Annotated in this window: 52 protein-coding genes (1 of these 52 only partly in view); 37 read left to right on the top strand and 15 right to left on the bottom strand. The window is 69.5% G+C overall.

The window, feature by feature from the left end; genetic code table 11:
- Window positions 1–146: 146 nt before the first annotated feature.
- Window positions 147–611 carry a DUF4190 domain-containing protein gene (locus tag ACFY5A_RS09740; RefSeq protein WP_387233533.1) on the bottom strand — a complete coding sequence of 155 codons (465 nt, stop codon included), beginning with the start codon at window positions 609–611 and terminating at the stop codon, window positions 147–149.
- A 227-nt stretch (window positions 612–838) separates the two neighbouring features.
- Here ACFY5A_RS09740 and ACFY5A_RS09745 point away from each other — a divergent pair, with 227 nt between their 5' ends.
- The 9 genes from ACFY5A_RS09745 to ACFY5A_RS09785 all read left to right on the top strand — a co-directional run bounded on the left by ACFY5A_RS09745 (window position 839) and on the right by ACFY5A_RS09785 (window position 9,796).
- Window positions 839–1,885, top strand: coding sequence for a response regulator (locus ACFY5A_RS09745; protein ID WP_387233536.1), 1,047 nt, complete (start codon window positions 839–841; stop codon window positions 1,883–1,885).
- 1 nt (window position 1,886) lies between these two features.
- Complete coding sequence (locus ACFY5A_RS09750; protein ID WP_341940020.1) at window positions 1,887–2,873, top strand: ATP-grasp domain-containing protein; 987 nt, start codon at window positions 1,887–1,889, stop codon at window positions 2,871–2,873.
- A complete protein-coding gene (locus ACFY5A_RS09755; protein ID WP_341940019.1) occupies window positions 2,870–3,583 on the top strand; it encodes a PHP domain-containing protein in 714 nt (237 codons plus the stop codon). The genes ACFY5A_RS09750 and ACFY5A_RS09755 overlap by 4 nt, the downstream gene beginning before the upstream one ends.
- Window positions 3,580–5,070, top strand: coding sequence for a glycosyltransferase (locus ACFY5A_RS09760; protein ID WP_341940018.1), 1,491 nt, complete (start codon window positions 3,580–3,582; stop codon window positions 5,068–5,070). The genes ACFY5A_RS09755 and ACFY5A_RS09760 overlap by 4 nt, the downstream gene beginning before the upstream one ends.
- Window positions 5,067–5,210 (top strand): hypothetical protein, encoded by a 144-nt coding sequence (locus tag ACFY5A_RS09765; protein ID WP_341940017.1) that lies wholly within the window; start codon window positions 5,067–5,069, stop codon window positions 5,208–5,210. Before ACFY5A_RS09760 ends, ACFY5A_RS09765 begins: the two co-directional genes overlap by 4 nt.
- Window positions 5,207–5,554: a response regulator gene (locus tag ACFY5A_RS09770; protein ID WP_341940016.1), complete on the top strand. Its 348-nt coding sequence runs from the start codon at window positions 5,207–5,209 to the stop codon at window positions 5,552–5,554. Before ACFY5A_RS09765 ends, ACFY5A_RS09770 begins: the two co-directional genes overlap by 4 nt.
- Window positions 5,551–7,320, top strand: a complete 1,770-nt coding sequence (locus ACFY5A_RS09775) for an ATP-binding protein (RefSeq protein WP_387233542.1) — start codon at window positions 5,551–5,553, stop codon at window positions 7,318–7,320. Before ACFY5A_RS09770 ends, ACFY5A_RS09775 begins: the two co-directional genes overlap by 4 nt.
- 98 nt (window positions 7,321–7,418) lie before the next feature.
- Complete coding sequence (locus ACFY5A_RS09780; RefSeq protein ID WP_105672786.1) at window positions 7,419–7,970, top strand: OsmC family protein; 552 nt, start codon at window positions 7,419–7,421, stop codon at window positions 7,968–7,970.
- Window positions 7,971–8,107: 137 nt separating this feature from the next.
- A complete protein-coding gene (locus ACFY5A_RS09785) occupies window positions 8,108–9,796 on the top strand; it encodes an ATP-binding cassette domain-containing protein (protein ID WP_341940014.1) in 1,689 nt (562 codons plus the stop codon).
- Between the two features lie 64 nt (window positions 9,797–9,860).
- On the opposite strand, the gene ACFY5A_RS09790 is transcribed toward ACFY5A_RS09785, so the two are convergent.
- Window positions 9,861–10,952 (bottom strand): FAD-dependent oxidoreductase, encoded by a 1,092-nt coding sequence (locus ACFY5A_RS09790; protein ID WP_387233546.1) that lies wholly within the window; start codon window positions 10,950–10,952, stop codon window positions 9,861–9,863.
- Window positions 10,953–11,022: 70 nt separating this feature from the next.
- Between ACFY5A_RS09790 and ACFY5A_RS09795 the strand changes: the two genes are divergently transcribed.
- The 3 genes from ACFY5A_RS09795 (at window position 11,023) to ACFY5A_RS09805 (ending at window position 17,825) form a co-directional block, all read left to right on the top strand.
- Window positions 11,023–12,144, top strand: a complete 1,122-nt coding sequence (locus tag ACFY5A_RS09795) for a GuaB3 family IMP dehydrogenase-related protein (RefSeq protein WP_105672720.1) — start codon at window positions 11,023–11,025, stop codon at window positions 12,142–12,144.
- A gap of 58 nt (window positions 12,145–12,202) precedes the next feature.
- Window positions 12,203–12,952 carry an SURF1 family protein gene (locus ACFY5A_RS09800; RefSeq protein ID WP_386954498.1) on the top strand — a complete coding sequence of 250 codons (750 nt, stop codon included), beginning with the start codon at window positions 12,203–12,205 and terminating at the stop codon, window positions 12,950–12,952.
- Window positions 12,953–13,190: 238 nt separating this feature from the next.
- Complete coding sequence (locus tag ACFY5A_RS09805) at window positions 13,191–17,825, top strand: ExeM/NucH family extracellular endonuclease (RefSeq protein ID WP_387233549.1); 4,635 nt, start codon at window positions 13,191–13,193, stop codon at window positions 17,823–17,825.
- A gap of 83 nt (window positions 17,826–17,908) precedes the next feature.
- On the opposite strand, the gene ACFY5A_RS09810 is transcribed toward ACFY5A_RS09805, so the two are convergent.
- The gene (locus ACFY5A_RS09810) at window positions 17,909–18,538 is read right to left on the bottom strand and encodes a glyoxalase (RefSeq protein WP_341940011.1); all 630 of its coding nucleotides are present in this window, start codon (window positions 18,536–18,538) and stop codon (window positions 17,909–17,911) included.
- 78 nt (window positions 18,539–18,616) lie between these two features.
- Complete coding sequence (locus ACFY5A_RS09815; RefSeq protein ID WP_341940010.1) at window positions 18,617–19,423, bottom strand: DeoR/GlpR family DNA-binding transcription regulator; 807 nt, start codon at window positions 19,421–19,423, stop codon at window positions 18,617–18,619.
- A 225-nt stretch (window positions 19,424–19,648) separates the two neighbouring features.
- Between ACFY5A_RS09815 and ACFY5A_RS09820 the strand changes: the two genes are divergently transcribed.
- The 12 genes from ACFY5A_RS09820 to guaA all read left to right on the top strand — a co-directional run bounded on the left by ACFY5A_RS09820 (window position 19,649) and on the right by guaA (window position 32,339).
- On the top strand, window positions 19,649–20,947 hold the full coding sequence (locus ACFY5A_RS09820; RefSeq protein ID WP_105672724.1) for a sugar ABC transporter substrate-binding protein: 1,299 nt from the start codon (window positions 19,649–19,651) through the stop codon (window positions 20,945–20,947).
- A gap of 83 nt (window positions 20,948–21,030) precedes the next feature.
- Window positions 21,031–21,954, top strand: a complete 924-nt coding sequence (locus ACFY5A_RS09825; protein WP_105672725.1) for a carbohydrate ABC transporter permease — start codon at window positions 21,031–21,033, stop codon at window positions 21,952–21,954.
- A gap of 2 nt (window positions 21,955–21,956) precedes the next feature.
- Window positions 21,957–22,802, top strand: coding sequence for a carbohydrate ABC transporter permease (locus tag ACFY5A_RS09830; RefSeq protein ID WP_105672726.1), 846 nt, complete (start codon window positions 21,957–21,959; stop codon window positions 22,800–22,802).
- Between the two features lie 44 nt (window positions 22,803–22,846).
- The gene (locus ACFY5A_RS09835) at window positions 22,847–23,710 is read left to right on the top strand and encodes a ketose-bisphosphate aldolase (protein WP_105672727.1); all 864 of its coding nucleotides are present in this window, start codon (window positions 22,847–22,849) and stop codon (window positions 23,708–23,710) included.
- A 37-nt stretch (window positions 23,711–23,747) separates the two neighbouring features.
- Window positions 23,748–24,959: an ADP-dependent glucokinase/phosphofructokinase gene (locus ACFY5A_RS09840; RefSeq protein WP_387233555.1), complete on the top strand. Its 1,212-nt coding sequence runs from the start codon at window positions 23,748–23,750 to the stop codon at window positions 24,957–24,959.
- On the top strand, window positions 24,959–25,933 hold the full coding sequence (locus tag ACFY5A_RS09845) for a carbohydrate kinase (protein WP_387233558.1): 975 nt from the start codon (window positions 24,959–24,961) through the stop codon (window positions 25,931–25,933). The genes ACFY5A_RS09840 and ACFY5A_RS09845 overlap by 1 nt, the downstream gene beginning before the upstream one ends.
- A gap of 120 nt (window positions 25,934–26,053) precedes the next feature.
- A complete protein-coding gene (locus tag ACFY5A_RS09850; RefSeq protein WP_387233561.1) occupies window positions 26,054–26,848 on the top strand; it encodes a DeoR/GlpR family DNA-binding transcription regulator in 795 nt (264 codons plus the stop codon).
- The gene (locus ACFY5A_RS09855) at window positions 26,845–27,786 is read left to right on the top strand and encodes a 1-phosphofructokinase (protein WP_341940005.1); all 942 of its coding nucleotides are present in this window, start codon (window positions 26,845–26,847) and stop codon (window positions 27,784–27,786) included. Before ACFY5A_RS09850 ends, ACFY5A_RS09855 begins: the two co-directional genes overlap by 4 nt.
- 24 nt (window positions 27,787–27,810) lie before the next feature.
- Window positions 27,811–29,829 (top strand): fructose-specific PTS transporter subunit EIIC, encoded by a 2,019-nt coding sequence (locus ACFY5A_RS09860; protein ID WP_387233564.1) that lies wholly within the window; start codon window positions 27,811–27,813, stop codon window positions 29,827–29,829.
- Window positions 29,830–29,864: 35 nt separating this feature from the next.
- A complete protein-coding gene (locus tag ACFY5A_RS09865) occupies window positions 29,865–30,134 on the top strand; it encodes an HPr family phosphocarrier protein (RefSeq protein WP_105672733.1) in 270 nt (89 codons plus the stop codon).
- Between the two features lie 115 nt (window positions 30,135–30,249).
- Entirely contained in the window at window positions 30,250–30,756 is a 507-nt protein-coding gene (locus tag ACFY5A_RS09870; RefSeq protein WP_223586938.1) for a DUF3817 domain-containing protein, read from the top strand.
- Complete coding sequence (gene guaA / locus ACFY5A_RS09875; RefSeq protein WP_105672735.1) at window positions 30,753–32,339, top strand: glutamine-hydrolyzing GMP synthase; 1,587 nt, start codon at window positions 30,753–30,755, stop codon at window positions 32,337–32,339. Before ACFY5A_RS09870 ends, guaA begins: the two co-directional genes overlap by 4 nt.
- Window positions 32,340–32,430: 91 nt before the next feature.
- Here guaA and ACFY5A_RS09880 read toward each other — a convergent pair whose 3' ends face one another.
- Window positions 32,431–33,105 (bottom strand): DNA alkylation repair protein, encoded by a 675-nt coding sequence (locus tag ACFY5A_RS09880; RefSeq protein ID WP_387233567.1) that lies wholly within the window; start codon window positions 33,103–33,105, stop codon window positions 32,431–32,433.
- A 129-nt stretch (window positions 33,106–33,234) separates the two neighbouring features.
- Between ACFY5A_RS09880 and ACFY5A_RS09885 the strand changes: the two genes are divergently transcribed.
- Both ACFY5A_RS09885 and ACFY5A_RS09890 read left to right on the top strand, forming a co-directional pair.
- A complete protein-coding gene (locus ACFY5A_RS09885) occupies window positions 33,235–33,663 on the top strand; it encodes a YciI family protein (RefSeq protein ID WP_105672789.1) in 429 nt (142 codons plus the stop codon).
- Window positions 33,664–33,682: 19 nt separating this feature from the next.
- Complete coding sequence (locus ACFY5A_RS09890; RefSeq protein WP_387235920.1) at window positions 33,683–34,966, top strand: RNA polymerase sigma factor; 1,284 nt, start codon at window positions 33,683–33,685, stop codon at window positions 34,964–34,966.
- A gap of 62 nt (window positions 34,967–35,028) precedes the next feature.
- Here the strand turns inward: ACFY5A_RS09890 and ACFY5A_RS09895 are convergent, their stop codons facing one another.
- Complete coding sequence (locus ACFY5A_RS09895) at window positions 35,029–35,301, bottom strand: GlsB/YeaQ/YmgE family stress response membrane protein (RefSeq protein WP_105672738.1); 273 nt, start codon at window positions 35,299–35,301, stop codon at window positions 35,029–35,031.
- A gap of 162 nt (window positions 35,302–35,463) precedes the next feature.
- A complete protein-coding gene (locus ACFY5A_RS09900; RefSeq protein ID WP_387233570.1) occupies window positions 35,464–36,390 on the bottom strand; it encodes a Bax inhibitor-1/YccA family protein in 927 nt (308 codons plus the stop codon).
- An 87-nt stretch (window positions 36,391–36,477) separates the two neighbouring features.
- On the opposite strand from ACFY5A_RS09900, the gene ACFY5A_RS09905 reads away from it, so the two are divergent.
- Window positions 36,478–37,464, top strand: coding sequence for a glycerophosphodiester phosphodiesterase family protein (locus ACFY5A_RS09905; RefSeq protein ID WP_387233573.1), 987 nt, complete (start codon window positions 36,478–36,480; stop codon window positions 37,462–37,464).
- Window positions 37,465–37,475: 11 nt separating this feature from the next.
- Here ACFY5A_RS09905 and ACFY5A_RS09910 read toward each other — a convergent pair whose 3' ends face one another.
- A complete protein-coding gene (locus ACFY5A_RS09910) occupies window positions 37,476–37,937 on the bottom strand; it encodes a hemerythrin domain-containing protein (RefSeq protein WP_341939999.1) in 462 nt (153 codons plus the stop codon).
- Between the two features lie 21 nt (window positions 37,938–37,958).
- Window positions 37,959–38,357 (bottom strand): YccF domain-containing protein, encoded by a 399-nt coding sequence (locus tag ACFY5A_RS09915; RefSeq protein WP_341939998.1) that lies wholly within the window; start codon window positions 38,355–38,357, stop codon window positions 37,959–37,961.
- A 90-nt stretch (window positions 38,358–38,447) separates the two neighbouring features.
- On the opposite strand from ACFY5A_RS09915, the gene ACFY5A_RS09920 reads away from it, so the two are divergent.
- From ACFY5A_RS09920 to ligD, 3 genes are all read left to right on the top strand, one after another.
- A complete protein-coding gene (locus tag ACFY5A_RS09920) occupies window positions 38,448–40,925 on the top strand; it encodes an ATP-dependent helicase (protein WP_387233576.1) in 2,478 nt (825 codons plus the stop codon).
- A gap of 144 nt (window positions 40,926–41,069) precedes the next feature.
- Window positions 41,070–42,197: an SseB family protein gene (locus tag ACFY5A_RS09925; protein ID WP_387233579.1), complete on the top strand. Its 1,128-nt coding sequence runs from the start codon at window positions 41,070–41,072 to the stop codon at window positions 42,195–42,197.
- A gap of 45 nt (window positions 42,198–42,242) precedes the next feature.
- Window positions 42,243–43,298, top strand: a complete 1,056-nt coding sequence (gene ligD / locus ACFY5A_RS09930; RefSeq protein WP_387233582.1) for a non-homologous end-joining DNA ligase — start codon at window positions 42,243–42,245, stop codon at window positions 43,296–43,298.
- Between the two features lie 22 nt (window positions 43,299–43,320).
- On the opposite strand, the gene ACFY5A_RS09935 is transcribed toward ligD, so the two are convergent.
- Window positions 43,321–44,364, bottom strand: a complete 1,044-nt coding sequence (locus ACFY5A_RS09935) for an ATP-dependent DNA ligase (RefSeq protein WP_341939994.1) — start codon at window positions 44,362–44,364, stop codon at window positions 43,321–43,323.
- 266 nt (window positions 44,365–44,630) lie between these two features.
- Entirely contained in the window at window positions 44,631–46,079 is a 1,449-nt protein-coding gene (locus ACFY5A_RS09940) for a phytoene desaturase family protein (protein ID WP_387233585.1), read from the bottom strand.
- 63 nt (window positions 46,080–46,142) lie between these two features.
- Here ACFY5A_RS09940 and ACFY5A_RS09945 point away from each other — a divergent pair, with 63 nt between their 5' ends.
- Window positions 46,143–46,646, top strand: a complete 504-nt coding sequence (locus ACFY5A_RS09945; protein WP_341939992.1) for a hypothetical protein — start codon at window positions 46,143–46,145, stop codon at window positions 46,644–46,646.
- Window positions 46,647–46,691: 45 nt separating this feature from the next.
- On the opposite strand, the gene ACFY5A_RS09950 is transcribed toward ACFY5A_RS09945, so the two are convergent.
- Window positions 46,692–47,636, bottom strand: coding sequence for an SDR family oxidoreductase (locus tag ACFY5A_RS09950; protein WP_387233588.1), 945 nt, complete (start codon window positions 47,634–47,636; stop codon window positions 46,692–46,694).
- 116 nt (window positions 47,637–47,752) lie between these two features.
- Here ACFY5A_RS09950 and ACFY5A_RS09955 point away from each other — a divergent pair, with 116 nt between their 5' ends.
- From ACFY5A_RS09955 to ACFY5A_RS09970, 4 genes are all read left to right on the top strand, one after another.
- The gene (locus ACFY5A_RS09955; RefSeq protein ID WP_387233591.1) at window positions 47,753–48,598 is read left to right on the top strand and encodes a helix-turn-helix transcriptional regulator; all 846 of its coding nucleotides are present in this window, start codon (window positions 47,753–47,755) and stop codon (window positions 48,596–48,598) included.
- A gap of 198 nt (window positions 48,599–48,796) precedes the next feature.
- On the top strand, window positions 48,797–49,093 hold the full coding sequence (locus ACFY5A_RS09960; RefSeq protein WP_341939989.1) for a hypothetical protein: 297 nt from the start codon (window positions 48,797–48,799) through the stop codon (window positions 49,091–49,093).
- Window positions 49,090–50,769, top strand: coding sequence for an alpha/beta hydrolase (locus ACFY5A_RS09965; RefSeq protein WP_387233595.1), 1,680 nt, complete (start codon window positions 49,090–49,092; stop codon window positions 50,767–50,769). The genes ACFY5A_RS09960 and ACFY5A_RS09965 overlap by 4 nt, the downstream gene beginning before the upstream one ends.
- A 7-nt stretch (window positions 50,770–50,776) precedes the next feature.
- Window positions 50,777–51,472: a hypothetical protein gene (locus tag ACFY5A_RS09970; RefSeq protein ID WP_341939987.1), complete on the top strand. Its 696-nt coding sequence runs from the start codon at window positions 50,777–50,779 to the stop codon at window positions 51,470–51,472.
- Between the two features lie 24 nt (window positions 51,473–51,496).
- Here ACFY5A_RS09970 and ACFY5A_RS09975 read toward each other — a convergent pair whose 3' ends face one another.
- Window positions 51,497–52,732, bottom strand: coding sequence for an acyl-CoA dehydrogenase family protein (locus ACFY5A_RS09975; protein WP_387233599.1), 1,236 nt, complete (start codon window positions 52,730–52,732; stop codon window positions 51,497–51,499).
- 185 nt (window positions 52,733–52,917) lie between these two features.
- Entirely contained in the window at window positions 52,918–53,580 is a 663-nt protein-coding gene (locus ACFY5A_RS09980; RefSeq protein WP_105672753.1) for a TetR/AcrR family transcriptional regulator, read from the bottom strand.
- A gap of 142 nt (window positions 53,581–53,722) precedes the next feature.
- Here ACFY5A_RS09980 and sucC point away from each other — a divergent pair, with 142 nt between their 5' ends.
- Together sucC and sucD are read left to right on the top strand one after the other, a co-directional pair.
- Entirely contained in the window at window positions 53,723–54,889 is a 1,167-nt protein-coding gene (gene sucC, locus ACFY5A_RS09985; protein ID WP_105672754.1) for an ADP-forming succinate--CoA ligase subunit beta, read from the top strand.
- 27 nt (window positions 54,890–54,916) lie between these two features.
- A complete protein-coding gene (gene sucD, locus ACFY5A_RS09990; RefSeq protein WP_223586923.1) occupies window positions 54,917–55,819 on the top strand; it encodes a succinate--CoA ligase subunit alpha in 903 nt (300 codons plus the stop codon).
- 510 nt (window positions 55,820–56,329) lie between these two features.
- On the opposite strand, the gene ACFY5A_RS09995 is transcribed toward sucD, so the two are convergent.
- A protein-coding gene (locus ACFY5A_RS09995; protein WP_341939985.1) for an NCS2 family permease crosses the window boundary here: on the bottom strand, window positions 56,330–56,753 show its end. 992 nt of this gene lie beyond the right edge of the window; 424 of the gene's 1,416 nt are visible here — the last part of the coding sequence; its start codon lies off the right edge, out of view — the gene reads right to left on this strand; its stop codon occupies window positions 56,330–56,332.

Below are 56,753 nucleotides of genomic sequence, written 5' to 3' on the forward strand. Positions count from 1 at the left end.
GTCCTGGCGCGGGGGCTGGGGGCGCGCCCACCGCGGCCCCGGGGGGGGCGACGCCACCGTCCCCCCCCCCCGGGGGGGCGGCCCCCCCCCGGGGGGGGGGGGGGCCCCCCCCGCGCCCCCCCCCCCCCGCTTCTCGTAGCGACGCGTCAGCCGCAGGTGTAGGTGACTCCGTTGACGTCCCACACTCCGGGGCCGAGGTCGGAGCACATCGAGAACAGGCTCGAGAACAGCATCACGATCACGATGAAGCCGATGATCTCGACGATGGTGAGGATGAGTCCGACCCAGAACCCCGCGGTCGCGAGACCCGTCGGCGCGCCGGCCTTCTTCAGCTTCGAGCGGGCCACGAGGCTCAGGATCATGCCGACGAGCGGCAGGATGAAGGCGAGGATGAGTCCGACGATCGACAGGGTGCGGCCGGGTACCGGCGCCGTGGCGGGGTAGCCCTGGGGTGCGGCGGGGTAGCCGGGGGTGGCGTACCCCGGTGCGGCCGGTGCGGCGGGGGCCGCGTACCCGGCCGGGCCGGGTGCGGGAGGCGCGGGGAATCCGCCCTCCTGAACGGGCGGCGGCGTGGAGGAGGGCGGCTGGTTCTGCGGGTCCGGGGTCGACATGGATCGCTCCTTGATCTGGGGTGGAAAATCCGTCAGCCCGAGCGTAGCGACTGCACGGAACGGACCACCACCGGTTCGTGCGCGCGGCTCGCGCGCCGAGCATCCCTCCCATATGCCTGTATGCCAGAATCGTCATACCCCGCTCGCCCTTTCCCGCGTCACGGTGATGAAGGCACCAGGATGCAGCGCCGTTCCCCACGGCAGGGAATCTCCCCAAGGAGAGCTGAATGACAACCGAGACCCCCACTCGCGTCCTCGTCGTCGATGACGACCCCGACGTCGCGCTGCTCGTCAAGACCGTGCTCGAACGACGAGCCGGCTGCATCGTCGACCTCGCCGCCGACGGTCGCGAGGCCGTCGAACGCATCGCGACGATACGCCCCGACGTGGTCGTGACCGACATCGAGATGCCCGGGCTCAACGGACTGGAGCTCCTCGCGGAACTGCGCCGCTCCGCTCCCGCGATCCCCGTGCTGGTGATGACCGCGCACGTGTCCGTCGAGTACGCGGTCTCGGCGCTCCGCGCGCAGGCCGACGAGTTCCTCACCAAGCCTCTCGACAACGTCCGCCTCGTCGAGTCGGTCCAGCGTCTGGCCGTCGAAGGCCGTCGTCGGCGTGAGGCCGAGCGGCGCAGGGAGGTCGTGCTCGCCGTCGGCGCGCACCCCGACGACGTCGAGATCGGCATCGGAGGACTCCTCGCCGCGCACGCCGCGGCCGGAGATGAGATCACGATCCTCACGCTCTCGCGCGGGGCACGGGGAGGGGATGCCGACAGCCGCCAGCGGGAGTCGCTGGCATCGGCGGACATCCTCGGCGCACGGCTCTTCCTGCACGACCTCGTCGACACCGAGATGCCGGGCGGAGGGTCGACGGTGCGCCTCATCGAAGAGGTGGTCCAGGAGATCCAGCCCACCATCGTGTACACCCACTCGCCGCACGACCGGCACCAGGACCACCGCGCGGTGAACGAGGCGACCGCCGTCGCGACCCGTGCCGTGGGGACCGTCGCCTGCTACCAGAGCCCCTCATCGACGATCGACTTCCGTCCGACGCGGTTCGTCCGCATCGACGGCTACGTGGAGCAGAAGCTGCGTCTGCTGGAGTGCTTCGACTCGCAGACGGCGAACCGCGACTACCTCGCACCGGACTTCGTCCGCGCGACGGCGCGGTACTGGTCGCGGTTCGGCGGCGGACTGGCGGTCGAGCCGCTGGAGATCGTCCGGGAGACGGCGGCCTTCGTGGGCGCCCACGAATTCGTGCGACAGGAAGGCTGACATGCCCCGTGTACTCGTGACGGGAGCCGGAGGGCCGGCGGGAGTGGTGGTGATCCGCTCGCTCCTGAAGCGCCCGGAGCTGACCGTCTTCGCGGCCGACATGGACGGGTGGGCCGCAGGGCTCTACCTCGTCCCCGCCGAGCAGCGGCGACTGGTGCCCCCCGGCAGGGCGGAGGAGTTCGTGCCCGCCCTCGCGCGACTGGTCGAGGACGACGCGATCGACGTGGTCGTGTCGACCGTGGACGTCGAGCTCATCGCCCTCTCCGAGCGCCGCGAGGAGCTGGCCCCCGCCGTCCTGGCGGCGCCGTCCACCGACACCCTCGAAGTCTCCCTCGACAAGCTGCTGCTCGCCGAGAGGTGCGCAGACACGGGGCGCGCTCCCCGGACCGTGCTCGCAGGCCCCGCGGCGCAGGCCCTGGACTGGGAGTTCCCCGTCTTCGCGAAGCCCCGCCAGGGTGCGGGCAGCCGTGGCATCCGGCTCGTCCCCGACCGGGCGGCGCTCGATGCGCTCCCCGTCGACGAGGGGCTCATCGTGCAGGACTTCCTCCCCGGGGAGGAGTACTCCGTCGACGTGATCGCGGATGCCGCGGGGCAGGTCGTGGCCGCGGTGCCGCGCACCAGGGCCCGCGTCGACTCCGGGGTCGCGATCGCCGGCCGCACGGTGCACGACCCGGAGCTGGAGGAGACCGCGTCGGCGATCGCGAAGGCGATCGGACTCGTCGGCGTCGCCAACGTGCAGCTGCGCCGAGGCCGCGACGGGCGCGCCATGCTGCTCGAGGTCAACCCGAGGTTCCCCGGAGCGCTGCCGCTGACGATCGCCGCGGGCGTCGACATCCCGTCGCTCGTCGTCGATCTGTTCCTCGGCCGCGAGCTGCCGGCGAGCGTGCCGTTCCGCGAGGTCGCGTTCGTGAGATTCCTCGAGGACGTCATCGTGGAGATCGACGAGGTGCTGGTCTCCGATCACGCGGGGCACCAGGAGGAGCTGTGAGCGACGCCCTGCTCCGGGGAGACCATCACGTCCATTCGACGTTCTCGGATGACGCGGTCTCCACTCCGGAGGAGAACGTCGCCGCGGCCGTGTCCGCGGGGCTCACGACCCTCCGCCTCGTCGACCACGTCCGCCGCGACACCACCTGGGTTCCCGAGTACCTCTCCGCGATCACGGCGCTCCGCGTGCCTGAGGGGCTCACCGTGCTCACCGGCGTGGAGGCGAAGGTGCTCGACGCGTCCGGGCGCCTCGACATCCCCGTTCTCCCGACCGGCGTCGACCGCATCCTCATCGCCGACCATCAGTACCCCGGCGCCGACGGGCCGCTGAGCCCGAGCGAGGTGCGCGAGCGGATCTCCGGCGGATGGGCGACCCGCGACGTGCTCGACCAGTTCACCTCGTCGTTCATCGCGGCAATGGAGCGGCACCCCGGCAACCAGCTCGCCCACTGCTTCTCCCTGCTGCCCAAGATCGGCCTCTCCGAGCAGGACCTCGACGAGGAGGCCCTCGCGGCATGGGCCGAGACCGCCGCGCGGACGGACACGCTCGTGGAGGTCAACGAGAAGTGGGGATGCCCCGAACCGCGGACCCTGCGTGCCCTCCGTGCGGCGGGGGCGAGGCTCGTGGCCTCCACCGACAGCCATGAGGCGGCGACCGTCGGGCGCTACGAGCGGGTGCGTCGTCTGCTGGAAGAGGAGGCGGGGGAGTGACCGCCGACCTGACCTGGCTGCAGACCGCCGTCGTGATCCTGCTCCTCCTCTGCGTCCTCGTCGGCACCCTGCCCGTCATCAACACCGGACTGCAGTTCCTCTCGCTGCCTCTGCACGCGTTCACGAACCACTACGGGAAGGCCGCGCCCTTCCACCCGAACGTGGCGGTCGTGATCCCCGCGTGGAACGAGGGCAGGGTCATCGGCCCCGCGATCGAGCGCCTGCTGCAGCTGGAGTACCCGGCCGAGCGCCTGCGGGTGTTCGTCGTCGACGACGCCTCCGACGACGACACCCCGGAGGTCGTGGCCGCCAAGGCCGCCGCTCACCCCGGACGCGTCGTCCATCTGCGCCGTCAGGTCGGGGGAGAGGGCAAGGCCCACACCCTGAACCACGGTCTCGACGTCGTGCTCGCCGACGAGTGGACCGAAGCGGTGCTCATCATGGACGCCGACGTGATCTTCGCGAGGGATTCGCTGCGCAAGCTCACCCGGCACCTCGCCGACGAGAAGGTCGGCGCGGTGACCGCCTACATCGCCGAGGGCAGCCGCGACCGCAACTACCTCACGCGGTTCATCGCGGTCGAGTACATCATCGGGCAGCTCTCCGCCCGGCGGACGCAGAACGTGCTGGGCGCGATGGCCTGCCTCGCGGGCGGCGCGCAGCTGCACTCCAGGGCCAACCTCGAGGCCATCGGCGGGCGGATCCCCGCTGGCACCCTCGCCGAGGACACCATGACCACCTTCGAGGGGCAGCTCAAGGGCCGTCGTGCGGTGTTCGAGCCGCATGCTCGGGTGCTCGCCGAGGAGCCGCGCTCTATCGACGCCCTCTGGAAGCAGCGCCTGCGCTGGGCCCGCGGCAACGTGCAGCTCACATCGATCTACCGCTCGCTGTGGTTCCGGCCGAGCAAGGAGCACGCGCTCGGCAGCTTCTCGTTCGGGCTGGCTTGGTTCACGATCCTGCTGCTCCCCGCGTTCATGCTCCTCGCGGCCGCGGCCCTCCTGGTGCTCCTGATCCTGCACAGCGACATCGCCGAGTTCGTGTTCCGCTTCATGTGGATCGCGGCGGCGTGCATCTACCTGTTCTCGATCCTCTTCTCGGTGCAGCTCGACCCGAAGACATCACGGCACGCCTGGCGGGAGGCGATCATGTTCCCGGGGCTCGGGGCGCTCCTGCTCATGCTGATCGCGCTGTTCCCCTGGGCGTTCGATGCGCTGGTCCGCGCGCTCGGCGGGTCGCTCACCGAGCAGACCCGCTTCGCCTGGGCGGTGGTCTTCTTCCTCTGGGGGCCGATCTCGATGCTCGGCATCTGGCTCGCCCGCGCGGTGGAGCCGCTGCCCGGCGGCCGGTTCCTCGCCGGGCTGCTCGTATATATCTGCGGGTATGGATCGCTTCTGTGCGCGGTCACCGTGGATTCCTATCTCAAGGAGTGGCGCCGGGCCGACGCCACCTGGATCAAGACCGAGAAGATCGGGCGGGTCGACTCATGACCGGGATGCCGAACGAGCGCGACGAGCGCGAGGAGATCGCGCGCGACGCGCAGAAGGAGCGGATGCTGGTGCCGCAGGCGCTGATCGCACTGGGCATCGTCGTCGTCATCGTGATCGTCAGAGAGCTGTTCCTCCGATGAGCACGCGACGTCTGGCGCTCGTCGTGGAGGACAGCGAGGATCAGGCGGCGCTGCTGCGCCGGCACCTGGAGCGCGAGGGGTTCGAGGTCTTCGTGGCCAAGGACGCCGAGACCGCCATCGCCGCGTTCGACGAGATCGAACCCGTCATCGCCGTCCTCGACCTGCTTCTCCCCGGCATCTCCGGTCAGGAGTGCGCGCGTCTCGTGCAGCGGCGCTTCCCCGAGTGCTTCCTCGTGATCAGCTCGGTCCTGGACGCGGCGGACTACCCGCCGGCGGATGCCGCGCTCCCGAAGCCGATCATCGGCGCTGATCTCCGCGAGCTCGTCGGAAGGATCGGACGGTGAGCGAGCTGACGACGACGGAGAAGGGGTGGCGCCGGTTCTTCGACGACCCCTCGCCGCTCGTCAAGCAGGCGCCGACGACGATCGCGGTCCTCGTTGCGGCCGTGCTCATGGTCACGATCCCGAGCTTCCCCATCACCAGCGCCGCCGCCGCAGTCGCGGGCGTCGCGGTCGTGATGGCAACGACCGCTCTCGCCGTCGTCCTCAGCATCCGGCATGTGCACGAGGGCTGGGTCGTGCTTCTCATCCCGATCGTCGACATCCTCGGGATCGGCCTGCTGAGAACGGGCACGGGCGGGTCGGGCTCCCTGTTCTCGTCGTTCGTGCTCCTCCCGGTCGTCTGGATCGCGGCGGCCCCCGGCATCCGTCACGTGTTCATCGTGGCGATCTTCACCTCGATCGCCCTGCTCATGCCGTACCTGACCTCGCCACCGCCCGACACGGTGTCGTGGCTGCGCGGCGTGATCGGGCCCCTCGTCTTCGCGGCCGTCGGCGCCCTCGTCAACGAGCTGTCGCGGCAGCAGCGGCTGCGCATCGCGCAGGCCGAGCGTCTGGTGGCCGAGCGCACCGAAGCCCTCGCCGAGAACCTCGCCATGGTCGAGCAGCTCCGTGCGAGCGAAGCCCAATACCGCACACTGCTCGACTCCTTTCAGAGCCTGTGGCAGTCGATCACCGCCCAGGCCGTCATCGCGACGGACCTCGACGGGAAGATCGTCGAGTGGAACCCGGGAGCCGTGCGCCTGCTCGGGCTGACACCCGCGGAGGCGCTGGCCGACGTCCGGGTCGACCACTTCTTCCCCGCCTCCGCGCTCTCGACGTTCGAGGACTGTCCGGCCACGGCTCCGGCAGATCACGCCCCCGAGCTCCCCGAGGGGCTGCGGCGCCTCTTCGCAGCGGCCGACACCGACCAGTTCGTCGAGGCCGACCTCGACGTCAGGACCGCCGGAGGCTCGTCGGTCCCCGCCCGCCTGACGGTCACGGCGCACCGCGACGGCTCCGGCGTGCGACGAGGATATCTGCTCGTCATCACCGACGAGACGAAGGCCGTCGAGGTCGCCCGCATGAAGGACGAGTTCGTGGGGATGATCTCGCATGAGCTGCGCACCCCTCTCAGCGCGATCATCGGTTTCCTCGATCTGCTGCAGAACGACCCGGGGCAGCCGCTGACCGCCGACCAGACCGAGTTCGTCGCGGTGATCGAGCGCAATGCGAAACGGCTGCTGAACCTCGTCGGAGACCTCCTCTTCACCGCGCAGGTGGAGTCGGGCCGGTTCCCTCTGGAGAAGGCGGATGCCGACATCGGCGCCCTCGTCGTCTCCGCCGTGGCCTCGGCGCGGCCGCACGCGCAGCGCGAGGGCATCGAGCTCGCCGCGGAGATCCCCGTGGACTCCTTCCGGCTCGACGCCGACGCCGGCCGCGTCGGGCAGGCGCTCGACAACCTGCTCTCCAACGCGATCAAGTTCACCCCGCGCGGCGGCAGGGTGACGGCGCGGGTCGAGCGAGGGGACGGCGTGATCCGGCTCTCGGTCGCCGACACCGGCATCGGCATCCCCGAGGACGAGCAGGGCATGCTCTTCACCCGCTTCTTCCGCGCGTCCAGCGCGACGAGGAACGCGGTACCGGGCGTCGGGCTCGGGCTCACGATCACGCGTGCCATCGTGCTCGCGCACGGCGGATCGATGGACGTCAGCAGCCAGGAGGGGGTCGGCACGGAGTTCCGCATCACCCTGCCGCTCGCGCCCCGCACCGAGGCGCTGCGCCTGGGCTGAGGCGCCGGCGGCGCCCCCGTGTGTCGCGCCGTGACGGCGGGTGACCGCGGGTGACGCCGACCGTGCGGCGCCGCACGGCGCGCGGGTACCTTCGCCGCATGACTCTTCTCCAGGAACAGCTCTCGATCATCGCCGACGTCACCGCCGAGGAGCGCGCTCAGCGTCTCACCTCCGCGGGCACCGCGTGGAACGAGCGCATCGCCGCCGATGCGGGCGCGGCCGCCCTCACCTACAAGGTCACAGGTCGCGGCATCGGATCCGTGGCGACCGAGATCCGCGCGGGGAAGCACCGCTTCCTCGTCGACGAGCCGGGTGCCCTCGCCGGAGACGACGCGGCGGCGAGCCCGGTCGAGTACGCCCTGGGCGCGCTCGTCTCCTGTCAGGTCGTCGTCTTCCGTCTGTACGCCCAGGCGCTCGGGCTCACGATCGACGAGATCGAGATCACGGCCGAGGGCGACCTCGACGTGCGCAAGCTGTTCGGCATCGACGAGTCCGGTCGTGCGGGGTTCCACGACGTGCGCGTGCGGGTCGACATCACGGGTCCCGACACGGCCGAGCAGTACGAGGAGCTGCGCCGGGTCGTCGACGCGCACTGCCCCGTGCTCGACCTGTTCGCGAACCCGGTGCCGACCTCGGGCGCGCTCGTCTGATCGTCGCCGCGGAACCGAGCCGTCGTGGATGGCGGGTGCGCCCGCACCGCACCCGCCGTCCGCGACGGTTCGCCGTGCGCCCCGAGTCCTGATAGCCTGGTCGGCTCGCCATGCGGGCGGAAGGACGGCCACGCACGGTGGGGTATATCGATGTCTCCGGCGTCTCATTGACGCTCCCAGACGGCAGACCGCTTCTCGATGAAGCGACATTCAGGGTCGGATCAGGCTCGACGAGCGCGCTGATCGGACCGAACGGCGCAGGCAAGACGACGATGCTGCGGATCATCCGCGGTGATCAGGCGGCGGATGACGGCGTCGTGACGATCGACGGCGGACTCGGAGTGATGGACCAGTTCGTCGGCCACGGCGAACCGGGGCAGACGGTGCACGAGCTGCTGGTGCGCGTGGCGCCTCGGCGCATCCGCGCGGCGGCCGAAGCCCTGGAGGTCGCCGAGAACGCGCTCATCGAACGCGACGAGAACGACACGCAGATGGCGTATGCGACCGCGATCTCCGAGTACGCGGATGCCGGCGGCTACGAGCACGAGACGGTGTGGGACCAGTGCACCGTCGCGGCGCTCGGCGTGCCCTTCGAGCGGGCGCGGTACCGCGAGCTCACGACGCTCTCCGGCGGAGAGCAGAAGAGACTCGCCCTCGAGGCCCTGCTCAGGGGGCCGGACGAGGTGCTGCTCCTCGACGAGCCGGACAACTACCTCGACGTGCCGGCCAAGCGCTGGCTCGAGGAGCAGCTGCGGCAGACGCCCAAGACGGTGCTCCTCGTGTCGCACGACCGCGAGCTGCTGGCGCGGGCGGCCGATCGCCTCATCACGCTCGAACCGGGCGGCGCCGGTGCGACGGCGTGGGTGCACGGCGGCGGCTTCGCGACCTACCACCAGGCGCGGAGCGACCGCATGGACCGGCTCGACGAGCTGCGCAGGCGGTGGGACGAGCAGCACGAGAAGCTGCGGATCCTGGTCGCGAACCTCAAGGTGAAGGCGTCCGCGAACGACGGCTTCGCGTCGAGATACCAGGCGGCCCAGACCAGACTCCGCAAGTTCGAGGAGGCAGGGCCTCCGGAGGAGCGCCCGCCGGCGCAGGACTTCGACATGCGGCTGCGGGGATCACGGACGGGCAAGCGCGCGGTCGTGGCGACGGGCCTCGAGCTCACCGGCCTCATGCGCCCCTTCGACGCGGAGGTCTGGTACGGCGACAGGGTCGCGGTGCTGGGCTCGAACGGCTCGGGCAAGTCGCACTTCCTGAGGCTGCTGGCCCGAGGGGGCACCGACCCCGACCCCACGCTCGGCCATGTGACGTCGACGGGGGAGCAGCTGAGCGAGGTCGCCCACTCCGGGCAGGCTGTGCTCGGTGCGCGCGTCGTCCCAGGGCTGTTCGCGCAGACGCACGCGCATCCGGAGTTCGTCGGACGCACCCTGCTGGAGATCCTGCACCGCGGAGACGAGCGCAGATCGGGGATGCCGAGGGATGCGGCGAGCTCGGCGCTCGACCGGTACGGCCTCGTGCGGCAGGCCCAGCAGACCTTCGAGTCGCTGTCGGGCGGTCAGCAGGCGCGCTTCCAGGTGCTGCTCCTGGAGCTCTCCGGGGCCACCCTGCTGCTGCTCGACGAGCCGACGGACAACCTCGACCTCGAGTCCGCTGAGGCGCTCGAGGATGCTCTCGCGCGGTTCGAGGGCACGGTGCTCGCGGTGACCCACGACCGCTGGTTCGCCCGCTCGTTCGACCGTTTCCTGGTGTTCGGCTCCGACGGCGAGGTCTATGAGGCCGATGCCCCGGTCTGGGACGAGAAGCGGGTCCTGCGAGCGCGCTGACGGGCGCAGTGAGGGGTCGAGAAGTGCGGCATCCGACCGCACGCACTCGACGTTGCTCGACCCCTCACCGACCGTCGGGCAGGCGGAACGGGGATGCTGCGCGCGCCGACGGGTCGAGGGCGAGGTCGGCGAGCACGGCCCCGACGCCCGGGGCGAACTTGAAGCCATGCCCGGAGAAGCCGGCGCCGACGACGATCCGCCCTCGTCGGTCGAGCACGAACGCCGAGTCGTCGGTCGAGGTGTAGGTGCAGCTGATCGGAGCGGCGGATGCCGGGTCGAGGCCGGGCATCCACTCCCGCACGTACTCGGCGAGAGCCTCCGCATGGGCGGGGCGGTGCGGTCGCGCGTCGGGGTCGACCACGTCGCCGACGCGATGGAAACCCACCTTCACTCCCTCACCGGGCGTCGGCATGCCGTACACCGTCGCCGGGTGGCGCTTGGGGTCCGCGTAGTGGTTGAACGAGGGCCACGCGGCGTCGCCGGTCGGCGCGAAGTGCGCGGGGGACTCCTCCGTGACCGTCAGCCGCGGCAGGTCGAGTGACGGCAGCATCCGCGATGTCCATGCGCCGACCGTGATCACGGCGACCTCGGCGTCCAGCGTGCCCGAGGGCAGCGTCAGCCGCACCCCGGCATCCGTGTCGTCGATGCGGAGCACCGGCGTCTCCCACCGCACCTCTCCGCCCGTGTCGTCGATGCGGCGCTCCAGCTCGACCAGCGCGGCCGACGCCCTGGCGACGCCCGCGTCGCGCGAGTACAGCACGTCGTCGGCGAAGCGCATGCCCGGCCAGCGGCGGGTCGCCTCGGCGGCGGACAGCATCACGGCGTGGATGCCGCGCTCGCCGAGGCGGCGGGCGATCGGGTCGAGGTCGAGGAGGCCGTGGGTCACCAGGCCGTGGAGGCGCAGCAGCGGTTCGCCGTCGACGGCGCCGAGCGCGTCCCACCCCTCGCGGGCGCGCACGAGGAGGTCGAGGTAGTGCTCGTCGTCGTAGGCGTTGTTGAAGTTGCGGGTGGCTCCGTGGGAGGCCCCCTCGTGGTGTCCGCGGGCGAAGCGCTCGAGCACCACGGGTCTGAGGCCCCGGCGCGCGAGTTCCCACGCCGTCGCCAGCCCCATCACGCCGCCGCCCACGACCGCGATCTGCACGGCATCCGTCTTCATGCGTCCTCCCTGAGGGTCGGCTCCAGTCTCCCAGCCGTCGATGCCTCCGCGTGCCGGGTAGTCTGGTCTGGTGACCACAGAGATCGATCTCGGCCGAGGAAAGCGCGCGCGACGCGCGTACACGTTCGACGACATCGCGGTGGTGCCCTCGCGGCGCACCCGCAACCCCGAAGACGTGTCCACCGCATGGACCATCGACGCCTTCGGCTTCGAGATCCCGGTGCTCGGCGCGCCGATGGACTCGGTCGTGAGCCCGAAGACCGCGATCATGCTCGGTCAGCTGGGCGGCCTCGGCGTGCTCGACCTCGAAGGCGTCTGGACCCGCTACGAGGACCCGGAACCCCTTCTCGCGGAGATCGCGGGTCTGAGCGACGAGAGCGCGACGACGCGGATGCAGGAGCTGTACTCCGAGCCGATCAAGCCCGAGCTCATCACGCGCCGACTTGCGGAGATCCGCGACGCGGGCGTCACCGTCGCAGGCTCCCTCACGCCGCAGCGCACCCAGGAGTTCTACGACACGGTCGCCGCCGCCGGCGTCGATCTGTTCGTGATCCGCGGCACCACGGTGTCGGCGGAGCACGTGTCGAGCGTCGACCAGCCGCTCAACCTCAAGAAGTTCATCTACGACCTCGACGTCCCCGTGATCGTCGGCGGCGCCGCGACCTACACAGCGGCCCTGCACCTCATGCGCACCGGAGCCGCCGGCGTCCTCGTCGGGTTCGGCGGAGGAGCGGCGTCGACGACGCGCGCGACCCTCGGCATCCACGCCCCGATGGCGACGGCCGTGTCCGACGTGGCCGCGGCCCGCCGCGACTACCTCGACGAGTCGGGCGGGCGCTACGTGCACGTGATCGCCGACGGCGGCGTCGGCACCTCGGGCGACATCGTCAAGGCTCTCGCCATGGGCGCCGACGCGGTCATGCTCGGCGTCGCGCTGGCCCGTGCCACCGATGCTCCCGGCCGCGGGTTCCACTGGGGCCCTGAGGCGCACCACCCGAAGCTCCCGCGCGGCCGTCGCGTCGAGGTCGGCGGCATCGGCACGCTCGAAGAGGTCCTGTACGGTCCCGCCCCGGTGGCGGACGGCACGGCGAACCTCATCGGGGCGCTCCGCAAGTCGATGGCGACCACCGGATACTCCGATCTCAAGGAGTTCCAGCGGGTCGAGGTCGTCCTGGCGCCCTACGAGGCCTGAGGGCCCGCGCTTCACCGTGACCACCCCTGCGCTGTTCCCGCCCACCCTGCGTGAGGTGATGCTCCGGGGACGCTGGATCGGCATGCTGCTGCTCTGCCTCGTCGTCGCAGGCGTGTTCGCCTGGCTCGGGCAGTGGCAGCTCGGGCGTGCGATCGACACGTCGCCGCAGGCCCCAGGGGCCACCGAGCAGGTCCGTCCGCTCACGGATGTCGTGGAGCCGGGGGAGTATCTGAACGAACCTCTCGTGGGGCAGCGCGTGAAGACGACGGGGCACTGGATCCCCGGGGACTTCATCGTCGTGTCGACCCGCTTCAACGACGGTGCGCAGGGCTACTGGGTGACCGGTCAGCTGCGCGTCGCCGAGCGCACGTCGATCGCCGTCGCGATCGGCTGGGCGCCGGATCGGGAGTCGGCCGATGCCGCCGTTGCGGATCTGGAAGCGGATGCCGACGGCTCCGAGGTCTCGGTGACCGGACGCATCATCTCCGATGAAGGGCCGGTCGTCCCGCCCCGCGACGAACCGGACAGGCTGGACCGCATGTCCCCGGCCGCGCTGCTGAGCCGCTGGCACGACGTGGACCAGCTGAGCGTGTACCGCCCGTACCTCGCGTCGATCTCGGCCGTCGACGGACTGGTCGACATCTCGTCGCCGGCGCCGGAGGAGGGCTCCTCGGTGAACTGGCTGAACATCTTCTACGCGGTCGAGTGGGCGATCTTCGCAGGCTTCGCGTTCTACCTCTGGTACCGCCTCGCGAAAGACGCCTGGGAGCGAGAGGTCGAGGAGTTCGAAGACGCGGCATCCGCGTGAACTCCGCGCATCCGCGCACCCGCTCGCGCGCATCTGCGCGATGATTGTGGGCTCTCTCCGAACGGTTTTGTCGATCGGATGAGCAATGCATGACGAATCGGCAAACAGCGTTGAGGATGTCCGGGCCCGTCCGTAAGCTCCCACACATATGTGTTGGCTGGGAGACCGGCGAGCACGATCGGAGGCTCCACAAGAGTCCTCCGCATACGAGATCCGCAACGCCGAGGAGACCTGCCGAATGAACTTCGCCCCCGACGACGGCGCCCGAGAGGGCCTCGCTTCGTCTGCGCACCGGAAGCGGGGGCGCATCGGCGCTCTCGCTGCGACCTGCATCGCCGCCCTGAGCCTCGGCTCCCTGGTCGCGACGCCCGCCTTCGCCAGCACCGACGGAACAGGGGTGGTGATCAACGAGGCCTACCTCTCCGGTGGCAGCGCCGGCGCGGCCTTCACCAACAAGTTCGTCGAGCTCTACAACCCGACCTCCGCGCCGATCACGCTCGACGGCAAGTCGCTGCAGTACCGCTCGGCGACCGGCACGGCCGCCTTCTCCGGCGTCGCCGCCCTCACCGGCACGATCCCGGCCGGCGGCTACTACCTCGTGCAGGGAGGCAGCAACGGCGCGAACGGCGCGGCGCTCCCCAAGGCGGATGCCGTCAGCACCCTCAACCCGAGCGGCTCCTCCGGCACGATCGCACTCGTCGACGGCACCGCCGCGGTGAACCTCGCCCCCGGTTCGACCTCGGGCGCCGCCGGCGTCATCGACGTCCTCGGCTACGGAACCTCGAACACCTTCGAGACCGCGGCGGCGACCCCGCCGGCCGGGAACACCGACGTGAAGTCGCTGAACCGCACCGGCGGCACGGACACCGACAACAACAGCGTCGACTTCACCCTCTCGGCGTCGGTCACGCCGCAGGGCTCCGGCGGCACCGATCCGGGCACCGACCCCGGCACGCAGCCCACCAAGGCCACCATCGCCGAGGTCCAGGGCACGACCGACGTCTCGCCGCTGAACGGCAAGACCGTCACGGTCGAGGGCGTCGTCACCGCCGACTACCGCACGGGCGGCTACAAGGGCGTCACGATCCAGACGCAGGGCTCTGGCGGCGCGAACGACGCGACGCCCGGAGCATCCGACGGCGTCTTCGTGTTCCTGAACGCGCTCACCCCGACCCTCGCGATCGGCGACCTCGTCTCGGTCACGGGCCCCGTGAGCGAGTACTTCGGCCAGACGCAGGTGAACCCCGCGACCGCCTCCGCGATCTCGGTGGTGCAGGCGGGCGTCGGCGTCCCCGCCGCGACTCCGCTGCCCGACACGGCTGTCGGCGCCGCACGCGAGCAGTTCGAGAGCATGTACGTCGCTCCGACCGGCACCTACCGCGTCGCGTCCAGCCACCAGCTGTACAACTACGGCGCGCTGTGGCTGAACGTGGGTGGCGGACTCGCCCAGAAGAGCACCGAGGCCGCTCTTCCCGGCCCGGATGCAGCGGCGATCACCGCCGCCAACCGTGCGAACCGCATCCTCCTCGATGACGGATGGTCGATCCAGGTCACGAACAACGGCCACCCGAACGACCAGCCGTACTTCACCAAGGACGCGGTCGTCCGCAACGGCGACACCGTCGACTTCGGCGACAACGGCTACGTGCTGCAGTGGAGCTTCGACGACTGGCGTCTGCAGCCGGTGGTGCCGATCGACAGCACGTCGTCGGCCGACCTCAAGGTGGGCTTCACCGCCACGAACCCGCGCCCCGCTAAGGCTCCGGTCGTCGGCGGCGACGTGCAGGTCGCGTCGTTCAACGTCTACAACTACTTCACGACGCTGAAGAGCCAGAACTCGAACGCGCGAGGAGCGGCGACCGCTGCGGAGTTCGCGATCCAGAAGTCGAAGATCGTGGCGGCCATCAACGGCCTCGACGCCGAGATCGTCTCGCTCATGGAGATCGAGAACTCGGTCAAGCTCGGCGGCACGCTGGACTCGGCCCTCGCCGATCTGGTCGCGGGTCTCAACGAGGCCGCGGGCAGCGATGTCTGGGCCTACGTGCACACCCCGGCGGCGCTGAACAACGCGGCGACGACCGACTACATCACCAGCGCGATCATCTACAAGAAGGGCGCCGTCTCCCCGGTGGGCGACAGCATGACCGTCACGGATGAGACCGTCTGGGGCAACGCCCGCGAGCCGATCGCCCAGGCGTTCGACGTCGACGGCCGTGTGGTCACGGTCGTCGCGAACCACCTGAAGTCGAAGTCCGACCCCAAGGACGGCACCCCGGTGCCGGCCGACGAGCAGGGCTTCTTCAACGCCGACCGCGTCGCCCAGGCGAAGTCGATCCTCGCGTTCACGCAGAAGATCGAGCAGACCACGGGCAGCGCCGACATGCTGCTCATCGGCGACTTCAACGCCTACGCGAAGGAGGACCCGATCCGGGTCTTCACGGATGCGGGCTGGAGCGACGTCGCGCGTGAGAAGGCGGCGGACGAGCACACGTACAGCTTCGACGGGGAGGTCGGCTCGCTCGACCACGTCATCGCCTCGCCGTCGCTCGCCTCGTCGATCACCGGAGCCGGCGTCTGGAGCATCAACTCGCCCGAGTGGAGCGACCGCGGCTACGCGTTCGGCGCCACCGAGTCGGGCACGCCCTACCGCTCCAGCGACCACGACCCGATCATCGTCGGCGTCTCGGCCACGACCCCGCCGGTGAGCATCGACGTCGTCACGGTCAACGACTTCCACGGTCGGATCGAGGCCGACGGGGCCGCTGCCGGAGCCGCGGTCCTCGCGGGCGCCGTCAAGCAGTTCCGCGCGGAGAATCCGAACACGATCTTCGCCGGAGCCGGCGACCTGATCGGCGCCTCGACGTTCACCTCGTTCATCAACGACGACAACCCCACCATCGACGCGCTCAACGCCGCAGGACTCGACGTGAGCGCCGCGGGCAACCACGAGTTCGATCAGGGCTGGGCCGACCTGCGCGACCGCGTGCAGGAGCGCGCGAACTGGGAGTACATCTCCTCGAACGTGTTCCTCACCGAGACCGGGCAGCCTGCACTCGCCCCGGCCTGGGTCAAGGAGCTCGACGGCGTGCGCGTCGGCTTCGTGGGCGCCGTGACGGAGGACCTCGACTCGCTCGTGTCCCCCGACGGCATCAAGGACCTCGAGGTCCGCAGCATCGTCGACTCGGTGAACGCCGTGGCCGACGACCTGCGCGACGGCGACGAGTCCAACGGCGAGGCGGATGTCGTCATCCTCCTCGTGCACGAGGGCGCAGCCACGGTCGACGTGTCCAGCATCACGCCGGACTCGCCGCTCGGGGAGATCGTCTACGGGGTGGACAAGGACGTGGACGCCATCGTCTCGGCGCACACGCACCTCGCCTACAACCACGTCATCGACGGCCGTCCGGTCGTCTCGGCCGGTCAGTACGGCGAGAACCTCGGCCTGATGAACATCAAGGTCGACCCGAAGACGAAGGACCTGATCTCGATCACCAACCAGATCAAGCCCCTCACCGCGGGCGGCAAGCCGCTCTACCCGGCAGTGCCGGAGGTGGCCGACATCGTCGCGAAGGCCAAGGCGGAGGCCGACATCCTCGGCGCCGTCAAGGTCGGCGACATCACGGGCGACCTCAACCGCGCTCGCCAGAGCGACGGCAAGACGGAGAACCGCGGTGGCGAGTCCACCATCGGCAACTTCGTCGCCGACGTGCAGAAGTGGTCCACCGGCGCCGACCTGGCGCTGATGAACCCGGGTGGCATCCGCGCGAACCTCACCTACGCGTCGAGCGGGGCGAGCGACCCGAACGGCAACGTCACCTACCGCGAGGCGGCGACGGTCCAGCCGTTCGCCAACACGCTGGTCACGTTGACGCTCACGGGCGCCCAGCTGAAGAGCGTGCTCGAGGAGCAGTGGCAGCCGGCCGGCTCGGCGCGTCCGTTCCTCAAGCTCGGCGTCTCCAAGGAGCTGTCGTACACGTACGACCCCACGGCGGCCCAGGGCTCGCGGATCACGACGATGACGCTGAACGGCGCACCGGTCGACCCCGCGGCGAACTACACGGTGGCGGCGAACTCGTTCCTTGCGGCGGGTGGAGACAACTTCACCTCGTTCAAGCTCGGCACGGGCAAGCGCGACACCGGCAAGATCGACCTGCAGTCCATGGTCGACTGGTTCGACGCGAACAAGACGGCGACCCCCGACCTTGCGCAGCGTGCGGTCGGCGTCGCGGTCAGCGCCCCGGATGCCGACGGCTACAGCGCCGGCGACCAGGTCACCGTGTCGCTCTCCTCGCTGGCGTTCAGCGCAGGCGAGCAGGCGCCGGGCGAGGTGACGCTGAAGCTCGGCGACACCGTGCTCGCGACGGGCGCGATCGACCCGGCCATCGTCGACACCTTCGACGAGGTCGGCCGCGCGGCGCTCACGTTCACGGTTCCGTCCGGTGTGTACGGCGCGACGTCGCTCACGGTCTCGGTCGCGGGCACCGGAACCACGGCGCAGGTGCCGTTCACGATCGCGGGTCAGCCCGTGTTCGCGGGCACCATCGCCCTGGACTCCTCGAAGGTCACCGCGGGCAAGAAGCTCACGATCACCGGAAAGGGCTACCAGGCCGGGGAGACCGTGACGGTTCAGCTGCAGCCGAAGAAGGGTCAGCCGCTCACACTCGGCACGGTCCAGGTCCGCGCGGACGGGACGTTCAGCACGTCGGTCGTCGTGCCGAAGAGCGTGCCGGCGGGCAAGTACACCGTGGCGGTGGCTCAGGCCGACGGCGACAAGGCGACCGCAACGGTCACCGTGAACAAGGCGGGTGGCATCGGCGGCATCATCGGTGCGATCCTCGACTGGCTCTGGGACATCATCAAGGGCTGGTTCTGACCTTCAGGGACAACAACGCGGAGGCCGCCGGGAGTGATTCCGGCGGCCTCCGTCGTCTGTAGCGGGGACGGGATGCCCGCAGGTCAGAGGCTCGCACCGGCCTCGACGGGGGCCCAGACGAAGCCGTCGGGGTCGACGGCTGCTCCGAGCACGCCGTTGATGCTAAGCCGGTGCGAGCCGGAACCGGATGCCGCGACCCCCGCGTCCTTCGCGAGCGACGCGTGCCGGTAGAGTCCGAGCCCGATGGGGCTCGTCCCCGTCTCGAACTGCACGTAGCTGCGACCGAAGCTCTTCGCGACGCGGATGCCGCGCTCCGTGTAGAACGTCTTCGAGGCGAGGACGTCCGCGGCGCCGAGCAAGAGGATGATCTCGTCGACGGCGCGGCTCGGGGGAGCGGTGTCCTTCTTCGCCGACGTGGCGATCTTCCAGATCGCACCGTCCGGAGCCTGCACGGTGCCGCCGACGCCCCAGAGGGACTTCGATACGGGCTTGACGACCGTGGCCCCCGCAGCGACGGCGGCGTCGACGAGCGCGTGCACGTTCGCGGGCTGGGCGACCACGAGCGAGAGGGTGTAGCCGCGGAAGCCGGAGCTCTCGGCATCCGCTGCACGGAATCGCAGCCTGTCGCCGAGCCCGAAGGCCGCGTCGTAGAAGGCCTGAGCGGTGGTGACGTCGGAGACGTCGAGGGTGAGGGATTCGATTGCGCTGTTCATGCCCTCGACGCTACGGACGCGGCATTCCGCGTGCTTCTCGATTCCTGACCGGATCGGTGGAGGGGCGTGCGGCGACGATCACGGGGTGAGGACGTCGACCTCGGCCTGGGCGAGTGCCTCCGCCATGCCGGTCTCCGGGCGCGCGTCCGTGACGAGGTAGTCCGCACGATCGAGGGGCGCCACCTGGGCGAACAGCCGACGGCCCAGCTTCGAGGTGTCGGCGAGGATCGCCGTCCGCTCCGCCCGTTGGATCATCTCCGACATCATGGCGGCATCGCCCAGGTTCGATGTCGAGTAGCCCGCCTCGTCCACGGCGCCCACCGCGATGAGAGCCAGGTCGCACCGGATGTCGACCTCGGGGCCCCCGGGGGTCATGGTGAACGTCACCGGGCCGGTGGTCGCCTGGGTGATCGCTCTGACCGCCCCGCCGAAGACGTAGAGGTCGCGGAAGGCCGAGGGGGAGATCTCCGCGGGGATGCGGAGATTGTTCGTCGCGATGGTCAGGTCCTTGTGATTGCGGAGGGCTCGAGCCAGCGCGAGCGTCGTCGTGCCCGCGTTGATCATGACGACGGCGCCGTCGTCGATGAGGCCCGCGGCGACGCGCGCGATCTTCTCCTTCTCCTCCGTCTGCATCTGGAGCCGCACGTCGAGTGCGCGATCCTTCAGTTGCCCCTCGGCGGCGCTCACCGCGCCGCCGTGCGTACGGATCAGCACGCCCTCCCGGTCGAGCTGATCGAGATCCCGGCGGATGGTGTCGATCGAGACGTCGAAGTGCTCGGCGAGGTCGGCGACGGTGACCTGACCCGTCTGCTCGACGTACGCGGCGAGATCGGCCTTTCGACCTGCGGGGAGGCGGCGTCTGCGGCCGGTTCCGGATGCTTCCATGCAGTCTTCTTAGCACACGGTGCGCTTTTTCCCGCATGTTGCGGCAGAAAACAGCAAGAAGGGGATGCGCGCATGCGCCCTCGAGGCCGCGCGTCGGCAGGGCTGTACGCGAAATCGTGCAGAGAATCTCTTGACCTGGCCGCATATCTCGGCATAACATTGCTTAAAACCGCATGAACAAGCATTGAGGCGCGTGATGCGGCACGATCTCGAAGAGGAGAAGTGATGATGACAGTGGGACGAGGGCGGCGACGTGCTCTGACGCTCGCCAGTGCGGTGACCGCGACCCTGACCGTTCTCGCCGTAGCCGGCTGCTCCGCCGGCGACAGCGGATCGGGCGGCGATGCAGGCGGAGACGTCACGATCGAGTTCGCCCAGTGGTGGGAGCCCGAACTCCCCGACGGCGAGTTCCGTGCGCTGATCGACAAGTTCGAGGACGAGAACCCCGGCATCACCGTCAAGCTCGTCAGCGGCCCGTACGCCTCCACGAAGGAGCAGCTGTTCGCCGGTGCGGCATCCGGCACCATGCCGGACGTCGTCGGTCTCGACGGCGCCTGGGTCAACGACTTCGCGTCGCAGGGGGTCATCGCCGACCTCACGGCGCTCATGAAGGAGTACGACTACGACGACAGCGAGCTCGCCAGCCAGATCCAGGTCGACGGCAGCACCTACATGATCCCGGTGGTGAACTTCGTCTACCCGATGTTCACCAACGACACCCTGCTCGCCCAGGCGGGCGTCGACGCACCGCCGGCGACGCGCAGCGAGTTCGCCGACGCGGCCGCGAAGGTCTCGGCACTGGGCGGCGACGTCTCCGGCTGGGTGCTCCCGCTCTCGCTCGAGGCGCCGAACGGCGTGCAGAACGACGTCATGTCCTGGGTGTGGGCCTCCGGCGGATCGATGCTGAAGGACGGCAAGCCCGATCTCACCAACGACGACGTCACGTCGGCGGTCGAGTACATCGGCGGCCTCTGGGACGACGGGGTGATCGCATCGGGCTCCTTCACGATGAAGGAGCAGGACAAGGTCGAGGAGTTCACGAACGGCCGCGTCGGCATGATGATCGACTCGCTCGCGCACATCAACCTGATCAGGGAGACCAACCCCGATCTGAAGTTCTCGATCTCGGCGCTGCCCGCCGAGGACGGATACGACGGCGAGCGCGGCATCCCCTACGCCTCCTGGGGCATCGGCGTCGCAGAGAACTCCGAGCACAAGGAAGCGGCGTTCAAGCTGGTGTCGTTCCTGATGAGCGAGAAGACGAACTCCGAGCTGTCGACGATGGCCAAGGCGTTCCCCGGCAACTCGAAGTCCGTCCCGGACTTCGTGAACGACGACGAGCTCTTCAAGACGGCGTTCGACATCTACCAGGCGGGTTACCCGGCGAACGAGTTCACCGGACTCCCCGTGGCGGAGGAGCTCATGCGCCAGCTCGGAGAGCAGCTGCAGTCCGCCTTCGACGGGCAGCAGTCGATTCCGGACGCGCTCAAGAAGGCCCAGCAGGCCTGGGAAGCGGAGTTCTGACCCTCCCGCATCCCCTCTGAACGGGGTGCCGCATCGCACAGGATGCGATGCGGCACCCGACCAACCAAGGAGCACCGGTTCCCATGAGCCTGAGAACAACCGACGACACCGAGGTGATCGTCACCGGAGCCCCGCTGTCGCGTCGACGTCGGCAGCTGCGCAAGACCTCCGAGTCCTACGTCTTCCTCTCGCCGACGATCATCCTGCTCTTCGTGCTGATGATCGTGCCGATCGTCATGGTGATCGGGTACTCCTTCCAGGACAACGTCATCCTGAACAAGTCGCCGGAGTTCGTCGGCCTCGAGAACTACACGGGGATCCTCTCCGACCCCCGGTTCTGGAAGGCGACGGGCAACACCGTCCTGTTCACGGTGGCGAGCGTCGTCGCCCACCTCGTGCTCGGTCTCGCCTTCGCGATGATGCTGAACAGCCCGCTGCTGGGCCGGGTGTCGCGGGCGGTCTTCCGGGCCCTCTACATCCTCCCGTGGCTCTTCACGGTCGCCGTCATCGCGGTGCTGTGGCGCATGCTCCTCGCCCCGAACGGCGTGATCAACTTCCTGCTCAACACCGACATCGAGTGGTTGGCCTCCCCGCAGCTCGCCCTCGGCACCATCATCTTCATCAACATCTGGGCGGGGTACCCGTTCTTCATGGTGAGCCTGCTCGCGGGTCTCCAGGGCATCCCGACCGAGCTGAACGAGGCGGCCACGGTCGACGGGGCCGGCGCCGTGCAGCGCTTCTGGAACGTCACGATCCCGCAGCTGCGACCGATCATCGTCAGCCTCGTGCTGCTCGACCTCATCTGGACGTCGCAGCAGTTCGCCCTCATCTGGATGACGACCGGCGGCGGTCCGATCGACGTCACCGAGGTGCTGAGCACCTTCACCTACAAGCTCGCCTTCGCGAAGTACGACTTCTCGAGTGCGGCGACCTCCGCCGTGCTGGTCCTGCTGATGTCGATGGTGCTCGCCGTGTTCTACGTCCGTCATCAGAAAGCGAGGGACTGATCATGGCTCTCACCGCCACCCGCCGACGCACGGTCGCGAAGATCGCGGTCACTCTCGGTCTGCTGCTGGGCGCGGTCTTCGCCGCCGGCCCCGTGCTGTGGATGCTGTCGAGCTCGTTCAAGTCGAACACGCAGATCTTCGAGCTGCCGCCCCGGCTGATCACGGACACGTTCTCGTTCGACGCGTACATCGCGATCTTCACGAACCCCGAGACGATGAGGTTCTTCCTCAACAGCTACATCGTCGCGGGCGCCGTCACGATCCTGACCCTCGTCGTCGCCATCCAGGCCGCCTACGCGTTCAGCCGATTCGACTTCCGGGGCAAGCGCATCCTGAACGTGGTGATCGTCAGCGTCCAGGCCGTTCCGCCGATCACGCTGCTGATCCCGTACTTCGGGCTCATGGTCGCCCTCGGCCTCTACAACTCCTACCCGGGGCTCATCCTCACGTACATGGTGTTCACCCTGCCCTACGCGATCATCATGATGACCGGCTACTTCAACACCCTTCCCCGCGAGCTCGACGAGGCGGTCAGGGTCGACGGAGCCGGTTCGATGACGGCCCTGTGGCGGGTGCTCGTCCCCATCTCCGTGCCCGGGATCGTCTCCATCGGGATCTACACGTTCATGATCGCGTGGAACGAGTACCTCTTCGCCCTGACGCTGACCAAGTCGATCGACATGCGCACCGTCCCCATCGGCATCCAGCTCCTCATGGGGCAGCACTCGTACGAGTGGAACCAGATCATGGCGATGAGCGTGCTCGGCTCGATCCCCGTCCTCATCCTCTTCCTCTTCTTCCAGCGGTACTTCATCAGCGGGCTCACGGCCGGGTCCGTGAAGAGCTGACTTTTCCGCCGCTGCCACCCGCCACCACGAAACAGGAGAATCAAGTGCTCTACACCGGCAAGTCCATCCTCGACGTCGCGAACGCCAACAACTTCGCCATCCCCGCCTTCAACATCAGCGATTGGGCGATGTTCACCGGCATCATGGACGTCAGCGAGGAGAAGGAGGCCCCCGTCATCATCGCGATCCACCCCGACGAGGTCTCCCACATCACGACCGACCTCATCGCGGCCATGCACGCGCGGGCGCACCGCTCCAGCGTGCCGGTCGCGATCCACTGGGACCACGGCGGCACCTACGAGCAGATCATCACCGCCATCCGCTCCGGCTTCACCTCGGTCATGATCGACGCGTCGCTGCAGCCTTTCGATGAGAACGTGGCACTCACCCGCAAGGTCGTCGAGGCGGCGCACGCCGTGGGCATCCAGGTGGAGGGCGAGCTCGGCACGATCGGCGCCAACGACAGCTACGGCGAGTCGGGTGCCGCGGAGATCATCTACACCAACCCCGCGGATGCCGTGAGGTTCGTGGAGGAGACCGGCGTCGACAGCCTCGCGATCGCGATCGGGACGTCGCACGGTCTCTACCCGGCCGACAAGAACCCGGAGCTGCGCCACGACCTGCTGGAGGAGATCAAGGCCGCCGTCGGCATCCCTCTCGTGCTGCACGGCGGATCCTCGAACCCCGATGCGGAGCTGCGCCGTGCCGTCGAGCTGGGGGTCAACAAGATCAACATCTCCAGCGACATCAAGGTGTCGTACCACAACCGCATGCGCGAGATCCTGGGGACGGACGAGCGCCTTCGGGAGCCGAACGCGATCCAGCCCGAGCCGATCGCGGCGATGAAGGTCACCGCGGCGGAGAAGATCGAGCTGTTCGGGGCGGACGGCAAGGCTCCGCTGTACTGAGCGGCAGGACGGGCGCGACAGAAGGATGATCGGCGACGTGGGCAGGCGAAGACTCGTACTGGGACTCGGCGGGACCGTCGACTACGAGCTGCGGTGGGATTCCGCCGTGCTCGGAAGGCTGGCGCGGGCTCACGGGATCCGCAGGCACGAGGTGACCTCCACCTCGCCGATCGTCGACGAGAGGTCGCTGATCGTGTCGATCCTCGCGTTCGTCGCATCGGGGACAGGAGCGGAGCGGTTCGTGTCCGACTCGGCGGTGATCGAGTACTTCAGCGCGCACTTCGCGTACGACGTGACCCTCGGCGGCACCGGAGTGCGCGCAGGGCTCGCGCTCGCCGGACTCGGCATCCCGAGCACTCAGCACCTGGTCAGCATCGACGACACGGTGCGCAGGCTCCTGCCGGAAGCGGTCTCGTACGTGTGCTCGGCCGACGCCGACACCCTCGACCCGCACCTCATCGTGCAGTACCCGGCCGGAGCTCAGGTGCAGCTCGTCGATGCCGATATCGTCTCGCCCGCGTCGAACCGTCTCATCTTCGCGAACGATCCTCCCAATCGTGAGATGGCCATCGCCCCGGCGCTCTCCGCGGAGCTGACGGATGCCGGCGGATTCCTGGTCTCGGGGTTCAACACCATGCAGGACCACTCGCTCCTCGAGCGGCGCCTCGGCGAGCTGCAGGACGCGATGCGGACGCTGCCCGCCGACGCGCTGCTGTACTACGAGGACGCGGGGTTCTACACGCGCGAGTTCTCGGAGACCGTCCGTGCGCGGCTGCTGCCGCGGATCGACGTCTACGGAATGAACGAGGACGAGCTCCAGGAGTACGTCGGACGCTCCGTGCGGCTGCTCGATGCGGACGAGGTCGCCGATGCGCTGCGCGAGGTGCATGCGCTGATCCCGGTCCCGGCTCTCGTCGTGCACACGCGTTACTGGGCCGTCGCCGTGGGCCCGCAGGCCGCGCGCCACAGGAAGGCTCTCGACAGCGCCGTCAGCGTCGCCGCGACCCGCTACCGGCTCGGAGACGGCATCACGGCCGACGACGTGGCGGCGACGACAGGGCTCCCGCGTCATGAGGGCGGCGGCGAGCTGATCAGGGCGGTCGAGGGCTCTCTGCCCGAGGCGGCGGGCGTCGCGGCGTTCCACCTCGACGTGCTCGCTCCGACCACGGTCGGGCTGGGGGACACGTTCGTCGGCGGCTTCCTGGCTGGCCACGTCGAACCCGTGCGGGCGACGGGGCGGCGATCCTGATGCCGATCGCCCTGCCCTCGAACCGCCCTCGTGAACGCTTCTACCGTGGCGGGGTGCGGATCACGCGGTTCCGCGGTGAGGCCCCCGCGGCCGCACGCGAGCCGGAGGACTGGATCGCGTCGATCACCACGATCCGTGGCGAGAGCGACCTCGGCCTGACAGTCCTGCCCGACGGGCGGATGCTGCGGGATGCGATCGCCGACGACCCCGTCGCCTGGCTCGGTGCGGCGCACGTAGAGAGGTGGGGTGCGGATGCCCGCCTGCTGGTCAAGCTCCTCGACGCCGGTCAGCGCCTGCCCGTGCACGCGCATCCGCACGATGACTTCGCGGCGGCTCATCTCGGCCGGCCTCACGGCAAGGCGGAGGCCTGGTACATCCTCGAGGGCGGCGTCGTCCACGTCGGACTGCGCCAGGAAGCCGGGGCCGCGGTGCTCGCGGATCTCGTCTCCCGGCAGGATTCCGAGGGACTCCTCTCGCTGCTGCACGAGATCGAGGTCGCACCGGGGGACGTGGTCTGGGTGCCGCCGGGGGAGCTGCACGCGATCGGTGCGGGCGTCCTGCTGCTGGAGCTCCAGCAGCCAGAGGATCTCTCGATCCTCCTGGAGTGGCGCGGGTACGAGCTGGACGCGAAGGATGTGTGGCATCTCGGCCTCGGCTCCGATCTGGCCCTGAGCGCGGTCTCCACCGTCAGACGCTCGGAGCCCGAGATCGCGTCGCTCGTGCATCGGGCCCCGCGCGCCGGTTCGGTGTTCCCCGCGGAGGCCGACCGGTACTTCCGGCTCGAGCGGGTCGAAGTCGACGGCGCGACCGGTATCGCCGCGGGCTTCTCCGTCGTCGTGGCGACGGATGGGCGGATGGAGGTGGGCGGCGAGGCCGTTCACCGGGGGAGCGTTCTGCTCGTCGCCGCCGATGAGGGAGAGGTCGTCGTCGACGGGCGCGGCGAGCTGCTGATCGCCCGACCGCCGGCGCCGTAGGTGTGTGATCCGAGCTGAGGGGCGAGCTCGCGAAACGCAGGTGATCGCAGATTCATCATTGTGTTTGTGTTGTTCTCTGTTGTATCGTGTGGGAATCTTCCCTCAACAACGGAGTCGGCAATGTATGCACTGGAGCGTCAGCAGCTGATCGAGCGCATTCTGCTCGACGAGGGCCGTGTCGCCGTCATCGAGCTCGCGCAGCGCTTCGATGTCACGACCGAGACGATCCGTCGCGATCTGGGAGCACTCGAAGACGCCGGCGCCCTCGTCCGCGTGCACGGGGGAGCCGTCGCACGGGATGCCGACAGCATCGACGAGCCGACGGTGCTCGAGAGGACGCACCGGCACGGAGCGGCCAAGCAGGCCATCGCCGCCCGCGCCCTCTCCGCCCTGGGGAGCGGCTTCCGCGGTTCCGTCTTCATCGACGCCGGCACCACGACCGCGACCGTCGCCGACGCCCTGTCGGCGCGCAGCGCTCTCGCATCAGCCGGAGATGAGCGCATCGAGGTGGTGACGCACTCTCTCACGATCGCGCCCGTCCTCGCGGCGGCGGAGGGGATGTCCCTCACCGTCATCGGCGGTCGCATCCGGGGGATCACCGCGGCGGCCGTCGGCGCCGAGACCGTCGGAGCGATCGGCCGTCTCCGCCCTGACGTCGCCTTCGTCGGTGCGAACGGCATCTCCGCGGGATTCGGGCTGAGCACGCCCGACCCCGATGAGGCCTCCGTCAAGGCGGCCATCGTCCGCTCGGCGCGGAAGGTCGTCGTCGTCGCGGACTCGAGCAAGCACGACAGGGAGCTGCTCGTCACGTTCGCCGCGCTGAGCGACATCGACATCCTCGTGACGGATGCCGCGCCGTCGCCCGAGCTCGCGGAGGCGCTGGCCGAGGCCGGGGTCGAGGTCTGGGTCGCATGATCGTCACGCTCACCGTCAACCCGGCGCTGGATCGCACGATCACCCTCCGCGACGCACTGCGCCCCGGAGAGGTGCAGACCGCTGCGTCCGCCCGGGAAGACGCCGGCGGCAAGGGGATCAACGTCTCCCGGGTCGTCTCGGCGGCAGGCGTCAGGACGCGCGCGGTGCTTCCGCTGGCTGCCGACGATCCCTTCCGCGCCACGCTCAACGCCGCGGGCCTCGCGGTGCGCCCCGTCCCCGTCGAACGCCTCGCCCGCACGAATCTGGCGATCACCGATCCCGCCGGTGTCACGACGAAGCTGAACCTCCCCGGCGCCCCTCTCACCGTGGCCGACGCCGACGCGATGCTCTCCGCCGTGGTCGAGACCAGCGCCGATGCGGACTGGCTGGTGCTGGCGGGGTCGCTCCCTGACACGCTCGACGACATGTTCTATGCGGACGTCGTCCGTGCGGTGCGGGATCGATGGGGAACGCGCGCTCCGAAGGTCGCCGTCGACGCCTCCGGTGCCGCTCTGCGCAACGTCGTGGAGCATGCCGCCGTCGACCTCATCAAACCCAACGACGAGGAGCTCGCCGATCTCGTCGGGGGGCCGATCGATCAGAACGACCACGACGGCGCGGTCGCCGCGGTGGCGCGGGGGATCGTCCCCGGTCGCGTCGCGGCGGCGCTCGTCACGCTCGGCGGGGCCGGCGCCGTCCTGGTGACGGCAGACGGCGCCTGGTGCGCCGCGGCTCCGCGCATCCGCGTCGTGAGCACGGTCGGCGCGGGAGACAGCTCCCTCGCCGGCTACCTTCTCGCGGACCTGGCCGGCGAGCAGCCGGCCGATCGTCTGCGCTCCGCGATCCGCTACGGGGCGGCGGCGGCATCTCTTCCGGGCACCCAGGTGCCGTCGTCCGCCGATCTCGGCGACGACGACATCATCGTCCGCTCTCTGTAACCCTGACGACCACTGGAGGTCATCATGTCCGACACCATCACCGCCGAGCTGGTCAGCATCGATGCGGCCCTCGGCGCCGACAAGTCCGCCGTCATCCGCGCTCTCGCCGAGCGCGTCGCCGCACAGGGCCGCGCGAACAGCGCGCAGGGGCTCTTCGACGACGCCTGGGCGAGGGAGGAGAAGGACGAGACGGGTCTGCCCGGCGGCATCGCCATCCCGCACGCGAAGAGCGCGTCGGTGACGATCCCGACCCTCGCCTTCGCCCGTCTCGCGCCGGGGGTCGACTTCGGCGCCCCTGACGGGCCGGCCGATCTCGTCTTCCTTATCGCCGCGCCGGACACGGCCGCCGAGGCGCATCTCGCGATGCTGTCGAAGCTCGCACGGAGCCTCATGCAGGAGGAGTTCACCGGCGCCCTGCGCGCGGCTCGCTCCGCCGAGGAGGTCGTGACGATCGTGGCTGCGGCGATCAGCGATGAGCCGCAGCCGGAGGCATCCGCCGCCGTCGCACCGTCCGAATCTGCGGGAGCGCTCGCCGCAGACGGTGCACCGCGTCGCGCCCGCATCGTCGCGGTCACGGCGTGCGCGACGGGCATCGCCCACACCTTCATGGCCGCCGACGCCCTCACTGCGGCGGGGCGAGCGGAAGGCGTCGACCTCGTGGTGGAGCCGCAGGGATCGAGCGGGTACAAGGCCCTGCCGCAGAGCGTGATCGACGATGCGGATGCCGTCATCTTCGCGGTCGACGTCGACGTGCGCGCCCAGGAGCGGTTCGCCGGCAAGCCCGTGGTGCGCTCCGGGGTGAAGAGGGGCATCGAGGAGCCGGCGCGCCTGATCGCCGAGGCGATCGCCGCGTCGAAGGATCCGTCGGCCGCCCGGGTGTCGGGCGCCGCGTCGTCGTCGTCCGCTGCAGCGCCCGCGCAGGCGCAGTCCATGGGGTCGCGGATCAGGCGCATCCTGCTCACCGGCGTCAGCTACATGATCCCGTTCGTCGCCGCGGGCGGACTGTTGATCGCACTGAGCTTCCTGCCGTTCCTCGGCGGGTTCAACGTCAACAAGGACGATCAGGCGTTCGACATCGTGCTCGGCAACGCGCTGTGGGCGCTGCCCGACGGCGGCCTCGGCCAGTACATCGGTTCGGTCCTCTTCGTCATCGGCGCCACGTCGATGGGCTTCCTCGTCTCGGCGCTCGCCGGGTACATCGCCTTCGCGATCGCCGACCGGCCGGGCATCGCCCCCGGTTTCGTCGCCGGCGCCATCGCGGTGCTCATGAACGCCGGCTTCATCGGCGGCATCGTCGGCGGTCTGCTCGCCGGGTTCATCGCCTGGGCGATCGGACGCATCGACGCGCCGCGATGGCTGCGCGGCCTCATGCCGGTCGTGATCATCCCGCTGCTCGCCTCGATCGTCGCGTCCGGCCTGATGCTGCTGTTCCTCGGTCGACCGATCGCGGGGCTCATGCAGATCCTGAACGAGTGGCTGACGGGGCTCGCCGGCACCTCGGGCATCGTGCTCGTCGGTGTGATCCTCGGCCTCATGATGTGCTTCGACCTCGGCGGACCGGTGAACAAGGTCGCCTACGCGTTCGCGACGGCCGGTCTCGCCTCCGCATCCTCGGACAACCCCGCGCCGTACCTGATCATGGCCGCCGTCATGTGCTCGGGCATGGTCCCGCCGCTGGCGATGGCCCTCGCCTCCACGGTGCTGGCCCGTCGCCGGTTCACCACGGTCGAGCGCGAGAACGGGGTCGCCGCATGGCTGCTGGGCGCCTCCTTCATCAGCGAGGGCGCGATCCCGTTCGCCGCCGCCGATCCGCTGCGTGTGATCCCCGCGTCCATGCTCGGCGGCGCCGTCACCGGTGCGCTCAGCATGGTGTTCAGCGTGCAGTCGCTGGCCCCGCACGGCGGCATCTTCGTGTTCTTCGCGATCAATCCGATCTGGGGCTTCCTCCTCGCTCTCGCCGCGGGCACGATCGTGAGCGCGCTCGCCATCGTCGCCCTGAAGAGGTTCGTCGGAGCGGGAGACCCCGTCGCCGTCGCCGCCTGATCACGCACCCGACACCGCATCGAAGGAGAACAGAAATGACCGAACGCCAGGCCACCATCGCCAGCAGCTCAGGGCTGCACGCCCGCCCCGCGAAGCTCTTCGTGTCGGCGGTGCAGGAGAAGGGCATCCCGATCACCATCTCCCTCGCGGGCGGGGCCGAGCTCAACGCCGGCAGCATCCTCGCGCTGATGGGGCTCGGAGCCTCGAAGGGCGCCGTCGTGACCCTGCGATCCGACGCCGAGGGCGCGGAGCAGGCGCTCGACGAGCTCGTCGCCCTGCTCGAGACGGATCTCGACGCGGAGTGATCGTGCCGACGGCCGCCGGGAAGCCCCGGCGGCCGTCGTCGCGCGTCGCGGTCCGCAGCGCGGAGCGCCCGGGCACCGGAACGGATGCGATCCCGGCCCGGCTAGACTGGACTCCATGCCAGAACCGAAAGTCGCCAGTTTTCCGGCGATCCGCGGTGCGCTGAAGTTCTATCAGATCGCGTCGATCATCACCGGAGTCATGCTGCTCCTGCTGGTCACGGAGATGGTGCTCAAGTACACGCCGATCCACCTCGAGCTCTTCGCGGGCGGAAGGGGCGGCTTCCTCTGGTTCGCGCCGGTGGTCGAGGGGCCGGACGGCCTCGAGTCGACGGGCGACGGTCTCAACCTCTCCCTCGGCATCCTCGTCGCCCACGGCTGGTTCTACGTCGTCTACCTCTTCGCGTGCTTCCGCATGTGGAGCCTGATGCGCTGGCCGTTCCTGCGCTTCATCACCCTGGCGCTCGGCGGCGTCATCCCGCTGCTGTCGTTCTTCATGGAGGGCATCGTCGCCCGCGAGGTGAAGACGTACCTCTCCACCAGGGAGGCCGCGACCGCGCAGCCGGAGCCCGATGCGCTCCCCGCAGACCCCGATTCCCGCCCCTCCCCGGAAGGTGTCCGTTGACCGAACAATCCGAGACCCAGCAGCGTCCAGCGCTCGTGGTCGACTTCGGCGCGCAGTACGCGCAGCTGATCGCCCGTCGAGTCCGCGAGGCCGGCGTCTACAGCGAGATCGTGCCGCACACGGCCACCGCTGAGGAGATCGCCGCCAAGAACCCGGTCGCGATCATCCTCTCCGGCGGTCCGTCGTCGGTGTACGAGGAGGGCGCCCCGCGCCTCGACCCTGCGGTCTTCGACCTCGGGGTGCCGACCCTCGGCATCTGCTACGGCTTCCAGTACATGGCGCAGACCCTCGGCGGCGAGGTCGCGAACACCGGCCTGCGCGAGTACGGCGCGACGGATGCCGTCATCTCCGGCGACGGCGGCACGCTGCTCGGCGGCCAGCCTGCGGAGCAGAACGTGTGGATGAGCCACGGCGACCAGGTCGCCACGGCCCCCGAGGGCTTCGAGGTCCTCGCCACCACGTCCGCCACCAAGGTCGCGGCCTTCGCGAACGAGGAGCGTCGCTTCTACGGCGTGCAGTGGCACCCCGAGGTCAAGCACTCCGACCACGGTCAGCGCGTGCTGGAGAACTTCCTGCACAAGGGCGCGGGTCTCGCGTCCGACTGGAACAGCGGCAACGTGATCGCCGAGCAGATCGAGCGCATCCGCGAGCAGGTCGGCGACGCCCGCGTCATCTCCGCCCTCTCCGGCGGCGTCGACTCCGCCGTCTCCACGGCCCTCGTGCACAAGGCCATCGGCGACCAGCTCACCGCGGTGTTCGTCGACCACGGCCTCCTCCGCAAGGGCGAGCGCGAGCAGGTCGAGAAGGACTACGTCGAGTCCACCGGCGTCCGTCTCATCACGGTCGACGCGGCCGACACGTTCCTCGGCCACCTCGAGGGTGTGACCGACCCGGAGGAGAAGCGCAAGATCATCGGGCGCGAGTTCATCCGCGCGTTCGAGAAGGTGCAGCTCGACCTCGTCGCCGAGGCCAAGGCCGCGGGCGGCGCTCCGGTCAAGTTCCTCGTGCAGGGCACGCTGTACCCCGATGTCGTCGAGTCCGGCGGCGGCGCGGGCACCGCGAACATCAAGTCGCACCACAACGTGGGCGGGCTCCCCGACGACCTCGACTTCGAGCTGATCGAACCCCTGCGGGCGCTGTTCAAGGACGAGGTCCGCGCCATCGGCCGCGAGCTCGGCATCCCCGAGGCGATCGTCGGCCGCCAGCCGTTCCCCGGCCCGGGCCTCGGCATCCGCATCATCGGCGAGGTGACGAAGGACCGCCTGGAGATCCTGCGTGAGGCCGATGCCATCGCGCGCGAGGAGCTCACCAAGGCCGGCCTCGACCAGGAGATCTGGCAGTGCCCCGTGGTGCTGCTCGCCGACGTCCGCTCCGTTGGTGTGCAGGGCGACGGCCGCACCTACGGTCATCCGATCGTGCTGCGTCCCGTGTCGAGCGAAGACGCGATGACCGCCGACTGGACGCGCCTGCCGTACGACGTGCTGGCGAAGATCTCGAACCGCATCACCAACGGGGTGCGCGACGTCAACCGCGTCGTCCTCGACGTGACCTCCAAGCCGCCGGGGACCATCGAGTGGGAGTGACGCCGTCGCTCCCACTCGCCTGACGCCGAAAGGGCACGGACCATCGCGGTCCGTGCCCTTTCGCGTCCCCGGGCGCTGCGGGCGGCGCGGCTCAGCCCAGGTGCTTCATCGCCTCGCGCCGTGACAGCCCGCTGAGCTCGCCCTCGTGCGCGGCGACGAACGTGCGCACCCACTCCGGGTCGGTCTTCGCGTACTCGCGCAGGGCCCAGCCGATCGCCTTGCGGATGAAGAACTCCGTGTCGGCGATGTTCGGCTGGATCGCGCTCACCAGCAGCGCGACGTCGGTATCGCCCCGCCGTCCGAGCTGGGAGATGATGCTGGCACGTCGCACCCAGAAGTCCTCGTCGCGCGCCCAGGCGACGAGCACGGGCGTGAGCTCTTCGGGGCGGGCGTTCAGCGTCTCCGCCAGCCGGTGCGAGACCTCGTCCACGTGGTCCCACCAGGCGCCGGTGCGGATCATCTCCTCGTGCACGTCGAGCATGTCCAGCCGACCGCGCAGCGGACGCAGCCCCATGATCTCGGTCGCGGCGTAGCGCTCCTCGCGGTGCGTCGCCCCGCGCCACAGCTCCAGCGCGGCGGCACGGAGCTCCGCAGCATCCTTCCGTCCGCGGGCCGCCTGTCGCGCGATCCTTCGCGCCTGCGGCACCTTCACGCCGAGGAACGGCATGGACGACTTCATGTACGCCTGCTGACCGGGCGCGATCGTGGGATCCGCGCTCTCGCGGAGGGCCTGGCGGATGCTGTCGACGAGGTCTGCGGCGGTCACGGAGCGAGTCTAGAGCGGACCTGCGACGGATCTCGGAAACTTTTTCGCGAGGATGTCGATCCGATGCGTTCCCGTTCGACGTCTTCAATGAGAGGGTCGAGAGACGGCCCCACGATCAAGGAGAACATCATGAAGTACATGCTCATCATGCGCGCGACCGACGAGGCACTCGAGGCGTCGAAGGAGATCCCGTTCGAGGAGATGATCGAGTCGATGGGGCGCTACAACGAGTCGCTCATCAAGGCCGGCGTCATGGCGGGCGGTGACGGTCTGACGGACGCCGCTGAAGGCGTCGTCGTCGACTTCTCCAGCGAGCCGCCCCTCGTCACCGACGGCCCCTACGGCGAGACGAAGGAGCTGTTCAACGGCTTCTGGATCCTCGAGGTCTCGTCCAAGGAGGAGGCCGTGGAGTGGGCGAAGCGCTGCCCGCTCGGCCCTGGCTCGAAGCTGGAGATCCGTCGCATCCACGGTGTCGAGGACTTCCCCCAGGACAACGAGTGGGTGCAGAAGGAGAAGCAGTGGATCGAGGACGCCGCCGCCAAGGCCGCCGAGGCCTGAACCGGGCGGGATGCCGACGATGACCGGTGAGGCGATGGCGCGCTCCGCACCCGACAGGGGAGCGGCGGAGCGCGCCGTCGCGGCCGTGTGGCGCATCGAGTCGGCGAAGATCGTCGCGACGCTGTCGCGTCTGGTCGGAGACTTCGGTCTCGCGGAGGACCTCGCGCAGGAGGCGCTGCTCGACGCACTCGCGCAGTGGCCGGTCGAGGGCGTGCCGCGCAACGGCGCCGCCTGGCTCACCGCGGTCGCCAAGCGCAAGGCGATCGACGGCTGGCGTCGGCGCGAGCGGCTGGACGACCGTATCGCCGTGCTCGCCCACGACCTGGAGCGCGAGCAGGAGGAGGCGGCCGACGCGCTGCCCTGGGACCCGGATGCCGTCGATGACGACGTGCTGCGCCTGATCTTCATCTCCTGCCACCCCGTGCTGTCGCGGGAGGCTCAGGTCGCGCTGACGCTGCGGGTGGTGGGCGGCCTGTCGAGCGAGGAGATCGCGCGCGCCTTCCTCGTGCCCACGGCGACCGTGCAGCAGCGGATCGTGCGCGCGAAGAAGACGCTGGCGGCGGCGAACGTCCCTTTCGAGATGCCGTCGCGGGAGGAGCATGCGGCGCGGCTCGGGGGCATCCTGGGCGTGCTGTACCTGATCTTCAACGAGGGGCATGCGGCGTCGAGCGGATCCGACTGGATGCGTCCGGAGCTCAGCGTGGAGGCGATCAGGCTCACCCGCGTGCTCGCCGCTCTCATGCCGCGCGAGCGCGACGTGCACAGTCTGCTGGCGCTCATGGAGCTCACGGCGGCTCGGTTCCCTGCGCGCATCGACGCGAACGGGGATCCCGTGCTGCTGGCCGATCAGGACAGGTCGCGCTGGGATCGCGGACGCATCGCGCGCGGACGCGCCGCTCTCGCCGCCGCCGATGCGCGGGGAGGGGGACGCAGCGCGTACGGGCTGCAGGCGGCGATCGCCGAACGCCATGCGGTCGCGCCCTCCGTCGAGGAGACCGACTGGGAGAGCATCGTCGTGCTCTACGAGGCGCTGGGGCGCCTGGCGCCGTCACCGGTGGTCGAGCTGAATCGTGCCGCCGCGGTCGCGATGGCGACGGGGCCGGCATCCGCTCTCCGGATCATCGACCGGATCGCGGAGTCGGGTGCGCTGCGCGGATACCACCTGCTGCCCGCCACCCGCGGCGAGCTGCTGTTGCGGCTCGGCCGTACCGAGGAGGCGCGGGGTGAGTTCGCGACGGCCGCTTCCCTCGCCGGCAACGATCGCGAGCGTGCACTGCTGCAGGCGAAGGCCGCCGGAGACTGAAAGACCCGCCCCCTTCGACAGCCTCGGCTTTCGAAGGGGACGGGCGTGCCTATCAGCGCGGGTCAGTCGCGGACAGCCCGTCCGCGTCCGGCCACGAGGCCGTAGATCAGCAGCACGACGATCGAGCCGGCGATCGCGAGCAGCCAGGTGCCCAGGTCCCAGAACTCGGTGAGCGGACGGTTGAGGATCAGGCTGCCGAGCCATCCGCCGAGCAGCGCTCCCACGACGCCGAGAAGAAGGGTGATGAACCATCCTCCGCCCTGGCGGCCGGGAAGGATCAGCTTCGCGATGGCTCCGGCGATGAGGCCGAGAAGAAGAAAGCCGAGAAAGCTCATGGTCAGCTCCTTTGTGTCAGGAGCCCCGGGGTGCCAGGGCTCGTACACGCCACCATCCGCCCATCCGGGTTTCTCCGACACCCCCTTGCGCAGGACCGCCGGAGTGTGCAAAGAGGCCCGCCCCCAGGGGGACGGGCCTCTTTGGACGAGCGTGTTCTGCGACTAGTTGCTGCGCGCGATCGCGATCATCCGCAGGATCTCGACGTACAGCCAGACGACCGTGACCATGATGCCGAAGGCGCCGAGCCAGCCGTACTTGCGGGGAGCGCCGTTGCGGACGCCCTGCTGGATCTGGTCGAAGTCGAGCACGAGCGAGTACGCCGCCATGAAGACGACCAGTACGCCGATGATGAGACCGAGCGGGATGCCGGCGATCTTGACCTCGCTGAGCATGCCGAATCCCTGACCGGGGCCGAAGACGCCGGTCCACATCAGGACGACATTCAGCAGCGAGAAGACGAGGTAGCCGATCATCGCGATCATGACGATCTTCGTCATCTTCGCCGAGGCGCGGATCTTGCCGCTCGCGAACAGCGCCAGCGTCACCGCGACGACCGAGACGGTCGCGAGCGTGGCCTGCATGACGATGCCGGGCCACAGCACCTCGAAGAAGGCCGAGATGCCACCGATGAAGAGGCCCTCGAACACCGCGTAGGCGAAGATCAGCGCGGGGCGGACCTTCTTGCGCGAGGTGAACGTGATGACCATGGCGAGCACGAAGCCGCCGAGCGCGCCGATGATCCAGGGGAGCATGTTCGGCGCGAAGCTGTTGTACGGGTCGCGCTCGGGCGCGGCGATGCCGCCGAGCGTGAGCACCCAGCCGATCGCGGCGGTGACGAGGAGGATGCCGAAGAGACCGGCGGTCTTCCACACCGTGTCCTCGACCGACATGCGGTCGGTCTCGATCGCGCCGGCCGGGGGAGCGGCGTACATGCCCTCCAGCTGCGCGTTGACCGCGGCGTCGACACCGGCCTGCTGGAACGAGGCGGCCTGAGCACCCTGAGCCGCCTGCGGTGCCCCGGGGTAGGTCGCGACGTTGCGCGGATCCTGCTGCTGGAACGCCGGATTGTTGAATGCGAAATTACTCATGGTGGGCCTCACTCCGAAGTGGTTGTAGGTCGCTTCCCTCCACGATACCCGGATGGGCGCGTCACCTGGGTGTTCTACGCTGAGAGCGTGCCCAGGAAATCCCCTCTCGTCATCGGGCACCGAGGTGCGCCCGGCTACCGTCCGGAGCACAGCCGCTCCTCCTACGAGCTCGCGCTCGCCATGGGGGTGGATGCCGTCGAGCCCGACGTCGTCGCCACCAAGGACGGCGTGCTGGTCGTGCGTCACGAGAACGAGATCTCGGGCACGACCGATGTGGCGCTGCATCCGGAGTTCGCCGACCGGAAGACGACCAAGCGGGTCGACGGGCAGGCGCTGACGGGCTGGTTCACCGAGGACTTCACGTGGGAGGAGCTGTCGGTGCTGCGCACGCGCGAGCGCCTCCCCGCGGTGCGCGTCTCGAGCGCGAGCTTCGACGACGCGCAGGGGATCCTCCGGCTCGTCGACGTGCTCGACCTCGTGCGCGAGGGGTCGGTCGAGCACGGCCGGGAGATCGGCGTCGTGCTGGAGGTCAAGCACGCGACCTACTTCGCGAGCATCGGGATCGATCTCGCCCCTCTCATCGAACGCGACCTCCGTGCCGCGGGCTGGGCCGATGGCGAGCTGCCTCTCGTGATCGAGTGCTTCGAGTCGACCATCCTCGGCGAGCTGCGCGAGCGCGGCATCCCGGCGTCGTACGTCTACCTGATCGAGTCCACGGGGCGTCCGTACGATCTCCTGGTCGCGCAGGGGAAGCAGGCCCCGACCTACGCGTCGACGGTGACCCCTCAGGGCCTCGACGCCCTCGTGGGCAGGGTCGACGGCGTGAGCGTGAGCAAGAAGATGCTGCTCGTCCGCGGCAACACGATCGTGGCCGACGCGCACGCGCGGGGCCTCAAGGTCTTCACCTGGACCTGCCGACCTGAGAACGCGTTCCTCGCGGCGGAGTACCGGGGGAGCGGTGGCAAGGGCGCGTACGGCGACTACGAGTCGGAGTGGCGGGTGATCGCCGAGACCGGCGTCGACGGCGTCTTCGTCGACCACCCCGATCTCGGCGTGAGCTTCTTCCGCGGCTGACGGACGACGGCTCAGAGGGGGCCGAGCACGTCCGCGACCTCGGCGTCGAGGCGCATCGTGCGCAGAGGTTCGAGGATCTCGCGCTCCTCGAACCGGAAGTGCGACTCCATGATCGCGCCGACGCCGTCGAGATGACGGGAGATCGAGTCGGGGCTCTCGCCGCTCTCGACCGCATGCCGGAGCCCGGCGAGCAGGTGGGTGAGCATCGAGTGGTCCTGCATGAGCTTGTCGATCATGCCGCCCAGCCGGGGGTGCTCCTCACGCAGGGCGGGGAACAGGTTCCGATCCTCCGCCCGGTGGTGGCCGTCCAGCGCCGAGCAGAAGCCGATGCAGTACAGCAGGAGGTCGGATGCCGCATCCGGCGCCGCTGCTCCCGCATCGAGAGCCTCGCGCGTGGCCGCGAGCGCCGCGCGGAGCCGAGCGTGGGCGCTGCGGAGCTCCGCGTCCCAGGCGATCAGGCGGTCGGCATCCATCCGCGCCAGTCTAGGCGCGTCTCACAGCGTTCGGTCGAACGCGCCCTTCTTCGTCGAGACGATCTCCTTGCCCAGCGGCATCAGCGACACGGGGACCATCTTGAAGTCGGCGATCCCCATCGGGATGCCGATGATCGTGATGCACAGGGCGATGCCCGAGACGATGTGCCCGATGGCGAGCCACCAGCCGGCGAGGATCACCCAGAGCACATTGCCGAGGAAGGATCCGACGCCCGCGGTGGGCTTGCTCACGACCTCTCGGCCGAACGGCCAGATCGCGTAGCCCGCGATGCGGAAGGACGCGATCGCCCACGGGATCGTCACGATCGGTATGCACAGCAGGATGCCGGCGAGCATGTAGCCCAGCCAGAGGGCGAAGCCGGCGAAGATCAGCCAGATGACGTTGAGGATCGTGCGCACCGCTCGATTCTCGCACTCGCGGCCTGAACGTCCGATGCCCGCTCGCACCCCGTCTGCGGTGTCGGTGGTGACGCCTAGACTCATAAGGCCATGACCGAAGCACCTCTCATCGTCCCCGGATCCGTCGGCCCCCGCTCCACTGGGGCGGAGGGGCAGGACGACCTCCTCGCCGGGCTCAACCCCCAGCAGCTCGAGGCCGTCACCTATCGCGGCCCCGCGCTGCTCATCGTCGCGGGGGCGGGGTCGGGCAAGACGAGCGTGCTCACCCGTCGCATCGCCTCCCTGCTGCGCGCCCGAGAGGCATGGCCGAGCCAGATCCTCGCGATCACGTTCACCAACAAGGCCGCCGGCGAGATGCGCGAGCGCGTCCAGACGATCGTCGGAGATGCGGCCAGGGGCATGTGGATCTCCACGTTCCACTCCGCCTGCGTGCGCATCCTCCGGCGTGAGGCCGAGCAGTTCGGCTTCACGAAGTCGTTCACCATCTACGACTCCGGTGACTCGCGCGCGCTCATCAAGCGCCTGGTCAAGGAGCACGAGGCCGATGCCTACGGCATGACCCCGGGATCTGTGCAGTCGCGCATCTCGAAGCTCAAGAACGAGCTGTCCGATGCCGAGGCGTACGCGCGGCAGGCCAACATGAGCGACCCCGCAGAGCGCGTCTTCGTCGAGCTGTTCGCCGACTACCAGCGCCAGCTGCAGAAGGCCAACGCGTTCGACTTCGACGACCTCATCGGGCAGACCGTCTACCTGTTCCGGGCGTTCCCGCAGGTCGCCGACACCTATCGCCGGCGCTTCCGGCACATCCTCGTCGACGAGTACCAGGACACCAACCACGCCCAGTACGCGCTGATCCACGAGCTCACCCGCCCCGTCTCGGGTGACGCCCCCGACTCGTATGCCTCGAACGGCATGATGATCTTCGAGCCGGAGACGACACCGGAGCTCGAGGGCGCCTCGCTCACCGTGGTCGGCGACTCCGACCAGTCGATCTACGCCTTCCGCGGCGCCGACATCCGCAACATCAGCGAGTTCGAGCGCGACTTCCCCGGCGCGCGCGTCGTTCTCCTCGAGCAGAACTACCGCTCGACGCAGAACATCCTCTCGGCCGCGAACGCCGTCATCGGCAACAACTTCGACCGCAAGGACAAGAAGCTCTGGAGCGACAAGGGCGACGGCGACAAGATCATCGGCTTCACCGGGTACTCGCAGCACGACGAGGCCCAGTTCGTCGCCGACGAGGTCGAGGCGCTGCGTCGTGCGGGCTACCCGTACTCCGAGATGGCGGTCTTCTACCGCACCAACTCGCAGTCCCGTGCGCTGGAGGAGATCTTCATCCGCTCGGCCGTGCCCTACAAGATCATGGGCGGCACCAAGTTCTACGAGCGCGCCGAGATCAAGGACGCGCTGGCGTACCTCGTGGCCGTCGCGAATCCGGCAGACGAGATGGCGGTCCGACGCATCCTCAACAAGCCGCGTCGCGGCATCGGCGACGTCACCGAGACCGCCATCGCGCGCTTCGCCGAGGAGCATGGCATCACCTTCCGGCAGGCGCTGTCCGCGCCCGACCAGCTCGGCTTCGGACCGAAGATCCAGGCGGCGATCACCCAGCTCGACGCCGTGCTCGCCGAGGCGACCGAGATCATGCTGCCCGCGACGGGCGAGGTGCCCGCGCCGACCACGGTCGCCGACGGCCTCAGCGTGCTGCTGTCGAAGAGCGGCTACCTCGATTCGCTGCGCGCCAGCCGCGACCCTCAAGACGAGGCGCGCGTCGAGAACCTCGACGAGTTCGTGGCTGTCGCCCGCGACTTCGCGCGCAACAACCCCGAGGGCACGATCGTCGACTTCCTCACCGAGGTGGCGCTCGTCTCTGACGCCGACGACCTCGACGACGAGTCGGGCTCGGTGTCGATGATGACGATGCACACGGCGAAGGGCCTCGAGTACGACGCGGTGTTCGTCACGGGCGTCGAAGAGGATCTGATCCCTCATCGCATCTCGGCAGGAGAACCCGGAGGCCCGCAGGAGGAGCGGCGGCTCTTCTACGTGGGCATCACTCGTGCCCGCAAGAGACTGCATCTCTCCCTCGCGATGACGCGAGCGCAGTTCGGCGAGGTCTCGGTCGCCATGCCCAGTCGCTTCCTGCAGGAGATCCCCGCGGGGCTCATCGACTGGCGCCAGTCGCCGGGAGACGTGAACTCGCGCGGCGGCATGCAGTCCCGCGCGCTGAACGCGCGCCGCTCGGGCTCCGGCGGTTTTGGCGGCTCCGGCGGATTCGGCGGATCCGGTTCGAACGACAGGTTCGCGGTGAAGCCGCTCCCCGGTCGCGACTCGCTCACGCCGCTCTCCACCGCGATGGACAAGTTCCCCAACCGGGTCACCGCGAAGATGCGCGACAACGGCGATCTCGAGCTGACGGCCGGAGACCGCATCCGCCACAGCGACTTCGGCGAGGGGCGTGTGGATGCCGTGACCGGCGAGGGCGCGAAGCGCATCGCCCACGTGCGCTTCGACACCGCCGGTCAGAAGAAGCTCTTGATCAAGGTCGCGCCGATCGAGAAGATCTGAGCCGCATCGACGCTCCGGCGCCCAGGAGGCGCGACCCCGCAGCCCGTGCGGCGAGGAGCGCCCGGGGGTGGATGCTGAGAGCCGACCCCGAACGGCGGGTCCTGCGCACGGAACCGTCGTCGTCGCCGGTTAGGCTGGCACATTATGGCCCTGTTCTCCCGCCGCAAGAAGTCCGCTGACGCTGCAGTCCCGGCATCCGACATCTCCTCCGAGAACGTCGAATCCGAGTCGACCGGCGCCGAGTCCGTCGCCCCGGTCGAGGCCGCTCCCGCCCCGACGATCGGCATCTCGGTGCAGGCGTTCCGCGGAGTGGGGGCCGAGGCCGGCCCCGAGGTGTCGCTGGACGAACCCGCCGCTCCCGCTCCTGCCGCCCCGGTCGCTCCTGCTCCGACGCAGTCCGCGGCCCCGGCAGCGCTGCCCGATCCTCAGGAACGTCGTCTTCCGCTCGCTCCTGCGCTGCCCCCGGAGCAGACCGAGACCGTCGCCGGCATGAAGGACAACGTCCTCCTCCGCGACGCCCTCAAGGAGATCGAGCAGGGCGCGTCGAACGATCAGCTGCTCGGCGTGATGCGTCAGGCGCTGCAGGGGCACCTGTACATCCGCGTCAACGGCGATGCCCGTGCGCAGATCAGCGAGGGGAAGCCGCTGTCCGTCGCCGTGGTGCGCGACGGCGACCGTCAGTTCATGCTCGCGTTCAGCTCGGCCGGTGCCGTGCGCGACTCGGTGCAGCTCGAGGCCGATCCGGCCGCGACCACTGCGGTCGCCCAGCCCGTCACGTCCGTGCTGCAGCAGGTCGTCGCTGGCGACTTCGCCGGTCTCATCGTCGACAACGCCTCCGCGCCGCATCGCGTCGTCTTCCCGACCGAGCTGCTGCAGAAGGCACTCGAGCAGGGCGACCCCGAGATGACCGTCAAGACGATCCTCGCCGCCCCGCGCGAGCAGGACTCCGCGGCCAGAGTCGCCGAGGCTCTCGCCTCCACGCGCATGTGGGTCGCCGTCAACGACGGCAGCAACGGGACGCCCGTGGGCATCGCCGAGGCGCAGACCCCCGACGGCAAGAGGTTCCTCCAGCTGTTCTCGCACCCGCTCGAGGTCATCGCGATGGGACGAGGCGACCGCCCGCTCCCGTTCGAGCCCACGCAGCTCGCCAAGGTGCTCACCGGGCATGCCGAGATGGCCGGAGTGATCGTCGATCCGGCGGGACCGACCCTTCTCGTCGAGCGTGACGCGCTCGCCCCGGTGCTGGTGCTCGGAGTCGACATCGAGTCCTGAGGGGCGGGGCTTCCGCGCGTCCGGGGCTGCCTCTAGGGTCGAGTCATGGCCTCCGAGCGCGTGACACTGACCATCGTCGACCCCGACGGAGAGCGCGAGGTCGTGCTCTCGAGCCCGAACAAGGCGGTCTGGCCGGTTCCGGGCATCACGAAGGCCGAGCTCGCCGAGTACTTCCAGGTCGTCAGCGGGCCGTTCCTCGAGGCGAACGGCGGTCGCCCCGTGTCCCTGGAGCGCTTCCGCGACGGCGTCGGCAAGGGCGGCGGCTTCTTCTCGAAGAACCCGCCGGCGGGCACGCCCGACTACGTCGATGCGGTGATGGTGACCTACAACAGCGGGCGACAGCATCCGCAGATCGTGCTGAACAGGCCCAGCGCGATCGTGTGGGCGGCGCAGATGAACACGATCGTGTTCCATCCGTGGGCGTCGTTGGCGTCCGACCCCGACAACCCCGTCGAGCTGCGCATCGACCTCGACCCCCAGCCGGGCACCGACTTCGCGGATGCCGTCACCGCCGCCCACGCGCTGCGGGAGGTGCTGCGCGAGGCGGGGCTCGACGCCTTCGTGAAGACCAGCGGCAACCGCGGACTGCACGTGTTCGCCCCCATCGTGCCCAGCCACGAGTTCCTCGACGTGCGGCACGCGGTGATCGCCGCGGGGCGTGAGCTGGAACGGCGGATGCCGGATCAGGTCACGATGAACTGGTGGAAGGAGGAGCGCGGCGAGCGCATCTTCATCGACTTCAATCAGGCCAACCGCGACCGGACCATGGCGGGCGCCTACAGTCCGCGTGCACTCCCCGGAGCGACCGTGTCGACCCCCGTGCACTGGGAGGAGCTCGACGGGCTCGACCCGGCGCGGTTCACGGTGCGCAGCATCCCGAAGCGGCTCGAAGAGGTGGGCGACCCGTGGGCCGGCAAGCAGAGCAGTCCCGGCCGCATCGACACCCTGCTGGAGTGGTGGGAACGCGACAAGGCCGACGGCCTCGGCGAGCTGCCGTTCCCGCCGGAGTTCCCGAAGATGCCGGGGGAGCCCCCGCGAGTGCAGCCGAGCAAGAAGGTCGCGGCGAACTGGGACGAGGACGGGCAGCCCTCCGCGCAGTGAGCGAGCCGGGAGAGCGCCGGGCTCAGCCGAGCACGTCGGCCAGGTCGTAGCCGGCGACGGTGTCGAGCTGGTCGTAGGTGCAGGAGCGAGCATCGCGGTCGGGGCGCCACCGCTCGAACTGCACGGTGTGGCGGAAGCGCGCGCCCTCGAGCTGGTCGTAGCGCACCTCGAGCACCCGCTCGGGCCGCAGCCGCACGAACGACACGTCCTTCGAGCCGCTGAATCGGGAGCGCTCGCCCTCCCCGGTCACGGCGCCGCCGGACTCGTCGCGCTCCACGAGGGGCGCGAGCTCGTCGACGAGCTCCTGTCGTCGCACGTCGCTCCAGGCCGCGACGCCGCCGACCTGGCGCAGGGTACCGTCGGCGTCGTAGAGCCCGACGAGCAGCGACCCGACTCCCGACCCCGACTTGTGGATGCGGTAGCCGAGCGCGACGACGTCGGCCGTTCGCGCGTGCTTGATCTTGATCAGCGTGCGCTTGCCCGGAGCGTAGGGCTGGTCCAGCGGCTTCGCGACGACGCCGTCGAGACCGGCGCCCTCGAACTCGGCCAGCCAGCGGACGGCGGCCTCACGATCGCGGGTCGTGCGCGTGATGTGCAGCGGATGCGCCACTCCGGCCAGCATCCGCTCCAGCCGCTCGCGACGCACGGAGAACGGCGACGACTGCACGTCTTCATCGCCCTCGGCGAGGAGGTCGAACGCGATGAACATCGCGGGAGTCTCGGTCGAGAGCTTCGCGACGCGGGAGGCTGCGGGGTGGATGCGCTGGCTGAGGGCATCCCAGTCGAGCCGCTGCGCCCCCGCAGGGCCGGTCGCGACCACGATCTCGCCGTCGAGCAGGCACGGCCCCGGCAGCAGGCTCGGAATGGCCTCGACGAGCTCGGGGAAGTACCGGGTCAGCGGCTTCGCGCCACGGGAGCCGATCTCGACGGTCTCGCCGTCCCACGCGATCAGACCGCGGAAGCCGTCCCACTTGGGTTCGAACAGGAGCCCGCCGGAGCTCTTCGCGGGGTCGGGGACGGATGCCGCGGCCTTCGCCAGCATCGGTGCGGGGATGTCGTAGCGCATGGGTCCATCCTGGCGACTGGCGGGGACACGCGCCAGAACTCCGGAGAATCGGAGGACGTCGGCGGACGCTCCGCGGACGCGCGCGGCTCTTCGGCCCGGAGTGGCCGGTTCTCCGGAGTTGCGGCGCTGGTCGCGGTTCACAACTCCTCACGTTCGGCTGCTCCGGAACGAGGGAACCGCCGATCGACGGGCGATGAGCCGTCGAGGCGCGCGTTTCTTGAGGAGTTGTGAACCTGAGGGCGGGGAGACTGCGACCCGGGTTCCGATCAGAACAGGTCTGCGAGGGTCGCCGGGATGCCGGCATCGCCCAGTGCCGTGCGCGCCGCGTGCCACCCTGCCATGCCGTTGACACCCGGCCCCGGCGGGGTGGAGGCGGAGGCGAGGTAGACGCCGGGTATCGGGGTGCGCCACGGCTTCGTGCCGAGCACGGGGCGACGCAGCGCCTGGGGGATCGTGAAGGCCCCGCCCAGGATGTCCCCGCCGATCTCCGAGGGGTTGATCGCCTCGCGGGCGGATGCCGGCACCGAGTGGTGCGCGAGGATGCGGTCGCGGAAGCCGGGGGCGAAGCGCTCGACCTGCTGCGTGATGAGCTCGGTGGCGTCGAGATCCGAGCCCTGCGGGACGTGGATGTACGCCCACAACACGGCTTTGCCCTCTGGCGCACGCGTGGGATCGAACACCGAGGGCTGGACGGTGAGCACGTAGGGGCGTTCGCTGACGCGTCCGCGCGCGACCGCGTTCTCGCTGGCCCACACCTCGGCCTGAGTGCCGCCGACGTGCACGGTGGGGGACTGCGCGACCTCGTCGTTCATCCAGGGCACGGGGCCGTCGAGGGCGAAGTCGACCTTCGCGGCGGCGGGGCCGTACCGGTACGACCGCAGGGCGCTCGCGTAGCGGGTCGGCACGTCGGGGAGAGTGAGAGCCAACCGGAGCGAGGTGTTGAGCATCAGCAGATCGCCCCGCGCGGGGTCGCCCCAGTCCAGGGTCGAGAGATCGGTGACGTGCACGCCCGTCTCGACCGCGCCGCCGTGGGCGACGAGATCCGCCACCAGGGCGTCGGCGATGCCCTGTGCGCCTCCGCGCGGATACATCCACCCTCCGGCGTGCGCCTGTGCGGCGAGCAGGAGCCCCGCCGCCGCTCCGGCGAGGGAGGGGAGCGGGGTGTTCGCATGTGCCAGCACCCCGGACAGGAGGCCTGCCGCCTCGTCGGTGCGGAAGGTGCGCCGCGCCAGAGGGGTGCCCTGCTCCAGCATCCGCATCGCGTAGCGGAAGGCCGTGATCGGCTCATGCGGCAAGCGCAGCATCTGGTTGCCGGTGAAGTCGACGACTCCGTCGATGTGCGTGCTCAGCGGGCGCAGCAGCGACAGCCACGCCCTGCCGTCCTCGCCGAGTGCGGATGCCGTGCGCTCGATGTCGCGCCAGGCGATCCCGGCGCGGCCGCCGTCGAGAGGATGCGCGTAGGAGATCTCGGGGTGGATCCAGTCGATCCGCTCGGCGAGGCCGAAGGCCTGGAAGAAGGGGGATGCGAGGGCCGCAGGATGCGCGGCGGAGCACACGTCGTGAAGGAAGCCGGGGAGCGTGGATTCGGCGGTGCGCACGCCGCCGCCGATCGTGTCCGCGGCTTCGAGGACGCGCACCTCGTACCCCGCTCTGGCCAGCGACACGGCCGCCGCGAGTCCGTTGGGACCGGAGCCGATGATCGTCGCGCGCGCCATGCGCCCAGTCTTCCACGGCACAAGTGGTATTCGCGCCGTCTCCGGGGTGAGACCATTGAGGAGATGACTGAAGTACAGGGTCCCACCCCTACTGGCACCTCCCGTCCGTATCGCTCGCTCACGGAGGCGCTTCGTGCGCACCGGGTCGCCCTGGAGAACTACGAGTTCATCACTGCGGTCACCGATGCCGTGGGCATCTCCTCCTTCATCGACCGAGGTCGGTACATCGAGGCCATCCGTCGTGGGGAGGGCGCATCCCTGCACATCGGACGCACGTACACGAACGGGTTCGGGGAGGACGAGGTCATCACGATCGGCTCCACCCCGCTGCGGCTCCAGCCGAGCGAGGGGCGTGAGCCGTACTTCTTCGTCACGCACCCGAGCGAGTACCCCCAGGTGACCACGACCGCGCGGTCGATGCGGCCGAGCACCCCGCGCGTCAGCGTTCCTCGCACTGCGAGCTCTCCGCGCACGGAGCGCACGCCGAAGCCCATCGAGCGCGACTACGGCGTGTGCGATGTGTGCTTCATGGTCAAGACCGCCGCCGGCGGCTGCGCCTGCGACTGAACCCGTCGACGCGGCCCGTCTGCGTCACCGCGGTGCCGCGTCTCGTCACGGGCGGCGTGCGAACGGTCTTCCGGTGAGCTCTTCGGAGACCTCCCAGATCCTGCGCGCCGCATCATCGTCGCGCAGTCGGGAGTAGAGCCGCTGCGGTCCCGGGGCGCCGCCGAGGTGGCCGGGTCCGCGGGGGCCGTAGAACCCGCCGCTCACGGCCTTCGAGGAGGTCGCGGCGTACACCGCAGGAAGGCCGGCGGACTCCGCGGTGCCGAAGAGGATTCCGCGCCGTGAGAGCGCGCCGATGAAGCGGCGGCCGTTCGTCTCGCGTTCCCGGCCGAGGTCGGGACGGGCGGCGAGCAGGTTCGTCGGGGCCACGCCCGGATGCGAGAGCATGCTCGTGATGCCCCAGTCGCGCGATCGGCTGAGACGGTCGAGTTCGAGCCCGAAGAGGCCGAACGCGATCTTCGACTGGCTGTACGCGCGCATGCCGTCGTATGCGCGCTCCCACTGCAGATCGTCCCAGTTGATCGCGCCCTGATTCGCGGCGACGCTGATCTGGGAGACCACCCGTGCGCGGCCCTCTCGAAGCAGCGGGAGGAGTTCGCCGACGAGTGCGAAGTGTCCGAGGTGGTTCGCGCCGAACTGGAGCTCGAAGCCGTCAGCCGTGGTGCGTCGATCCGGCGGCGTCATGACGCCCGCGTTGTTGATGAGGATGCCGATCGGCGTCCCCTCCGCGCGCAGCGACTCGCCGAGAGCGGCCACGGAGTCGAGCGCGGAGAGGTCCAGATCGCGGAGGGAGATCCGCGCGTCGGGAACCGTCGTGCGGATGCGCTCGATCGCCGCACGTCCCTTGTCCCGGTTCCGGACGGGCATGACGACCTCGGCGCCCGCGGCAGCGAGTCGTGCGGCGATGCCGACGCCGATGCCGTCGCTGGCGCCGGTGACGACGGCGCGCCGGCCGTCGAGGTGCGGGATGTCGATGGATGGTGTGCGGGGCATGGTCTCCTCGTTTCTGACCTTCCGACTCTCCTCCGTACGCCGTGCGGCATCCAGGGATCGTCCGTCCGTGGATGCGCCCGAAGGCTGCTGGTACAAAGGACGGGACGGGGGTGCGCATGGAGATCGACAGGGCAGGGCTGGCGGAGTTCCTCCGGTTGCGACGCGAGGCGCTGCAGCCGGAGGACGTGGGCCTCGCCAGAGGCGGACGCCGGCGGACGGGCGGCTTGAGGCGCGAGGAAGCCGCGAGCCTCAGCCACATGTCGACCGACTATTACGCACGGATCGAGCAGCAGCGGGGTCCTCAGCCCTCGCCGCAGATGATCGCGGCGATCGCCCAGGGGCTTCATCTCACGCTGGCCGAGAGAGATCACCTCTTCGTCCTCGCCGGGCACGCGCCTCCGCCGAGGGGAGGGGAGAGCAGTCACATCAGTCCCGGTATGCTGCGCATCTTCGATCGCCTGCACGACACCCCCGCGGAGGTCGTGACGGAGCTCGGCGAGACCCTCAGACAGACCGCGCTCGGCACGGCGCTCGTCGGCGACCTCACACGCTTCGAGGGGCCGGAACGCAGCATCGGATTCCGGTGGTTCGTCGATCCCTCGTCGCGTCGGATCTATGCCGAGGAGGAGCACGACTTCCTCTCCCGGCTCTGGGCCTCCGGCCTTCGCGACGTCGTGACGCGCCGTGGACCCTCGTCGCGCGCCGCGCGGTGGACCAGGGAACTCCTCGATCGCAGCGACGAGTTCGCTCGGATCTGGGGGCTGCACGAGGTGGGGCTCCGCCCGCGAGCGGTCAAGCACTTCGTCCACCCGGAACTGGGTGCTCTCGAGCTGGAATGCCAGACGATCTTCGAACCGGAGCAGTCCCACGCGCTTCTCGTCTACACGGCTGCTCCAGGGAGCGAGAGTCAGGAGAAGCTGCGCCTGCTCTCCGTCATCGGCGCGGAGAGCTTCTCAGGATGAGGTGCGAAGGACTCAGGCGGACGAGTGCCATCGTCACGAAAGAGTCGAGGTCGAGGCAGGCAGCTGCGACCGAATCGCTGAGCTCGTTCGGCGATGGGGAGTTGTGCCCATCCCCTGTGTGGCCGTTGTTTTGTAAAGTTGATGGTGTCAGGCCGGAGGGGGGCCGGGCTCGACTGATCGTCGAAAGGCATGGGGGGCATGGCTGACGAAGTACAGGTGTTCTACACCGAGCTCATCACGGAGACATCCTCGGTTAACAGTTCGACGACGGCGCTGCTCGCCACGGTCGGCTATCTCCAGGGCGACGATGTCGGCGTCGAGAATCCGGCGCACAGGACATCGCTCCGTCTGGAGATGCATCGGAGGTTCATCGCACTGCGCAGCGCCGTCGAGGGCATCATCACCGATGCGAGTGACATCGCCGTGCGTCTGCAGGCGATCAGCGACCGTCACTCCGAACTCGATGTCGAACTCACAGGAAAAGAGCAGCCGTGAATCTGGTCTCTCCCCATCGCGGCTATCCGCTGGAGCGGATCGAGGGCAACTCGGGCTCGATGGAGACATGGGTGGGCACGTTCGACCGCATCGCGAAGGATCTCGGCGACCTGCGTGACCGTGCGCATCGTGTGGCCGAGCTCCCTGGTGTGGGCGACGCGATCAGCCGCGCGCGAAGCGACGCGCAGGTGATCGCAGGCCCGGTTCGCTCGGGCATCGTCGACGCGCAACTGCTGTCGAGCGTGTTGTCCGCATACGCCGATGCGTACTCGGCGCATGCGGTGCCTGCGAACAGGATGATCGAGGAGATCCAGAACGCCCACGCGGCGTGGGAGAGCGCCGCAGGCGAGGCCGAGCAGGCGGGGCTCAAGGCGCTGTGGTCGTCTCGATCCGGGCCGGACGACGAGGCGACCAAAGCCAACGACGATGCCCGCGAGGCGATGGCGACGGCGGATGCCGCCAAGAAGGCGCTCGACGAGCTGTGGACGTCGTGGGAGACGCTCTACACGTCATGGGATGAGGCCTATGACAAGGCGCTGTCGTCGCTCGTCTCGGGAGCGAGCGTCTACCTCACGAACGAGGAGAAGGCGCTGCTCGATCAGCTCCTCGCGGCCAATGACCCGGCTGCGGTCTGGCAGCTCTGGAACGCGAACCCGGCTCTGCGGGATGCTCTCGCCGACCACTACCCGGACATCATCGGCAATCTCGACGGCATCCCGTACGACGTCCGCGCCGAGGCCAACCTGCGCAGGCTGAAAGAGCTGCACAACAGGCTGCAGTTCCTCTCGGAGCCGCAGAAGTCCGAGGTGGCGGCGCTGTGGGATGAGGTCGAGAAGAAGAACGGCAAGCTCATCTCCTTCGATCCGGACGGTTCGGAGCAGACGACCGCCGCGCTCTGGTACGGCCCGTTCGACGCGGCGAACGTGTCGACGCTGGTGCCGGGCATGCTGTCGAAGGTGAACGGCATCGGGGAGTTCGGGAAGTCCGCGCGAGACCTCATCGACGGCACCGGCGACGCAGCCGTGGCATGGTTCGGCTATGACTCGCCAGAGGTCCCCGAGGAGCCGTTCATGGACAGGGCGCAGAACGGGGCTCCCGCCCTGCGATCCTTCCTGCTGGGACTCGATGCGCAACCCGGTTCGCGGACGATCAACGTGATCGCGCACTCCTACGGCAGCACGACCGCGGCGCTGGCGATCGGTTCGGCAGCGGACGGGCTCGGCGTGGACAGATTCATCACGGTCGGGTCGGCGGGCCTGCCCGACGACGCTCAGGTGCTCGCCAATCTGCAGTCCCCGGATGCTCCGCGCATCTACGCGACCACGTCGGCGAATGACTTCTGGGCGCCTGTCGGCAAGGTGACGGGGTGGGGTCACCACACCGATCCGGCGAGCCTCGACGGGGTCACCACGTTCGACAGCGACGGGGGAGTGGATGCCGCGGGCGAGCCGCTCTTGGCGACCCCCGGCCACAGCGCCCACTCGGGCGTGAACTTCCCGGGTCAGAACGCCCCCGGCGGCTATCTGCTCAAGGGCAGCGAATCCTTCTACAACGTGCGCGAGATCGTGCGCACCGGCGAGCCGGGTACCGAGCCCGGCGGCGAAGGAAGCGAGAAGGGGTATTGGGATCTCGTGGCCGAGGGGATGTCGCAGGGCGGCTATGGGCTCGGATACTAGGGTGTCGATGATGAGGCGTGCGTGGGCGGCGGTGGCCGTCGGATTGGTGTTGGTGATGACGGGTTGCGGTGCGGCGGTACCGGAGGGCGATGCGCTCTACCGGGATGGCGAGAAGCGCTTCATGGAGCTCGCGACGCGGATGCACACCGTGCTGATGGGCATCCACGAGGGTGTGTGGACGATCCCCGTGGGCGGGGACGGGGCCGTCCCCGGAAGCTGCACGATCGGATTCGGCGGCGCCGATGGATACGCGTTCTCCTACCGGCGAACCGTGGACCTGCCGGGAATGGATCCCGAAGCGGTGAGCGCCGCGGCGGTGGCCGCGTTCCGGGAAGCGGGATTCGACGGGACGCCGACCACCTACGGGTCCGGCGAGTCCGCGGAGTGGAATGTCATCGCCGACGACGAGACGCTCGGAAACGTGGTGGCGACGATCCGTCCGCGCGAGGGGAGGGTCGAGGTATCCGCCGACACGCCGTGCGTGCCGGGGAAGGCGGGCGACCTGTCGTACATGGTGACCGACGACGAGCACCGCGGCGACGGCCCTTCGACGTGGCGGTACCTGCCGGCGACGGAGGGGCCGGACTCGGTGCCGCAGTTCTACTTCCCCGCCGACGGTCCGATCTACTTCAATGAGGATGAGACGCCGGTGGAGCCGCAGCCCGTCGTCACCGATCCTCCGAAGGCCCCCTACGGCGGCTGATCTCGCGTTCCGTCGCTGCCTGGCTCAGGCGAAGGCGCTCATCCCCGTGATGTCGCGGCCGAGCAGCAGGGCCTGCACGCTCTCGGTGCCCTCGTACGTGTGGATCGCCTCGATGTCGGCCATGTGCTGCATGACGCCGTTCTCGAGCAGGATGCCGTTGCCCCCGAGCAGGTCGCGGGCCGTCGATGCGATGCGGCGGGCGGCGCGGGTGTTGTGGAACTTGGCGAGCGACGCCTGCGTCGGCCGCAGCTCGCCCGCCGTCTCCAGGTCGGCGAGGCGACGGCAGTACAGCTGCATGGCGGTGAGGTCCTCGAGCATGTGCGTGAGCCGCTCCTGCACCATCTGGAACTTCGCCAGCGGCTTGCCGAACTGCACGCGCTCCTTCGCGTAGGCGAGGGCGGCCTCGTAGCAGGCGGTCGCGTGCCCGAGAGCCGACCAGGCCACTCCGGATCGCGTCGCGTAGAGCACGGTCGAGGCGTCCTTGAAGCTGTGGGTGCCGGGGAGCACGGCGTCGAGGGGCACCCGCACGTCGTCCAGGGCGATGTGCGCCTGGTAGATCGCACGCAGTGAGGCCTTGCCGCGGATGACGGTGCCGATGTAGCCGGGGGTGTCCTGTTCGACGAGGAAGCAGCGGACAGCGCCGTGCTCGGCGGCATCCGGATCGTCGACACGCGCCCACACGAACGTGATGCCGCCGGAGGCGCCGTTGCCGATCCACTTCTTGGCGCCGCGGATGACCCACTCCTCGCCGTCTCGACGGGCGACGGTCTCGAGCGACACGGAGTCGGAGCCGTGATCGGGCTCGGTGAGGGCGAAGGAGCCGAGGACCGAGCCGTCGGCGAGGCCCGTCAGCCACTTCTCCTGCTGCGCGTCGGAGCCGAACAGCGCGAGCGTGCGCAGCGCGAGACCGCCCTGCACGGCGAGCACGGTGCCGAGCGATCCGTCTCCGCGGGAGATCTCCATGTTCACGAGGCCCGCGGCCAGCGGCGACAGGCGGGTGAGCGACGGATGCTCGATGCCGTCGACGACGAGGTCCATCTCGCCCATGCGGCGGGCGGCATCCAGCGGGTACTCCGCGCGATCCCAGGCATCCGCCATCTGCGGGCCGACCTCGTCGATGTACGCGCGTGCGCGATCCCATGCCTCGCGGTCGGCGGCGGGGATATCGAGGAAGACGGCGTAGTAGTCGCTGTCCTGGCGACCGGTGATGTCGTACGACGAGACGCGCTCGCCGGGGAAGGGGGAAGCTGCAGTGCTCATGGGAGGCTCCTTCGTGGCACCAAGTATCGTACTCCTCGATACTCAGTTTCACGAGCCCGGGCGCGCGAGACCGCCGAGCCCGGGCGCGCGAGACCGCCGAGCCGTCGCGAACGGCGTGTGCGTGCGCCGAGAACCGGCCGTTCGCGGCGGACCGCGACGCGGGTGAAGGACGGGCCGGCCCTGGCTCAGTCGAGCTGCGTGCGCAGGCGGCGGGTGACCTCGGCTATCGGCATCGAACGGGGGAAGACGGCGACCACCACGTCGTCCGGCGCCTCCGCAGGTGCCTCGGCGGGCACGCCGTAGCGGCGCCGCACATCGGCCAGCGCCGACTGCAGCGTCGACAGCGGCACCTTCTTCTTGCCGCGCAGCAGCTGGCGCAGCACGTGGTTGTGCACCGCCGTCACGAGGGCGGCGAAGCCCACCGCGTCCAGCGGGTCGATACCGGGGAGGGATGTGCGCAGGTAGTCGTCGAACAGGCGCTCGTAGCGGAACACGGTGATGATCTCCCGCTCACGCAGCACCGGGACCTGCCGGACGATCTGGTAGCGACGACGCGCGAGCTCCGGATCGTTCGCGAAGTGCGAGAAGACGGACTCGGATGCCGCGCAGACCGCGCCCCACGGGTCTTCGTGCCCCTCGGCGAGGAACTCCCTGAGCTGCTCGATGAGGACCTCGTGGTCGGCGAACACCACGTCCTCCTTGCCGCCGAACTGGCGGAAGAAGGTCGATCGCGAGACGCCGGCGGCCTTGGCGATCTGCTCGACGGACGTCTGGTCGAAACCCTGGGTCTGGAACAGTTCGAGCGCTGCGGCGACGACGGCGGAGCGCGGTTCGGGGAAGTCTCGCATGACGAAAGCCTAGAACCTCGCGGGCGAACTGCGAGGCGGCTTTCCCGGCACGGGGCGCTCAGAGCGAGGTAGTAAGCTGGGGGACTGGTCGATGTCTCGACATCGAGAGAAAAACCAGCCGCATCCCAGTGAAGGAACCACAGTGGATCTGTACGAGTACCAGGCACGAGACGTTTTCGAGAAGTACGGAGTGCCGGTCCTCGCCGGCATCGTCGCCGACACCCCCGAGGAGGTGAAGGCAGCCGCTGAGAAGATCGGCGGAGTCGTCGTCGTCAAGGCACAGGTCAAGACCGGTGGTCGCGGCAAGGCGGGCGGCGTCAAGGTCGCGAAGACCCCCGAAGAGGCGTACGAGGCGGCCAAGGCCATCCTCGGCCTCGACATCAAGGGCCACATCGTCAAGCGCGTCATGGTCGCACAGGGCGCCCGCATCGCCGAGGAGTTCTACTTCTCCGTGCTGCTCGACCGCGCCAACCGCTCCTACCTGAGCCTCTGCTCGGTCGAGGGCGGCATGGAGATCGAGGAGCTCGCCGTCGAGCGCCCAGAGGCGCTCGCCCGCGTCGAGGTCAACCCGCTCACGGGCATCGACAAGGCGAAGGCCGTCGAGATCGCCCGCGCGGCGAACTTCCCCGAGGACCTCGTCGAGAAGGTCTCCGACGTCTTCGTGAAGCTCTTCGACGTCTACAAGGGCGAGGACGCGACGCTCGTCGAGGTCAACCCGCTGGTCCGCACCGAAGAGGGCGACATCATCGCGCTCGACGGCAAGGTCACGCTCGACGACAACGCCTCCGAGATCCGCCACCCCGAGCACGAGGCGCTCGAGGACAAGGACGCCGCTGACCCGCTCGAGGCCAAGGCCAAGGCGAGCGGCCTGAACTACGTGAAGCTCGACGGCGAGGTCGGCATCATCGGCAACGGCGCAGGCCTGGTCATGTCGACGCTCGACGTCGTCGCCTACGCCGGTGAGAACCACAACGGCGTCAAGCCCGCCAACTTCCTCGACATCGGCGGCGGCGCCTCTGCTGAGGTCATGGCCGCGGGTCTCGACGTGATCCTCGGCGACCCGCAGGTCAAGAGCGTGTTCGTCAACGTCTTCGGCGGCATCACGGCGTGCGACGCCGTGGCCAACGGAATCAAGGGCGCCCTCGAGACGCTGGGCGCCGCGGCATCCAAGCCGCTCGTCGTGCGCCTCGACGGCAACCGCGTCGACGAGGGCCGCGCGATCCTCGCCGAGTACGCGCACCCGCTCGTCACCCTGGCCGCCACGATGGACGAGGGCGCCGACAAGGCCGCCGAGCTCGCCAACGCCTGATCGCAGAGAGACACAAGGACTAGAGAAATGTCGATCTACCTCAACAAGGACTCCAAGGTCATCGTCCAGGGCATCACCGGCGGCGAGGGCACCAAGCACACGGCGCTCATGCTGAAGGCCGGCACCCAGGTCGTCGGCGGCGTCAACGCCCGCAAGGCCGGCACCACGGTCGCGCACACGGACAAGGACGGCAACGCCGTCGAGCTCCCCGTCTTCGCCTCGGTCGCCGAGGCCATGAAGGAGACCGGCGCCGACGTGTCGATCGCCTTCGTCCCCGGCGCCTTCACGAAGGACGCGATGATCGAGGCCATCGACGCCGAGATCCCGCTCCTCGTCGTCATCACCGAGGGCGTCCCCGTCGGCGACTCGGCCGAGGCCTGGGCGTACGCGCAGAGCAAGGGCAACAAGACCCGCATCATCGGCCCGAACTGCCCCGGCATCATCACACCCGGTGAGGCGCTCGTCGGCATCACCCCGGCGAACATCACCGGCAAGGGCCCGATCGGCCTCGTGTCGAAGTCGGGCACCCTGACCTACCAGATGATGTTCGAGCTGCGCGACCTGGGCTTCTCGACCGCCATCGGCATCGGCGGCGACCCGGTCATCGGCACCACGCACATCGACGCGCTCGCCGCGTTCGAGGCCGACCCCGAGACCAAGGCCATCGTCATGATCGGCGAGATCGGCGGCGACGCGGAAGAGCGCGCGGCCGACTACATCAAGGCGAACGTCACGAAGCCGGTCGTCGGCTACGTCGCGGGCTTCACCGCCCCCGAGGGCAAGACCATGGGCCACGCCGGAGCCATCGTCTCGGGCTCGGCGGGCACCGCTCAGGCCAAGAAGGAGGCCCTCGAGGCCGCCGGGGTCAAGGTCGGCAAGACGCCGTCCGAGACCGCCGACCTCATGCGCGCGATCGTGGAAGCTCTCTGATCTGAGCTACGCTTGACATGAAGGCCCCGGGCTCCACCCCGGGGCCTTCTTGCATGTCCGGCTGCGGCAGCCGGCTGCGGCATCCGCTCGCCCGTTCGTGCAGTCGGGCGGATGCTCGCCTTCGTGTTTTTCGGAGGGTTGTCGCTTTTTCGGAGGATCGGCGGCGGATCGTCCGAGGAACGTGCGACGGTCCGAGGAACGTGCGACGGCCCGAAGGTTGGTGGGGATGCTGCGTACTCGCTCGTTGCATGTCCGGCTGCGGCATCCGCTCGGGCATCCGCTCGCCCGCTCGTGCAGTCGGGCGGATGCTCGCCCTCGTGTTTTTCGGAGGGTTGTCGCTTTTTCGGAGGATCGGCGGCGGATCGTCCGATGAACGTGCGATCGTCCGAGGAACGTGCGACGGTCCGAGGGGGCGGCAGAGATGACAGAGCGGCAGCAGAGACGGCAGAGGGGGCGGTGAGACGGCAGAGGGACGGATGCCGTAGCATCCGCCCCTCTGTCGTGCGGGTGTCAGGCGCCGAGCAGCGCCTCGATCGGGCCGCGGGCGAAGAACAGCACGAAGCCGACGCCCACCGCCCACAGCAGCGGGTGGATCGTCTTGGCCCTGCCGGAGAACGCGTTCACGACGATCCAGCTGACGAAGCCCGCCCCGATGCCGTTGGCGATCGAGTAGGTCATCGGCATCACCGTGGCGGTGAGGAACACCGGCAGCAGCACGCGGAAGTCGCTCAGATCGATGTTCTTGATCTGCGAGAGCATCATGGCGCCGACGAGCACGAGAGCCGCCGCGGCGACGGCGCTGGGCACCAGGGACGTGAGCGGCGTGAAGAACATCGCGAGCAGGAACATCGCGCCGGTGATGACCGTCGCGAAGCCCGTGCGGGCGCCCTCGCCGATGCCGGCGCCCGACTCCACGAACACCGTGGCCGACGAC

It is taken from the genome of Microbacterium sp. NPDC012755 (assembly GCF_042901325.1).
Classification (GTDB): domain Bacteria; phylum Actinomycetota; class Actinomycetes; order Actinomycetales; family Microbacteriaceae; genus Microbacterium; species Microbacterium natoriense.

Excerpts from the sequence above, each read along its gene's own strand:
- ACFY5A_RS09740 (WP_387233533.1), bottom strand. The coding sequence starts at position 611 with ATGTCGACCCCGGACCCGCAGAACCAGCCGCCCTCCTCCACGCCGCCG.
- ACFY5A_RS09745 (WP_387233536.1), top strand. The coding sequence starts at position 839 with ATGACAACCGAGACCCCCACTCGCGTCCTCGTCGTCGATGACGACCCC.
- ACFY5A_RS09750 (WP_341940020.1), top strand. The coding sequence starts at position 1,887 with ATGCCCCGTGTACTCGTGACGGGAGCCGGAGGGCCGGCGGGAGTGGTG.
- ACFY5A_RS09765 (WP_341940017.1), top strand. The coding sequence starts at position 5,067 with ATGACCGGGATGCCGAACGAGCGCGACGAGCGCGAGGAGATCGCGCGC.
- ACFY5A_RS09770 (WP_341940016.1), top strand. The coding sequence starts at position 5,207 with ATGAGCACGCGACGTCTGGCGCTCGTCGTGGAGGACAGCGAGGATCAG.
- ACFY5A_RS09780 (WP_105672786.1), top strand. The coding sequence starts at position 7,419 with ATGACTCTTCTCCAGGAACAGCTCTCGATCATCGCCGACGTCACCGCC.
- ACFY5A_RS09790 (WP_387233546.1), bottom strand. The coding sequence starts at position 10,952 with ATGAAGACGGATGCCGTGCAGATCGCGGTCGTGGGCGGCGGCGTGATG.
- ACFY5A_RS09800 (WP_386954498.1), top strand. The coding sequence starts at position 12,203 with ATGCTCCGGGGACGCTGGATCGGCATGCTGCTGCTCTGCCTCGTCGTC.
- ACFY5A_RS09805 (WP_387233549.1), top strand. The coding sequence starts at position 13,191 with ATGAACTTCGCCCCCGACGACGGCGCCCGAGAGGGCCTCGCTTCGTCT.
- ACFY5A_RS09810 (WP_341940011.1), bottom strand. The coding sequence starts at position 18,538 with ATGAACAGCGCAATCGAATCCCTCACCCTCGACGTCTCCGACGTCACC.
- ACFY5A_RS09815 (WP_341940010.1), bottom strand. The coding sequence starts at position 19,423 with ATGGAAGCATCCGGAACCGGCCGCAGACGCCGCCTCCCCGCAGGTCGA.
- ACFY5A_RS09820 (WP_105672724.1), top strand. The coding sequence starts at position 19,649 with ATGATGACAGTGGGACGAGGGCGGCGACGTGCTCTGACGCTCGCCAGT.
- ACFY5A_RS09825 (WP_105672725.1), top strand. The coding sequence starts at position 21,031 with ATGAGCCTGAGAACAACCGACGACACCGAGGTGATCGTCACCGGAGCC.
- ACFY5A_RS09830 (WP_105672726.1), top strand. The coding sequence starts at position 21,957 with ATGGCTCTCACCGCCACCCGCCGACGCACGGTCGCGAAGATCGCGGTC.
- ACFY5A_RS09845 (WP_387233558.1), top strand. The coding sequence starts at position 24,959 with ATGCCGATCGCCCTGCCCTCGAACCGCCCTCGTGAACGCTTCTACCGT.
- ACFY5A_RS09850 (WP_387233561.1), top strand. The coding sequence starts at position 26,054 with ATGTATGCACTGGAGCGTCAGCAGCTGATCGAGCGCATTCTGCTCGAC.
- ACFY5A_RS09855 (WP_341940005.1), top strand. The coding sequence starts at position 26,845 with ATGATCGTCACGCTCACCGTCAACCCGGCGCTGGATCGCACGATCACC.
- ACFY5A_RS09860 (WP_387233564.1), top strand. The coding sequence starts at position 27,811 with ATGTCCGACACCATCACCGCCGAGCTGGTCAGCATCGATGCGGCCCTC.
- ACFY5A_RS09865 (WP_105672733.1), top strand. The coding sequence starts at position 29,865 with ATGACCGAACGCCAGGCCACCATCGCCAGCAGCTCAGGGCTGCACGCC.
- ACFY5A_RS09870 (WP_223586938.1), top strand. The coding sequence starts at position 30,250 with ATGCCAGAACCGAAAGTCGCCAGTTTTCCGGCGATCCGCGGTGCGCTG.
- ACFY5A_RS09885 (WP_105672789.1), top strand. The coding sequence starts at position 33,235 with ATGAAGTACATGCTCATCATGCGCGCGACCGACGAGGCACTCGAGGCG.
- ACFY5A_RS09890 (WP_387235920.1), top strand. The coding sequence starts at position 33,683 with ATGACCGGTGAGGCGATGGCGCGCTCCGCACCCGACAGGGGAGCGGCG.
- ACFY5A_RS09895 (WP_105672738.1), bottom strand. The coding sequence starts at position 35,301 with ATGAGCTTTCTCGGCTTTCTTCTTCTCGGCCTCATCGCCGGAGCCATC.
- ACFY5A_RS09900 (WP_387233570.1), bottom strand. The coding sequence starts at position 36,390 with ATGAGTAATTTCGCATTCAACAATCCGGCGTTCCAGCAGCAGGATCCG.
- ACFY5A_RS09910 (WP_341939999.1), bottom strand. The coding sequence starts at position 37,937 with ATGGATGCCGACCGCCTGATCGCCTGGGACGCGGAGCTCCGCAGCGCC.
- ACFY5A_RS09920 (WP_387233576.1), top strand. The coding sequence starts at position 38,448 with ATGACCGAAGCACCTCTCATCGTCCCCGGATCCGTCGGCCCCCGCTCC.
- ACFY5A_RS09925 (WP_387233579.1), top strand. The coding sequence starts at position 41,070 with ATGGCCCTGTTCTCCCGCCGCAAGAAGTCCGCTGACGCTGCAGTCCCG.
- ligD (WP_387233582.1), top strand. The coding sequence starts at position 42,243 with ATGGCCTCCGAGCGCGTGACACTGACCATCGTCGACCCCGACGGAGAG.
- ACFY5A_RS09935 (WP_341939994.1), bottom strand. The coding sequence starts at position 44,364 with ATGCGCTACGACATCCCCGCACCGATGCTGGCGAAGGCCGCGGCATCC.
- ACFY5A_RS09940 (WP_387233585.1), bottom strand. The coding sequence starts at position 46,079 with ATGGCGCGCGCGACGATCATCGGCTCCGGTCCCAACGGACTCGCGGCG.
- ACFY5A_RS09945 (WP_341939992.1), top strand. The coding sequence starts at position 46,143 with ATGACTGAAGTACAGGGTCCCACCCCTACTGGCACCTCCCGTCCGTAT.
- ACFY5A_RS09950 (WP_387233588.1), bottom strand. The coding sequence starts at position 47,636 with ATGCCCCGCACACCATCCATCGACATCCCGCACCTCGACGGCCGGCGC.
- ACFY5A_RS09955 (WP_387233591.1), top strand. The coding sequence starts at position 47,753 with ATGGAGATCGACAGGGCAGGGCTGGCGGAGTTCCTCCGGTTGCGACGC.
- ACFY5A_RS09960 (WP_341939989.1), top strand. The coding sequence starts at position 48,797 with ATGGCTGACGAAGTACAGGTGTTCTACACCGAGCTCATCACGGAGACA.
- ACFY5A_RS09970 (WP_341939987.1), top strand. The coding sequence starts at position 50,777 with ATGATGAGGCGTGCGTGGGCGGCGGTGGCCGTCGGATTGGTGTTGGTG.
- ACFY5A_RS09975 (WP_387233599.1), bottom strand. The coding sequence starts at position 52,732 with ATGAGCACTGCAGCTTCCCCCTTCCCCGGCGAGCGCGTCTCGTCGTAC.
- ACFY5A_RS09980 (WP_105672753.1), bottom strand. The coding sequence starts at position 53,580 with ATGCGAGACTTCCCCGAACCGCGCTCCGCCGTCGTCGCCGCAGCGCTC.
- sucD (WP_223586923.1), top strand. The coding sequence starts at position 54,917 with ATGTCGATCTACCTCAACAAGGACTCCAAGGTCATCGTCCAGGGCATC.